Source organism: Escherichia sp. E14S1, from assembly GCF_004211995.1.
Classification (GTDB): domain Bacteria; phylum Pseudomonadota; class Gammaproteobacteria; order Enterobacterales; family Enterobacteriaceae; genus Escherichia.
In genome coordinates this window covers 57,672-115,342 of sequence record NZ_RHJQ01000005.1, presented here as the reverse complement: position 1 = coordinate 115,342, position 57,671 = coordinate 57,672, and the positions used below count along the sequence as shown (strand labels likewise).

Here is a 57,671-nt window from a genome sequence, read left to right as displayed (position 1 = left end):
GAAATCAGACGCTTTACCGCCTTCGAACTCTTCGCCGTCAACTGAACCGGTGAAGTCGATGGTTACGCGGTCTTCTGCTTCAACAGCGCCGTCTTTTTCTTTCCAGGTAGCCTGCTGTTTACGCAGAGTATCCAGCATGCCGTCAACGTCAGCGTCGGTCACTTCCACGATCGGTTTTTCAACTTCGATCGCTTCCAGGCCCTGCAGTTCAACTTCCGGATACACTTCAAACTCTACAGAGTAGGTGAAGTCTTCACCCAGCTTGTATTCGCCCGGAACATAGGTCGGTGCGCCAGCCGGATTGATTTTTTCTTTAATGATGGCGTCAATGAAGTTACGGCTCATCAGGTCGCCCAGAACGTCCTGGCGTACAGACGCGCCATAACGCTGAGCAACGATATTCATTGGCACTTTGCCTTTACGGAAGCCGTCAATACGTACTTTTTTCGCAACGTTGACCAGCTCGCTTTTAACAGCGGTTTCGATGCTGTCAGCAGCGATAGTAATCGTTACACGGCGGCCAAGGCCTTGAGTGGTTTCAACTGAAACTTGCATCTTGTTACCTCAAAAAATCACAGTGCTCGGTCAACTCTTACCCCGCAAGCACAGGTTGTTGGCTTCGCGGTACCGGGATGTTCTTATAATCAATCACATTCCCTGTTACCAGAATCATCCCGAAAGCATTCAAATAGGACGCGGCATTATAGCGGCATCACTTTTATGAGTCGAGAACGGTTATTGCGCGCTACCGCGTATTTTTTCACAATTCCCGGGGAATTTTCGTCTGAATGCTGGGCAAAAAGCACAAAATCCAGACAAAACAAAACGGCCCGCAGGCCGTTTTTCATAAAATCTTTAGCAACATACTGGAAAAGCGCTGACGGTTGCAAATGCGTTTTTACGCGATGCTTCCTGCTCCACGACAGGGAGGAGAGGCAAAAATGGTATCCTGCAACCCTTCCCATTCCTTAATAGTGTAAGTATGCAGAGCCAGCGCATGAACGGTAGTAGAGAGTTCCTCCGCTAAAGTACTGTAAATCATTCGATGACGATTCAGAAAACGTTCACCCGTAAAACGATCGCTGACCAGCACAACTTTAAAATGGCTTTCAGAGCCGGCTGGGACATTGTGACGATAGCTTTCATCCACAACTTCGAGGAATACGGGTTGGAACGCCGTCCTTAATTTTTCTTCTATCCGCTCACGTATCATCATGAAATATCTCCTCCGACAACGCTGAGATGTCACCCATCCCTTTAAATACTAGCCGCTTTTACCGTTACCATTACAGCTTAGCAACAAATATTTAGCTTTCGTCCCAGTTTTTCAGTCAACCGTATGAAGTTTACTGATTTAAAGATTAATTCGCAGGCTGCGCACGAGTGATTCTTTTACTCACGGTGATTATTTCGTCAACACGATGAATTTACATGCCTTACCCACTTCCCCTCGTCGTTGGCAATGTTATGATGGCGAGAATTTTTTACCAAACACGCTTACCAGTCTCTGAGAGCCAGAACATGTTCAAAAAAATCCTCTTCCCATTAGTTGCTCTGTTTATGCTTGCAGGATGCGCAACACCACCAACGACGATTGACGTTTCCCCAACGATGACGCTGCCGCAGCAGGATCCAAGCCTGATGGGCGTCACCGTTAGCATTAATGGTGCCGATCAACGTACCGATCAGGCGCTGGCGAAAGTGACCCGCGATAATCAGATTGTCACCCTGACCGCCTCTCGCGATTTGCGTTTCCTGCTGCAAGAAGTGCTGGAAAAACAAATGACCGCGCGTGGTTACATGGTCGGCCCAAATGGTCCGGTTAATCTGCAAATCATCGTTAGCCAACTGTATGCTGACGTGTCCCAGGGTAACGTGCGTTACAATATCGCCACTAAAGCAGATATCGCCATCATCGCCACCGCGCAGAATGGCAACAAGATGACCAAAAACTATCGTGCCAGCTACAACGTTGAAGGCGCTTTTCAGGCTTCCAACAAAAATATCGCCGATGCGGTTAACAGTGTGCTGACCGACACCATTGCTGACATGTCTCAGGACACCAGCATTCACGAATTCATCAAGCAGAACGCGCGTTAATTTCTGCCCTCTGGCCCGGTGCAAGCCGGGCCTGTAGACGCCCATGTCCAGTCAATATTTACGTATTTTCCAACAGCCGCGTTCAGCCATTTTGCTGATCCTGGGTTTTGCTTCCGGGCTACCGCTCGCCCTGACATCCGGCACGTTACAGGCGTGGATGACCGTTGAGAATATCGATCTTAAAACCATCGGTTTCTTCTCTCTGGTAGGCCAGGCTTATGTATTTAAATTTCTCTGGTCCCCGCTGATGGACCGCTACACCCCACCGTTCCTCGGACGTCGGCGCGGTTGGCTGCTCGCGACACAAACTCTATTGTTACTGTCCATTGCGGCGATGGGTTTTCTCGAACCTGGCACCCAATTACGCTGGATGGCAGCTCTGGCGGTGGTGATCGCTTTTTGCTCCGCCTCCCAGGATATCGTCTTTGATGCCTGGAAAACGGATGTGCTGCCAGCGGAAGAACGCGGCGCAGGTGCGGCAATCAGCGTGCTGGGGTATCGCCTGGGGATGCTGGTATCCGGCGGCCTGGCTTTATGGCTGGCAGATAAATGGCTGGGCTGGCAAGGCATGTACTGGTTGATGGCAGCGCTGTTGATCCCCTGTATTATCGCGACACTGCTTGCACCAGAACCAACCGACACCATTCCTGTACCCAAAACGCTGGAACGGGCCGTTGTAGCACCATTGCGTGATTTCTTTGGCCGCAATAACGCATGGCTGATTCTGCTTTTAATCGTACTGTACAAACTGGGCGATGCTTTCGCCATGAGCCTGACAACCACGTTTTTGATTCGCGGCGTCGGATTTGATGCCGGCGAAGTGGGTGTAGTTAACAAAACGCTCGGTCTACTGGCGACCATCATCGGCGCATTGTTCGGCGGAATTTTGATGCAGCGCCTGTCATTGTTCCGTGCGCTCATGATTTTCGGCCTTTTACAAGGAGCGTCCAACGCCGGTTACTGGCTACTTTCCGTGACTGATAAGCATCTCTACAGCATGGGCGCGGCTGTCTTTTTCGAAAATCTGTGTGGCGGGATGGGAACATCAGCATTTGTGGCGCTATTAATGACCCTGTGTAATAAGTCATTTTCCGCTACCCAGTTCGCCCTGCTCTCGGCGCTTTCTGCTGTAGGACGGGTTTATGTAGGGCCAGTAGCAGGTTGGTTTGTTGAAGCTCACGGCTGGCCGACGTTCTATCTGTTCTCTGTTGCCGCCGCCGTACCTGGACTTATTTTGCTGCTGGTTTGCCGTCGCACGCTGGAGTACACATGGGTCAATAACGACTTTATCCCTCGTACCGGGTATCCGGCAGGTTATGCCTTTGCCATGTCGACGCTGGCAACGGGCGTCAGCCTGTTAGCCGTGTGGTTACTGCTATTGACGATGGACGCGCTGGATTTGACCCACTTCTCTTTCCTGCCTGCTCTGCTGGAAGTCGGCGTTTTAGTCGCCCTGGGCGGAGTCGTGTTTGGTGGTTTGCTGGATTATCTGGCACTACGAAAAACACATCTGACGTAATCTGTGAATATTATTTAGCTGTAGTAATCACCAGGCGTAATTATTACGGCTAAATAAACATCAGCATCGCTTAATAATATTTGTTCTTTTGTGCGGCTTAGATTTCTAAAATTATTGACGGCATTTATAGATTCTATTTTTCTTACACGATTCAGCTAATGACACTTTATTTCCCCTCACCTGAGTTGTCACTTCAATGATAATTGTTTGTTAAATAATTGTTTTATTTTGAGATTGGTTATACCAATTGCCCTGCCACCCCCCTTCCGCGCGCCCCTTTCGTTATAACGCCCTTTTGCAACAGCTTCTTAAAACCAACTTGATATGTTTTGCAACATATGTGACCTAGCAACCAAATCCAAGTAACAGGAATTTAATCATGTTTACAGTAATGTAACCTTCCCGTAAAATGCCCACACACTTTAAACGCCACCAGATCCCGTGGAATTGAGGTCGTTAAATGAGACTCAGGAAATACAATAAAAGTTTGGGATGGTTGTCATTATTTGCAGGCACTGTATTGCTCAGTGGTTGTAATTCTGCGCTGTTAGATCCCAAAGGACAGATTGGTCTGGAGCAACGTTCACTGATACTGACGGCATTTGGCCTGATGTTGATTGTCGTTATTCCCGCAATCTTGATGGCTGTTGGTTTCGCCTGGAAGTACCGTGCGAGCAATAAAGATGCTAAGTACAGCCCGAACTGGTCACACTCCAATAAAGTGGAAGCTGTGGTCTGGACGGTACCTATCTTAATCATCATCTTCCTTGCGGTACTGACCTGGAAAACTACTCACGCTCTTGAGCCTAGCAAGCCGCTGGCACATGACGAGAAGCCCATTACCATCGAAGTGGTTTCCATGGACTGGAAATGGTTCTTCATCTACCCGGAACAGGGAATTGCTACCGTGAATGAAATCGCTTTCCCGGCGAACACTCCGGTGTACTTCAAAGTGACCTCCAACTCCGTGATGAACTCCTTCTTCATTCCGCGTCTGGGTAGCCAGATTTATGCCATGGCCGGTATGCAGACTCGCCTGCATCTGATCGCCAACGAACCCGGTACTTATGACGGTATCTCCGCCAGCTACAGCGGTCCGGGCTTCTCAGGCATGAAGTTCAAAGCTATCGCAACGCCGGATCGCGCCGAATTCGACCAGTGGGTCGCAAAAGCGAAACAGTCACCGAACAGCATGTCTGACATGGCAGCGTTCGAAAAACTGGCCGCGCCTAGCGAATACAACCAGGTGGAATATTTCTCCAACGTGAAACCAGACTTGTTTGCCGATGTGATTAATAAGTTTATGGCTCACGGTAAGAGCATGGACATGACCCAGCCAGAAGGTGAGCACAGCGCACACGAAGGTATGGAAGGCATGGACATGAGCCACGCGGAATCCGCCCATTAAAGGGGTTGAGGAAGAATAAAGATGTTCGGAAAATTATCACTTGATGCAGTCCCGTACCATGAACCTATCGTCATGGTTACGATCGCTGGCATTATTTTGGGAGGTCTGGCGCTCGTTGGCCTGATCACTTACTTCGGTAAGTGGACCTACCTGTGGAAAGAGTGGCTGACCTCCGTCGACCATAAACGCCTCGGTATCATGTATATCATCGTGGCGATTGTGATGTTGCTGCGTGGTTTTACTGACGCCATTATGATGCGTAGCCAACAGGCCCTTGCCTCGGCGGGTGAAGCGGGCTTCCTGCCACCTCACCACTACGATCAGATCTTCACCGCGCACGGCGTGATTATGATCTTCTTCGTGGCGATGCCTTTCGTTATCGGTCTGATGAACCTGGTGGTTCCGCTGCAGATCGGCGCGCGTGACGTTGCGTTCCCGTTCCTCAACAACTTAAGCTTCTGGTTTACCGTTGTTGGTGTGATTCTGGTTAACGTTTCTCTCGGCGTGGGCGAATTTGCGCAGACCGGCTGGCTGGCCTATCCACCACTATCGGGAATAGAGTACAGTCCGGGAGTCGGTGTCGATTACTGGATATGGAGTCTCCAGCTATCCGGTATAGGTACGACGCTAACCGGTATCAACTTCTTCGTTACCATTCTGAAGATGCGTGCACCGGGCATGACCATGTTTAAGATGCCGGTATTTACCTGGGCATCACTGTGCGCAAACATTCTGATTATTGCTTCCTTCCCAATTCTGACGGTTACCGTCGCGTTGTTGACCCTGGATCGCTATCTGGGCACCCATTTCTTTACCAACGATATGGGTGGCAACATGATGATGTACATCAACCTGATTTGGGCCTGGGGCCACCCGGAAGTTTACATCCTGATCCTGCCTGTATTCGGTGTGTTCTCCGAAATTGCGGCAACCTTCTCGCGTAAACGCCTGTTTGGTTATACCTCGCTGGTATGGGCAACCGTCTGTATCACCGTGCTGTCGTTCATCGTCTGGCTGCACCACTTCTTTACGATGGGTGCGGGCGCGAACGTAAACGCCTTCTTTGGTATCACCACCATGATTATCGCCATCCCGACCGGGGTGAAGATCTTCAACTGGCTGTTCACCATGTATCAGGGCCGCATCGTGTTCCATTCTGCGATGCTGTGGACCATCGGCTTTATCGTCACCTTCTCGGTGGGCGGTATGACGGGTGTGCTGCTGGCAGTACCGGGCGCGGACTTCGTTCTGCATAACAGCCTGTTCCTGATTGCGCACTTCCATAACGTTATCATCGGCGGCGTGGTCTTTGGCTGCTTCGCAGGGATGACCTACTGGTGGCCTAAAGCGTTCGGTTTCAAACTGAACGAAACCTGGGGTAAACGCGCGTTCTGGTTCTGGATCATCGGCTTCTTCGTTGCCTTTATGCCGCTGTATGCGCTGGGCTTCATGGGTATGACTCGTCGTTTAAGCCAGCAGATTGACCCGCAGTTCCACACCATGCTGATGATTGCAGCCAGCGGTGCGGTACTGATTGCGCTGGGTATTCTCTGCCTCGTGATTCAGATGTACGTTTCTATTCGCGACCGCGACCAGAACCGTGACCTGACTGGCGACCCGTGGGGTGGCCGTACGCTGGAGTGGGCAACCTCTTCCCCGCCTCCGTTCTATAACTTTGCCATTGTGCCGCACGTTCACGAGCGTGATGCATTCTGGGAAATGAAAGAGAAAGGCGAAGCGTACAAAAAGCCTGACCACTATGAAGAAATTCATATGCCGAAAAACAGCGGCGCCGGTATCGTCATTGCGGCTTTCTCCACCATCTTCGGTTTCGCCATGATCTGGCATATCTGGTGGCTGGCGATTGTTGGCTTCGCAGGCATGATCATCACCTGGATCGTGAAAAGCTTCGACGAGGACGTGGATTACTACGTGCCGGTGGCAGAAATCGAAAAACTGGAAAACCAGCATTTCGATGAGATTACTAAGGCAGGGCTGAAAAATGGCAACTGATACTTTGACGTACGCGACTGCCCACGCGCACGAACACGGGCACCACGATGCAGGCGGAACCAAAATCTTCGGATTTTGGATCTACCTGATGAGCGACTGCATTCTGTTCTCTATCTTGTTTGCTACCTATGCCGTTCTGGTGAACGGCACCGCAGGCGGCCCGACAGGTAAGGACATTTTCGAACTGCCGTTCGTTCTGGTTGAAACTTTCTTGCTGTTGTTCAGCTCCATCACCTACGGCATGGCGGCTATCGCCATGTACAAAAACAACAAAAGCCAGGTTATCTCCTGGCTGGCGTTGACCTGGTTGTTTGGTGCCGGATTTATCGGGATGGAACTCTATGAATTCCATCACCTGATTGTTAACGGCATGGGCCCGGATCGCAGCGGCTTCCTGTCAGCGTTCTTTGCGCTGGTTGGTACCCACGGTCTGCACGTCACTTCCGGTCTTATCTGGATGGCGGTGCTGATGGTGCAAATCGCCCGTCGCGGCCTGACCAGCACTAACCGTACCCGCATCATGTGCCTGAGCTTGTTCTGGCACTTCCTGGATGTGGTTTGGATCTGTGTGTTCACTGTTGTTTATCTGATGGGGGCGATGTAATGAGTCATTCTAACGAACATAGCGGCGCATCCCATGGCAGCGTAAAAACCTACATGACAGGTTTTATCCTGTCGGTAATCCTGACGGTGATTCCGTTCTGGATGGTAATGACAGGGGCTGCCTCTCCGGCCGTAATTCTGGGAACAATCCTAGCAATGGCAGTGGTACAGGTTCTGGTGCATCTGGTGTGCTTCCTGCACATGAATACCAAATCAGATGAAGGCTGGAACATGACGGCGTTTGTCTTCACCGTGCTAATCATCGCTATCCTGGTTGTAGGCTCCATCTGGATTATGTGGAACCTCAACTACAACATGATGATGCACTAAGAGCGGCGGTTATGATGTTTAAGCAATACCTGCAAGTAACGAAACCAGGCATCATCTTTGGCAACCTGATCTCGGTGATTGGGGGATTCCTGTTGGCCTCAAAGGGCAGCATTGATTATCCCCTGTTTATCTACACGCTGGTTGGGGTGTCACTGGTTGTGGCGTCGGGTTGTGTGTTTAACAACTACATCGACAGGGATATCGACAGAAAGATGGAAAGGACGAAGAATCGGGTGCTGGTTAAAGGCCTGATCTCTCCTGCTGTCTCGCTGGTGTACGCCACCTTGCTGGGTATTGCTGGCTTTATGCTGCTGTGGTTTGGCGCGAATCCGCTGGCCTGCTGGCTGGGGGTGATGGGCTTCGTGGTTTATGTCGGCGTTTATAGCCTGTACATGAAACGCCACTCGGTCTACGGCACATTGATTGGTTCGCTCTCCGGCGCTGCGCCACCGGTGATCGGCTACTGTGCGGTAACCGGCGAGTTCGATAGCGGCGCAGCGATCCTGCTGGCTATCTTCAGCCTGTGGCAGATGCCTCACTCCTATGCCATCGCCATTTTCCGCTTTAAGGATTATCAGGCGGCGAACATTCCGGTACTGCCGGTGGTAAAAGGCATTTCGGTAGCGAAGAATCACATCACGCTGTATATCATCGCCTTTGCCGTTGCCACGCTGATGCTCTCTCTTGGCGGTTACGCTGGGTATAAATATCTGGTGGTCGCCGCAGCGGTTAGCGTCTGGTGGTTAGGCATGGCCCTACGCGGTTATAAAGTCGCTGATGACAGAATCTGGGCGCGTAAGCTGTTCGGCTTCTCTATCATCGCCATCACCGCCCTCTCGGTAATGATGTCCGTTGATTTTATGGTGCCGGACTCGCATACGCTGCTGGCGTCTGTTTGGTAAATCTTATCGTCATCAAAAAACCCGCTTACTCTGGCGGGTTTTTTATTGCCCCCACTTTTAGCAGATCCACTTCTTTACCCTTTATCGTTGCCGTTGCGGCAATAATGCGAGTCTTCACCTGTGAACACATTTTCGACTCAAAATCGGATCTATAAAGAAGGAGCAATGAATTGCTGCTAAACGAACCGATTATGTAATCAGTAAAGTTAATATTCAGCCGGTTTAAGCCGAAAGGCTTGAAACCAACCGTTTGGATAATTTCTTTACCAGACGGACTCTTAATGTTGTACGTAACACGAAGATTGGCCACTTCGCCTAATTTATTGGTTTCGGCAAAGAGGCTGTCCATACAGGAAAAGCTCTCATCTAAAAAATTATCCCGCATTCCAGAATGGGTAATTGTGATGGCTGGCAACATATCATCAACCGTTTTTCTGTCAATCATGTCTTTTCGACAGGCGGCAAGAAAGTTCTGCGGGCCACCATAAATGTGGACACCCTTATCAAGATATTCCTTCGCTTTCTTACAATCTACCTCAACATACTGACCATTGGCGTACATCATACCCAATCTGGACCATGCTAAATTTATACCGTGTTGCGCGGCCTGATTAAATAACACATACGCTTTGGCATAATCCACCCGCACCTGCTCACCGTCGTAGTAGATATCCCCCAGCGCTAACGGAGCTTCTCTGTCACCTTGTTTAGCGGCTAACTCGAACCATTTAATGGCTTCCTGAACGTTGGGTTTCGTATCGTAGCGGGGCTGATGATATTCCCAGCCTAACAGGCTTTGCGCGTCGACATCCCCCGACTCAGCCATTTTATGTAGTGTACTTATAACATCGGGGGCTGGCTTTTTACTGTATATGCTGTCATACAATTCATGCGCTTTCTCGCTTGCCACCACGCCTGGTGGAACTATCAACATTAAAGAAAATAATATTCTTTTAGGCAACATAAAATATCCCTTATTTATCTTGCACCTGAATATGCTCTTCTTTTAACAAGTCGCGTTGTTTCCCATTCAGTATCGTCGTCGCAGATTTAACAGAATAAGTTAAATCATGAAAATCGCATAAATTACGATTATAAACTGGGATATCTATATAGGTCTGTCTTATATGAGTGGAGTTATTGTACATATCCACGCCAAGTGTATTTAGACTAAAAGGTGGTACGACAATGGTATATTCTTCACTGATACCTTCACTTCCCTTTAGCTCAAGCGTCAACTGCAAATTAGTTATACCACTGATTTTATCAGCATTAATTTTAATACTGACATCGCATATTTTTGGTTTTTCATTTGCGTTAAAACCATAGGTCCCGTAATGTTTTAACGTGAGATAAGGTAAAATATCACCCTGTGTTTCTCGGATTTTCTGATCTTGATTACAACGGTTTAAATATTCATCCTTACTGAATTTCAATGAATATTTCCCCGCACCTTTTTCGTAATAATCCCAGGCCTTATCACAATCAAGCCTTTCACCTAATCCGTTGTAATACATCCAACTTAACCACAATGCGGCTTTTTTTGCCCCTTGCTGTTCAGCCTTGTTAAAAAGCACGCTCGCTTTAGAATAATCAACTTCGCCGGTCAACCCAGAATAGTATATATTCCCCAGGGCTACTAATGCTTTTTCGTCATTCTTATTTGCAGCTAATTCGTACCATTTTTTGGCTTCGACAGCATCAATCTTTAAACCAGCACTGCCATTTTCGTAGGCATCGCCCATGGTATACTGCGCCATCGGATAACCTTTTTCTGCCGCAGTGCGAAACCATTGCAGTGCTTTCTTTTTGGTGTCTAAAGAACGTCTATCATCAGAAGGTGAAAAATCATCGAGATAAAGATTTCCGACAATATAATCCATTTTTGGGTCGTCTTCCTGCGCCCATAGAGTCGCCAGACGCAAAATTTCCGGTTTACTGAAACCAATTCGCCCCCAAAAAAGCAAATCATTCTCGGGTGCCTGACCGACATAACGACTGACAAATTCAATTAAACTCGCCCGTTTCGTTTTGTCTGTCTCGGCCCCGGATTTCAATTCATAGGCCTGATTGATTATTTTATTCATCAAATCAGGAGGGATATTAAGATCGTCAGTTTTCGACTTACTGGCATACATCTGTGCTCGTGTCACGTCCAGGGTTACGCCTTTACCATATTGAAGGAAATAACGTGCATTATAACAACCGTATTCTCCCCCCTGGTTACAGGCTTTCTCATACCACTGAATCGCCTTTGGGATGTCAACAGATACTGTCACTCCGTGTTCATAAATAAATCCCAGTAGCACTAGCGCCTGCGTGTTATTGGAGTCAGCTAATTTTTGCAGTTCTTTTAACGCCATCCGATCTTTATTGACAATACGTTCATACAGTTGATTAATATCCGTTGAAGCATGACAAAAAGAAGCCAGAGACAAACCAAATGATAATAAAATAACTTTACCAGACCACATATATAACCCCTTATTATACCTAACCACCAAACATCCACTTCATGAATAAATACACTGCCATAACGGCCCAGGTAATAAGCACGCATTTAAGCTGAAACAGCATAATCAGTGCCTCCTACACCTCTATTTATTGAGTTAAAATAACATCATCCTTTGATAAAAAGTTACATGCCACTCAATAAAGCCAAAAATAATGTCATTGCCTGGAGGATAAAATCATGTGAGCTTTTCATTTGTTATATTTAACGCACAAAGTATTAATGGCAAGAATACGAAAGAAGCTCATACCTGACGTAAAAACCACTCTCTTATGTAATATTTACTCATTAACACTCTGTTTACCCAACATGCGCTCCGCACTACACTATGTGGGCAATTTTTTAAGAGGTGGTAATGAACGATTATAAAATGACGCCAGGTGAGCGGCGCGCGACCTGGGGTTTAGGGACCGTATTTTCATTGCGCATGCTGGGCATGTTTATGGTACTGCCGGTTCTGACTACGTACGGTATGGCACTGCAAGGGGCCAGCGAAGCGTTAATCGGTATTGCCATTGGTATTTATGGTTTGACCCAGGCCGTTTTTCAGATTCCGTTTGGCCTGCTTTCCGACCGCATTGGTCGCAAACCATTAATTGTCGGCGGACTGGCAGTGTTTGCTGCCGGTAGCGTTATTGCTGCGCTTTCTGACTCCATCTGGGGAATCATTCTGGGTCGTGCGTTACAAGGCTCCGGCGCCATAGCCGCAGCCGTTATGGCGTTGCTTTCCGATCTCACTCGCGAACAAAACCGCACCAAAGCGATGGCGTTTATTGGCGTGAGCTTCGGCATTACCTTCGCCATTGCGATGGTGCTTGGCCCGATCATTACTCACAAACTTGGGCTGCACGCGCTGTTCTGGATGATCGCTATTCTGGCAACGATCGGCATTGCGTTGACCATTTGGGTTGTACCTAACAGCAGCACGCACGTACTCAACCGTGAATCCGGGATGGTGAAAGGCAGTTTCAGCAAAGTGCTGGCAGAACCGCGGCTGCTGAAACTCAACCTTGGCATTATGTGTCTGCACATGCTGCTGATGTCGACGTTTGTTGCCCTGCCAGGGCAACTGGCTGATGCGGGTTTCCCGGCGGCTGAACACTGGAAGGTCTATCTGGCAACGATGTTAATCGCCTTTGGCTCTGTCGTGCCTTTCATTATCTACGCTGAAGTTAAGCGCAAAATGAAGCAAGTCTTTGTCTTCTGCGTCGGGTTGATCGTGGTTGCGGAAATCGTGTTGTGGAACGCACAAACGCAGTTCTGGCAACTGGTGGTCGGCGTGCAGCTTTTCTTTGTGGCGTTTAATTTGATGGAAGCCCTTCTGCCTTCGCTTATCAGTAAAGAGTCGCCAGCTGGTTACAAAGGTACGGCGATGGGTGTTTACTCCACCAGCCAGTTTCTTGGCGTGGCGATTGGCGGTGCGCTGGGCGGCTGGATTGACGGCATGTTTGACGGTCAGGGCGTATTTCTCGCTGGCGCAATGCTGGCAGCAGTGTGGCTGGCAGTCGCCAGTACCATGAAAGAACCGCCGTATGTTAGCAGTTTGCGCATTGAAATCCCGGCGGACATTGCCGCAAACGAGGCGTTAAAAGTGCGTTTACTGGAAACCGCAGGCGTCAAAGAAGTGTTGATTGCAGAAGAAGAACATTCAGCTTATGTGAAAATCGACAGCAAAGTGACGAATCGCTTTGAGGTTGAACAGGCAATTCGTCAGGCATAAAAAACGAGGCGAATTGCCTGCTGCGCTACGCTTATCAGGCCTACAAAGCTTCTGAGTTACAAACCTTTGTAGGCCGAATCAGGCGTTCATGCCGCATCTGACATGAACAAAGCGCATGTTGTCGCGATTAATCGCGGAAGTTTTTGAACTGGAACGGCTGACCGAGATCGCCACCGCGTACCATCGCCATGACAGCCTGCAAATCATCACGAGATTTACCCGTTACGCGGATCTCATCGCCCTGAATTTGCGCCTGCACTTTCAGTTTGCTGTCTTTGATCATCTTGACGATTTTCTTCTGGGTCGCGCTCTCAATACCCTGCTTCAGTTTTGCTTCCACAAACCAAGTTTTACCGCTATGAACGATATTTTCCGGTACATCCAGCGAACTGCCTTCAATGCCGCGCTTCAGCAGCTTGGCACGCAGAATATCCAGCAACTGATTGACCTGGAAATCGGACTCGCTCAACACTTTGATGGTTTTGCTGGCGTCGTTCAGCTCAAATGAGGCTTCAACGTTACGGAAGTCAAAACGGGACTCCACTTCGCGGCTCGCGTTATCGACCGCGTTACGCGCTTCCTGAAGATCAACTTCAGAAACAATATCGAAAGATGGCATCTTTTCCTCTCCCTTCATTTTTGATGCGAAGCATAATACCTGCAAAGTTAAATAACCAACAGTCCTGCACCAGGACGTATCCCTTAATTGTGCATAGTCGCAACAGCATGCACAATTAAGGGATAGCCTTATTGAACACCCGGAGTGGTTGCGGGTGAGGAGGAACAATGAAAATTACCGTATTGGGATGCGGTGCCTTAGGGCAATTATGGCTTACAGCACTTTGCAAACAGGGTCACGAAGTTCAGGGCTGGCTGCGCGTACCGCAACCTTATTGTAGCGTGAATCTGGTTGAGACTGACGGTTCGATATTTAACGAGTCTCTGACCGCTAACGATCCCGATTTTCTGGCCACCAGCGATCTGTTACTGGTGACGCTGAAAGCATGGCAGGTTTCCGATGCCGTCAAAAGCCTCGCGTCCACACTGCCTGTAACCACGCCAATACTGTTAATTCACAACGGCATGGGTACCATCGAAGAGTTGCAAAGCATTGAGCAGCCGTTACTGATGGGCACTACCACCCATGCGGCGCGCCGCGACGGAAATGTCATTATTCATGTGGCAAACGGTATCACGCATATTGGTCCGGCACGGCAACAGGACGGCGATTACAGTTATCTGGCGGATATTTTACAAACCGTATTACCTGACGTTGCCTGGCATAACAATATTCGCGCCGAGCTGTGGCGCAAGCTGGCAGTCAACTGTGTGATTAATCCACTAACCGCCATCTGGAATTGCCCGAACGGTGAATTACGTCATCATCCGCAAGAAATTATGCAGATATGCGAAGAAGTCGCGGCAGTGATTGAACGCGAAGGGCATCATACTTCAGCAGAAGATTTGCGTGATTACGTGATGCAGGTGATTGATGCCACAGCGGAAAATATCTCGTCGATGTTGCAGGATATCCACGCGCTGCGCCACACTGAAATCGACTATATCAATGGTTTTCTCTTACGTCGCGCCCGCGCGCATGGGATTGCCGTACCGGAAAACACCCGCCTGTTTGAAATGGTAAAAAGAAAGGAGAGTGAATATGAGCGCATCGGCACTGGTTTGCCTCGCCCCTGGTAGTGAAGAGACTGAAGCCGTCACCACTATCGATCTGCTGGTTCGCGGCGGTATCAAAGTCACCACTGCCAGCGTCGCCAGCGATGGTAACCTGGCGATTACCTGCTCGCGCGGCGTTAAGCTGCTGGCGGATGCGCCGCTGGTCGAAGTTGCCGATGGCGAATATGACGTGATCGTGCTGCCTGGTGGCATTAAAGGCGCGGAATGTTTTCGCGATAGCACCCTGCTGGTTGAAACCGTTAAACAGTTCCACCGTTCCGGGCGTATCGTCGCGGCTATTTGCGCCGCGCCAGCCACCGTGCTGGTGCCGCACGATATCTTCCCGATTGGCAATATGACCGGCTTCCCGACACTGAAAGATAAAATTCCCGCCGAACAATGGCAGGACAAGCGCGTCGTCTGGGATGCACGGGTAAAATTGCTGACCAGCCAGGGGCCAGGCACTGCTATCGACTTTGGTCTGAAAATTATTGACTTGCTGGTTGGACGTGAAAAAGCCCATGAAGTGGCATCACAACTGGTGATGGCGGCAGGGATTTATAATTATTACGAGTAGTGTCGGATGCGGCAAACGTCGCATCTGACCAGATGCGACGTAAAAACCACAAATTACGGGCGATATACCTTCACATTCTTAAAGCCCTGCTCGCGCAGATAGAGCGCCTGCAGGCGGCTCATCACCCCGCGCTCACACCACAGCAGCCATGTTTTGTTCTGGTCGAGATCGCCAAATTTGGTGCTCAGTTTATAGAACGGCAGAGAAACCACATCAATCCCTTCAACTTTCAGCGGCTTATCTTCCTGTTCATCGATAGAACGGATATCGAGGATCACGTCGTTCGGGCCGAAGCCATTGACGGTTTCCACTTCCACCACTTCCTGCTCGGTCTGCTGGGCGATTTCGCGGATATCGACGTTATTCGCTTCCTCAACCACTTTATCGAGAATGCTGAAGTCGAACTTCTCTTCTTCCGCTTCAATCTTCGATTTAACCGCTTTCACCGTCGGGCTTTTGGAGATCACACCGCAATATTCCGGCATCGTACGGGCAAAATCTTCGGTGCCAATCTGGCGAGCCAGGTTGATGATGTGCTCTTTGTCGTAAGAGATCAGCGGACGCAGGATCAGCGTATCGGAGACGTTATCAATCAGGCGCAGGTTGGTCAGCGTCTGGCTGGACACCTGGCCCAGTGCTTCGCCGGTGACTAGCGCCTGTACGCCGTAACGTTCAGCCACCTTAGACGCGGCACGCACCATCATACGTTTGAGGATAACGCCCATCTGACCGTCGTCGATTTTCTCGAGAATTTCCCCGACGACCGGTTCGAAATTAATGGCGACAAAACGCACGCGGTGGGAGCTGCCAAAGCGGTTCCACAGATAATGCGCCACCTGGCGAACGCCGATTTCATGCGCCGCGCCGCCGAGGTTAAAGAAGCAGTAATGCACACGGCAGCCGCGACGCATCAACATATAGCTGGATACACCGGAGTCGAAACCGCCGGAAATGAGCGACAGTACATCTTCCTGGGTGCCGATCGGGAAACCACCAATACCTTCGTAGCGACCTTTGATCAGCAGGAGACGATCGTCTTCCACTTCCAGATGGACAGTCACTTCCGGATTGGTCAGCTTCACGCGCGCGGATTCAATATGCTGATTTAAACCGCCGCCGACGTAACGTTCCACATCAATCGAACTAAAATCATGCTTACCGCGGCGCTTCACGCGCACGCAGAAGGTTTTGCCTTCCAACTGATCGCGATACTGAACCAACGCTTTCTCGAAAATATCGTGCATGTCGGTAAACGGCACGTCTTCAACTTCGAGAATATGGTGGATACCCGGAATACGGGTCAGGGCGTCGCGAATAGCCAGACGCTGGTTTTCATCTTTTGCGCGAACTTCGATGTTATCCCAGTGGCGGACGACAGCGAGCGTCTCATCATAGTGCTTTAAAACGTTACGAATGTTCCCGGTAAGGATTTTTATAAAGCGCAAGCGCACAGATTGGCTTTTGATGGTGATTTCCGGGAACAATTTAATGATAAACTTCATGGCGGCAATGGTTCGTTGGCAAGTCTTAAGCGACTTGTATAGGGAAAAATACAGCAGCCCACACCTGCGGCTGCATCCAGGCGCGGAAGTATACCACTAACATCGCTTTGCTGCGCACATCACCTTACCATTGCGCGTTATTTGCTATTTGCCCTGAGTCCGTTACCATGACGGGGCGAAAAATATTGAGAGTCAGACATTCATTATGCCGAAGAAAAATGAGGCGCCCGCCAGCTTTGAAAAGGCGCTGAGCGAGCTGGAACAGATTGTAACCCGCCTGGAAAGTGGCGACCTGCCGCTGGAAGAGGCGCTGAACGAGTTCGAACGCGGCGTGCAGCTGGCACGTCAGGGGCAGGCCAAATTACAACAAGCCGAACAACGCGTACAAATTCTGCTGTCTGACAATGAAGACGCCTCTCTAACCCCTTTTACACCGGACAATGAGTAATGGACTTTCCGCAGCAACTCGAAGCCTGCGTTAAGCAGGCCAACCAGGCGCTGAGCCGTTTTATCGCCCCACTGCCCTTTCAGAACACTCCCGTGGTAGAAACCATGCAGTATGGCGCATTATTAGGTGGTAAGCGCCTGCGACCTTTCCTGGTTTATGCCACCGGTCAAATGCTCGGCGTAAGTCTGAATACTCTGGACGCACCCGCCGCCGCCGTAGAGTGTATCCACGCTTACTCATTAATTCATGATGATTTACCGGCAATGGATGATGACGATCTGCGTCGCGGCTTGCCGACCTGTCATGTGAAGTTTGGCGAAGCGAACGCGATTCTCGCTGGCGACGCTTTACAAACGCTGGCGTTCTCGATTTTAAGCGATGCCGATATGCCGGAAGTGTCGGACCGCGACAGGATTTCGATGATTTCTGAACTGGCGAGCGCCAGCGGTATTGCCGGAATGTGCGGTGGTCAGGCATTAGATTTAGATGCGGAAGGCAAACACGTACCTCTGGATGCACTCGAGCGTATTCATCGTCATAAAACCGGCGCATTGATTCGCGCCGCCGTTCGCCTTGGTGCATTAAGCGCCGGAGATAAAGGACGTCGTGCTCTGCCAGTACTCGACAAGTACGCAGAGAGCATCGGCCTTGCCTTCCAGGTTCAGGATGACATCCTGGATGTGGTGGGAGATACTGCAACGTTGGGAAAACGCCAGGGTGCCGACCAGCAACTTGGTAAAAGTACCTACCCTGCACTTCTGGGTCTTGAGCAAGCCCGGAAGAAAGCCCGGGATCTGATCGACGATGCCCGTCAGTCGCTGAAACAACTGGCTGAACAGTCACTCGATACCTCGGCACTGGAAGCGCTAGCGGACTACATCATCCAGCGTAATAAATAAACAATAAGTATTAATAGGCCCCTGATGAGTTTTGATATTGCCAAATACCCGACCCTGGCACTGGTCGACTCCACCCAGGAGTTACGACTGTTGCCAAAAGAGAGTTTACCGAAACTCTGCGACGAACTGCGCCGCTATTTACTCGACAGCGTGAGCCGTTCCAGCGGGCACTTCGCCTCCGGGCTGGGCACGGTCGAACTGACCGTGGCGCTGCACTATGTCTACAACACCCCGTTTGACCAATTGATTTGGGATGTGGGGCATCAGGCTTATCCGCATAAAATTTTGACCGGACGCCGCGACAAAATCGGCACCATCCGTCAGAAAGGCGGCCTGCACCCGTTCCCGTGGCGCGGCGAAAGCGAATATGACGTTTTAAGCGTCGGGCATTCATCAACCTCCATCAGTGCCGGAATTGGTATTGCGGTTGCTGCCGAGAAAGAAGGCAAAAATCGCCGCACCGTCTGTGTAATTGGCGATGGCGCGATTACCGCTGGCATGGCGTTTGAAGCGATGAATCACGCGGGCGATATCCGTCCTGATATGCTGGTGGTCCTCAACGACAATGAAATGTCGATTTCCGAAAATGTTGGCGCGCTCAACAACCATCTGGCGCAGCTGCTTTCCGGTAAGCTTTACTCTTCGCTGCGCGAAGGCGGGAAAAAAGTTTTCTCTGGCGTGCCGCCAATTAAAGAGCTACTCAAACGTACCGAAGAACATATTAAAGGCATGGTAGTGCCTGGCACATTGTTTGAAGAGCTGGGCTTTAACTACATCGGCCCGGTTGACGGTCACGATGTGCTGGGGCTTATCACCACACTTAAGAACATGCGCGACCTGAAAGGCCCGCAGTTCCTGCATATCATGACCAAAAAAGGTCGTGGTTATGAACCGGCAGAGAAAGACCCAATCACTTTCCACGCCGTGCCTAAATTTGATCCCTCCAGCGGTTGTTTGCCGAAAAGTAGCGGCGGCCTGCCGAGCTATTCAAAAATATTTGGCGACTGGCTGTGCGAAACGGCAGCGAAAGACAACAAGCTGATGGCGATTACTCCGGCGATGCGTGAAGGCTCCGGCATGGTCGAGTTTTCACGTAAATTCCCGGATCGCTACTTCGACGTGGCGATTGCCGAGCAACACGCGGTGACCTTTGCTGCGGGTCTGGCGATTGGTGGATACAAACCCATTGTCGCGATCTACTCCACCTTCCTGCAACGCGCCTATGATCAGGTGCTGCATGACGTGGCAATTCAAAAGCTTCCGGTCCTGTTCGCCATCGACCGTGCGGGCATTGTTGGTGCTGACGGTCAAACCCATCAGGGCGCTTTTGATCTCTCTTACCTGCGCTGCATACCGGAAATGGTCATTATGACCCCGAGCGATGAAAACGAATGTCGCCAGATGCTCTATACCGGCTATCACTATAACGATGGCCCGTCAGCGGTGCGCTACCCGCGCGGCAACGCGGTCGGCGTGGAGCTGACGCCACTGGAAAAACTGCCAATTGGCAAAGGCATTGTGAAGCGTCGTGGCGAGAAACTGGCGATCCTTAACTTTGGTACGCTGATGCCAGAAGCGGCGAAAGTCGCCGAATCGCTGAACGCTACGCTGGTCGATATGCGTTTTGTGAAGCCGCTTGATGAAGCGTTAATTCTGGAAATGGCCGCCAGCCATGAAGCGCTGGTCACCGTTGAAGAAAACGCCATTATGGGTGGTGCAGGCAGCGGCGTGAACGAAGTGCTAATGGCCCATCGTAAACCAGTACCCGTGCTGAACATTGGCCTGCCTGACTTCTTTATTCCGCAAGGAACGCAGGAAGAAATGCGCACCGAACTCGGCCTCGATGCCGCCGGTATGGAAGCCAAAATCAAGGCCTGGCTGGCATAATCCCTACTCCACTCCTGCTATGCTTAAGAAATTATTCATGGCAGGAGTGGCAGCATGCAATACAACCCCTTAGGAAAAACCGACCTTCGCGTTTCCCGACTTTGCCTCGGCTGTATGACCTTTGGCGAGCCAGATCGCGGTAATCACGCATGGACACTGCCGGAAGAGAGCAGCCGTCCCATCATTAAACGCGCGCTGGAAGGCGGCATAAATTTCTTTGATACCGCCAATAGCTATTCCGATGGAAGCAGCGAAGAGATCGTCGGTCGCGCACTGCGGGATTTCGCCCGTCGTGAAGACGTGGTCGTTGCCACCAAAGTGTTCCATCGCGTTGGTGATTTACCGGAAGGATTATCCCGTGCGCAAATTTTACGCTCTATCGACGACAGCCTGCGCCGTCTCGGCATGGATTATGTCGATATCCTGCAAATTCATCGCTGGGATTACAACACGCCGATCGAAGAGACGCTGGAAGCCCTGAACGACGTGGTAAAAGCCGGGAAAGCACGTTATCTCGGCGCGTCATCAATGCACGCCTCGCAGTTTGCTCAGGCGCTGGAACTGCAAAAACAGCACGGCTGGGCGCAGTTTGTCAGTATGCAGGATCATTACAATCTGATTTATCGCGAAGAAGAGCGTGAGATGCTGCCGCTGTGTTATCAGGAGGGCGTGGCGGTGATTCCGTGGAGCCCGCTGGCACGGGGACGTCTGACACGTCCGTGGGGAGAAACTACTGCACGCCTGGTGTCTGATGAAGTGGGGAAAAATCTCTACAAAGAAAGCGATGAAAATGACGCACAGATCGCAGAGCGGTTAACGGGCGTCAGTGAAGAGCTGGGCGCGACACGAGCACAAGTTGCGTTGGCCTGGTTGTTGAGTAAACCGGGCATTGCCGCACCGATTATCGGAACTTCTCGGGAGGAACAGCTTGATGAACTGCTAAACGCGGTGGATATCACCTTGAAGCCGGAACAGATCGCCGAGCTGGAAACGCCGTATAAACCGCATCCGGTCGTAGGATTTAAATAGGTATGCAGGCCTGATGAGACGTGACAAGCGTCACATCAGGCATCGGTGCACAACTACGACAGAATACCCAGCGGCCAGTGATGTCCAATAAAGTACAGGATGCCTGCGGAAATCACCCCAGCGACAATATCGTCGATCATGATCCCCATGCCGCCATGTACATTGCGATCAAACCAGCGGATCGGCCACGGTTTCCACATATCCAGAATACGGAAAATCACAAACCCGGCGGCGACCCACTGCCAGTCATTGGTCGGCAGCGCCATCAGAGTGATCCACATGCCGATAAATTCGTCCCAGACAATGCTGCCATGATCGTGCACGCCCATATCTTTCGCGGTCTGATGACAAAGATAAACGCCAATACAGATCCCCAGCATGACTACCAGCGAATAAAGCTGCCAGGGTAAAAAGGTCATCAGATACCAGAACGGAATCGCCGCCAGCGATCCCATCGTGCCAGGAACAATCGGGCTTAATCCACTTCCGAATCCGACAGCAAGCAAATGCCACGGATTACTCATCTTCAGGCGACTTTTCGCGACATCTTTATGGCGTGGCAAAATGGTCATATCCTTTCCAGTCTAACGTGACAGGTTCGCCGTCACGAATAAAACAAAGCCCTTCGATATCGGCGGTCATTTGCCCGATACAGGTAAACGGTACGCCCAAGTGTCCGAGAGCCACATCCAGCGCGCCACGGTTCAGTTCCGGCACAGTGAAACACAACTCGTAATCTTCGCCACCAGAGAGCGCCCAGCGCAGCGCCTGTTCCGGTTCAACATGACGTGAAAGTGCGTCAGAGAATGGTAACAACGCCAGGTCAATGCGTGCGCCGCAGTCGCTGGCTTTCACGATATGCCCGAGATCGGAAATCAGACCGTCAGAGAGATCGATGGCTGAATTTGCCAGATCGCGCAATGCCTGCCCCTGTAAAATACGCGGCGACGGACGGAGGTGACGTTTGCTCAAGTAGTCAGCATCTTTGCAATCCGCCACGTGGAGACGATTTTGCAAAATCGCCAGCCCGGCGGCGCTATCGCCCGGTGTACCGGTCACATAAATCCAGTCACCCGGCTTCGCCCCTGAGCGCGTTAAGGCTCGTCCCATCGGAACAAAGCCGTGGATACCCAACGTCATTGATAATGGCCCACGCGTGGTGTCGCCGCCAATGAGTTGCATATCGTAATAATTGAGGAGCTCAAACAAACTGTCGCTGAAGGACTCAAGCCACGATTCGTCTACGTCCGGTAAAGTTAATGCCAGCGTCAACCAGGCCGGATCGGCGCCCATCGCTGCCAGATCGCTTAGGTTTACCGCCAGTGCTTTATATGCCAGATCCGCAGGATCGATATCAGGGAGGAAATGGTTGCCCGCCACCAGCGTATCAGTGCTGATCGCCAGGGTCTGTTTCTCGGGGATATTGAGAAGTGCGCAATCGTCGCCAATGCCAAGTTCGACATCAAGACGAGAGCTTCTTACACGGTCAAAATAACGGGCAATCAGGGAGAACTCGCCACATGCCATACGTTATGCCTCAGCAGGTAAAAAAGAAAAGGCCGGCGAGTGCGGAACTGTTTTTCCGTTACTCTGCCGGCCTGGATATCACTTTTTGTTAGGGCGAATCACAGGTGCTGCTTTATCCAGTACGCCATTGACGAACTTATGGCTGTCTTCTGCGCCGAACGATTTCGCCAGTTCGATCGCTTCGTTAATGGCCACTTTGTACGGCACATCGCTACGTTTAGACAGCTCGTACAGCGCAATGCGCAGTACCGCTTTTTCTACCTGGCCCAGCTCTTCCAGCAGGCGAGACAGATATGGCTTCATCAGTCCGTCGAGGTATGCGGTGTTAGTCGCCACCCCGGCCAGCAGCTCACGGAAGTACAGGATGTCAACGTCTTTTACATCCTGTTCAGCCAGGAACTGGTATTCAACATCAGCGATGTCGTTCTGGGACAACTGCCAGGAGTAGAGCGCCTGGACGGCACACTCACGAGCGCGGCGACGAGCAGCAGGTTTCACGGATTTCCCCTTACTAATTTCAGGCCTTGATGGCTTTCAATACATTAATCATTTCAAGCGCGGTCAGTGCAGCTTCTGCACCTTTGTTACCAGCTTTGGTGCCAGCACGTTCGATCGCTTGTTCAATGCTTTCAGTGGTCAAAACCCCAAAAGCAACCGGAATTTCGCTGTCCTGGGCAACATGCGCCAGGCCGTTGCTTGCACCACCAGCGACATATTCAAAGTGGGCAGTGCCACCACGAATAACCGTCCCCAGCGCAATCACCGCGTCGTATTTACCGGTTTTAGCCAGTGCCCCCGCCGCCAGCGGCAGCTCATAGGCACCAGGCACCCAAACAACGGTAATGTTTTCATCTTTTACCTGACCGATACGTTTCAGTGCGTCAATTGCACCTTCCAGCAGGCTGTCATTGATAAAGTTGTTGAAACGCGCAATGGTGATGGCGACGCGAGCGTCCGGGGTAGCAACGTTAGCTTCAATAATGTTCATTTTCTTCCTTCGGGTTCGAGTATGGCCCCGCAGGGGGGCGGATTTTAGCATAATATTTCGTGCGCTGCTTCCCTTTCGAGCCGGGAGATCATGCACCCACTAAATGCAGGCAAACATCCGGGCCTACATGACGTATCTCTTTGAATTTAAATTGGGGCGCGTCGGCTAATTTCTCAAGCCCCGGCAGCGTACATAATCCGCGGGCGTCGCTGCCTAATAGTTTAGGTGCGATATAGACAATCAGCTCATCGACTAAACCCGCCTGTAGCAATGCGCCAGCGAGCGTTGGCCCCGCTTCCACCCAGATACTGTTAATCTGTTGCTTGCCGAGTTGCATCATCAGCACAACCAGATCCAGATGACCTTTATGCTCTGGAATCAGCAAAGTACGCACCGTTTCCGGCCATTCACGAGAATCTTCCTGCGTACGCGCGAACCAGGTTTCGCCCGGCTGCTGCACGATGCGGTGTTCCGGCGTCACGCGATTTTGGCTATCAATCACAATACGTACCGGCTGACGGAGATTTTGTTGCGGATAGAGCGCCTGAGTGTGTTCATCCAGTTCAGACCAACGCACCGTTAAGGCTGGATCGTCCGCCAGCACCGTGGCGCTGCTGGTTAAAATGGCATGACTTTGCGCGCGCAGTCGTTGTACATCGCGTCGAGCCTGAGGTGAAGTGATCCACTGGCTTTCACCGCTGGCCATCGCAGTGCGGCCATCTAGCGACGCGCCGAGTTTCAACTGTATATAAGGAAAGCCGGTGCGCATGCGCTTGAGGAAGCCTTTATTCAATTGCTCGGCTTCGCTCATCATCAGGCCGTGGCTGACGTCAATGCCAGCTTGTTGCAAACGGTAAAGTCCACGCCCAGCGACCTGCGGATTAGGGTCCTGCATCGCAGCCACAACGCGCACCACGCCAGCAGCAATTAATGCGTCACAACACGGTGGCGTACGACCATGATGACTACAAGGTTCGAGTGTCACATACGCCGTTGCGCCTTTGGCTTTTTCACCTGCCATGCGCAACGCGTGTACCTCTGCATGCGGTTCGCCCGCGCGGTGATGGTAACCTTCACCGACAATTTCGCCATCTTTCACAATGACGCAACCGACATTCGGGTTAGGGTGAGTGGTGAAGCGCCCTCGTTGCGCCAGCTTTAGCGCCCGCGCCATGTATAACTCGTCCTGCACGGTTTAATCCTCCAGGCGCGCAATCTCTTCGCCAAATTCTTTGATATCTTCGAAACTGCGATAGACAGAGGCAAAACGGATATAGGCGACTTTATCGAGCTTTTTCAATTGCTCCATCACCAGATTGCCAATCATTTTGCTCGGCACTTCGCGCTCACCGGTGGCGCGGAGTTGCGATTTAATATGGTTGATCGCCATTTCGACGTCATCGGAACTCACCGGACGTTTTTCCAGCGCCCGCAGCATTCCGCTACGCAATTTTTCTTCATTAAACGGTTCGCGCACGTCGTTGCTTTTCACGACACGCGGCATAACCAGTTCCGCAACTTCAAAAGTAGTGAAACGTTCATTACACACCAGACACTGCCGACGGCGGCGTACGGAAGAGCCCTCGCTCACGAGACGAGAGTCAATTACCTTAGTGTCCACGGCGAAACAGAATGGGCAATGCATACGGCGTCCTGACCAGGTGGTTAATAGAAATCTATTTTACCCTGAACTGACGATACAACAAAGGCGCAACGCTTTTGAGATAAAGGATCGATGCTTTCACGGCTTTAAGCCTCTACCATTAGGCTAATTGTGACGAGAAAGGGACGACCTATGAACATTAAAGTATGTTTTCGACTATTCCTGCTGGGAAGCCTGTTCAGCCTGAGCGCCTGCGTACAGCAAAGCGAAGTGCGCCAGATGAAACACAGCGTCAACACGTTGAATAAAGAGATGACTCAGCTCAACAAAGAAACCGTCAAAATCACCCAGCAAAATACGCTGAACGCAAAATCCAGCAGTGGGGTTTACCTGTTGCCTGGAGCAAACACACCGGCACGGCTGGAAAGCCAAATTGGCACTTTACGTATGTCGCTGGTGAATATTACGCCAATTGCAGATGGCACCACTCTGACGCTGCGTATTCAGGGTGAGTCCAATGATCCCTTACCCGCTTTCAGCGGAACCGTTGAATATGGGCAAATTCAGGGAACAATCGACAGCTTTCAGGAAATCAATGTGCAGAATCAATTGATTAACGCGCCGGCCAGCCTCCTCGCGCCCAGTGATGTTGACATTCCGTTACAGTTAAAGGGCATTTCTGTGGATCAGTTAGGCTTTGTACGCATCCACGACATTCAACCTGTTATGCAGTAAACGTTTTTCGGGGCGTTTTGTGCGTCCCGCAACATCCTCCCCCATCATTTTGTTACTCTGCTTACATCACCCAGATTGATAGTAAAAGTTTGCAACAAGGATGAAAGTCAGTACAATTCCCGCCCGAATATGTGTATTCGTGAACGCAATCGATTACGTAAATGATAGAACTGTGAAATACAACATATTTTTGTGAGCAATGATTTTTATAATAGGCTCCTCTGTATAGGAAATATTTAGAAACGCAATTTGCGCCTTTTTCACTCCCGTAAGGGATTTTCAAACAGTGGCATACATATGAAAAAAACATTACTGGCAGCCGGTGCGGTACTGGCGCTCTCTTCGTCTTTTACTGTCAACGCAGCTGAAAACGATAAACCGCAGTACCTTTCCGACTGGTGGCACCAGAGCGTTAACGTAGTTGGTAGCTATCACACTCGTTTCGGACCGCAGATCCGTAACGATACTTACCTGGAGTATGAAGCATTCGCTAAAAAAGACTGGTTCGATTTCTATGGTTACGCGGATGCGCCGGTATTCTTCGGCGGTAACTCCGATGCCAAAGGTATCTGGAACCACGGTTCTCCGCTGTTTATGGAAATCGAACCGCGTTTCTCCATCGATAAGCTGACCAATACTGACCTTAGCTTCGGTCCGTTCAAAGAGTGGTACTTCGCGAACAACTACATTTACGACATGGGCCGTAACAAAGATGGTCGCCAGAGCACCTGGTATATGGGTCTGGGTACTGACATTGACACTGGCCTGCCGATGAGCCTGTCCATGAACGTGTATGCGAAATACCAGTGGCAGAACTACGGCGCAGCGAACGAAAACGAGTGGGACGGTTACCGTTTCAAAATTAAATACTTTGTGCCGATTACCGATCTGTGGGGCGGTCAGCTGAGCTACATCGGCTTCACCAACTTCGACTGGGGTTCCGATCTGGGTGATGACAGCGGTAACGCAATCAACGGTATTAAGACGCGCAGCAATAACTCCATCGCTTCCAGCCATATTCTGGCGCTGAACTACGATCACTGGCACTACTCTGTCGTTGCACGTTACTGGCATGACGGTGGTCAGTGGAACGATGATGCAGAGCTGAACTTCGGTAACGGCAACTTCAACGTTCGCTCTACCGGCTGGGGTGGTTACCTGGTGGTAGGTTACAACTTCTGATTATGAAAATGCCGGGATTTATTCCCGGCATTTCAGATTGTCGACAACGTGCGCTTTGTTCATGCCGGATGCGGAGTAAACGCCTTATCTGGTCTACAAAAGCACGAAAATTCAATACATTGCTGAGATTACGTAGGCCTGACAAGCGTAGCGTATCAGGCAATTTTTCGTTTGTCACAAAGCTCAAATAGCGGATTTTATATCCGGCATTTTTTATTACTTCTTCTTATTCATCATCGCTTTTAAATCAGCAAACGGGTTGTATTTCGCTTCACCGACATCTTTCTGCGCATCTTCCCCTGCGATAACCGTCGTACCATACTGATCCGCTTCGGTATATTTCGAATGCTCATGATCATGGCAATAGAGACAAAGCAATTCCCAGTTACTACCATCTTCCGGATTATTGGTATGGTCGTGATCGATATGGTGCACAGTTAGCTCACGCAGGTTGGAATAGACAAACTCGCGGGAACAGCGACCGCAGACCCACGGATAGAGTTTTAATGCTTTTTCGCGATAGCCGCTTTCTAACCGCGCATAGTTTTTTGGGATGATAGCCATGAAAAGTTACCTGGATGAAATGTAGGGTTACGCGCAGTTTCCCAAGATGCGGGGATTTTCGCAATCTCCATACATCAAAAAAATCCCGATCTTCTGACCGGGATTTTCAACATCAACGGGAACTTGATTAAGGCAGAATTGACGGCTGGTCCGCCCCTTCTTTTTCCACTTTCTGTTGCAGCATATGCTCACGCTTCATACCCAGTTTCAGGGCCAGCGCAGATGCTACATAGATGGAAGACGCCGTACCGATGGTTACACCGATCAGCATGGTCAGCGAGAAGCCTTCCAGTACCGGACCACCAAAGAGATACAGCATCAGGATCACCATCAAGGTGGTACCGGATGTGATCAAAGTACGGTGCAGCGTCTGGGTCAAGGACACGTTAAAGATTTCGTAAGGCGTACCGCGACGGATTTTGCGGAAGTTTTCACGAATACGGTCCGATACCACAATACTGTCGTTAAGCGAGTAACCGATAACCGACATCAACGATGCCACAATGGTCAGGTCAATCTCGATATGGAATAACGACAAAATACCCAGTGTAATGATAACGTCGTGCGCCAGCGCGATTACTACCCCTGCCGCCAGTCGCCACTCAAAGCGGAAACCGACATATACAAGGATAGACAGCAGTGCCGCCATCAGCGCCATCGCACCGGTTTGCGCAAGGTCTGCCCCTACGCTCGGACCGACGAACTCAATACGCTTCACCGCCGCGTTCTGATTGGTAGCTTCGTTAATCACCTTCAGAACTTTGCTGCCCAGCACCTGACCACCGGTTTCGCCTTCAGCTGGCGGCATGCGGACCATGATGTCGTGGCTGCTACCGAAGTTTTGCAGCATCGGCTCTTCAAAGCCCGCTTTCTGCAATGCATCACGCATTACATCGATTTCAGCCGGTTTTTCAAGCGTAATTTCAATAACCGTACCACCGGTGAAATCCAGCCCCCAGTTAAAACCGCGCACGCCCATAATGACGATCGCGGCGATTAACAGCAGACCAGAGATGCCGAAAGCCCAGTAGTCCCAGCGCATAAAGTCATAGACTTTACGGCCGTGGTTTAGTTGTTCAACAGTATATTCCTGTGCCACATCGCACTCCTCAGATTGACAGCTTCTTGACGCGCTTGCCGCCATATAGCAGGTTTACGATGGCACGCGTACCGACAATCGCGGTAAACATCGACGTCGCCACACCGATACCGGTAGTAATCGCGAACCCTTTAATTGCCCCGGTACCCACTGCGTACAGGATGATGACTTTAATCAGCGTGGTGATGTTCGCATCGAAGATGGAACTGAACGCGCCACGATAACCTTCATCAATTGCCTGCTGAACAGTACGCCCGTTGCTTAACTCTTCTTTAATACGTTCGTTGATCAGTACGTTCGCATCGACCGCTACCGCAAGGGTTAAGACGATACCCGCGATCCCCGGCATACTCAGCGTCGCGCCAGGCAGCAGCGACATAATGCCGACAATCAAGATCAAGTTCGCAATCAGAGCACTGGTCGCAATCAGACCAAACTTCTTATAGAAGATGATCATGAACAGAATAGAAACCAGCAGACCGGCGAGACATGCCTCCAGCCCCTGTTCAATGTTCTGCATACCCAGGGTCGGACCAATGGTACGTTCTTCAACAATCTGAATCGGTGCAATCAACGCACCGGCACGCAGCAGCAGCGACAGCTGACGCGCTTCATTCGGGTTGTTGATACCAGTGATACGGAAGCTGTTACCCAGACGAGACTGGATATTCGCGATGTTAATCACCTCTTCCTGCTTCACCAGAACCGCACGACCATTAGCATCTTTCTTACCGCTGTCTTTATACTCCACAAACAGGGTCGCCATCGGTTTGCCGATGTTGTCCTTAGTGAAGTTAGACATGATGTTACCACCTGCGCTGTCGAGCGAGATGTTAACCTGCGGCTGGTTGTATTCGTCCTGGCTGGAAGTGGAATCGGTGATATGGTCACCGGTCAGAATCACGCGTTTGTACAGCACAACCGGCTGACCTTCGCGGGTCTGTTTCACTTCAGAGTCGCCCGGTACGCGTCCAGATGCAGCAGCAGCCTGGTCAACGTTGGTATTCACCAGACGGAATTCCAGCGTCGCGGTAGCGCCCAGAATTTCTTTCGCACGTGCAGTATCCTGAATACCTGGCAGCTCAACGACAATGCGGTCTGCGCCCTGACGTTGTACTACAGGCTCCGCCACACCAAGCTGGTTTACACGGTTACGCAGGATGTTAATGTTCTGCTGCACCGCATATTCACGCGCTTCACTGAGACGCGCATCGCTCATGACCGCACGCAGCTGGTTGCTACCCTGGCTGCTAATGACCAGATCGGGATGACGCTTGCTCAGATATGCAATAGCTTCATCACGGGCGTTGCCATCGCGAAAAGTGATGCTCAGACCGTAATTATTTTCTTTACGAACAGTGGTATACGGGATGCCTTTTTCACGCAGATCGCTGCGCAGGCTATCGATATTTTGTTCCTGGAGTTTGCCAAGCGCAGTGTCCATATCCACTTCCATCAGGAAGTGAACGCCGCCACGCAAGTCAAGACCGAGCTTCATCGGCTCAGCGTGAATAGCTGCCAGCCAGCGCGGCGTGGCCGGGGCAAGGTTAAGCGCCACGACATATTTGTCACCCAGAATGCCCATTAATGCTTCACGAGCGCGTAGCTGGGTGTCAGTGGAGTCGAAGCGCGCAAGAATAGCGCCCTCTTCCAGTGCCACAGACTTAGCAGTTATTTTTTCTTCTTGTAACGTTTTCTGGACCTGGATCAGCGTTTGCTCACTGGCGGCGACTCCGCGCGCGCCAGTGATCTGAACAGCCGGATCCTCACCAAACAGGTTGGGAAGCGCATACAGCAGACCGATGACAATCACCACGATCAGCATGACGTACTTCCACAAAGGATAACGGTTTAACACGGCAATTCCCTTAGGGAAAAATTTTAATTACAGCGCCTTCATGGTGCCTTTCGGCAGAACGGCGGCTACGAAGTCACGTTTAATAACTACTTCAGTGGTGTCATTCAGCGCGATAGCAATGTAGCCGTTTTCTGCTACTTTGGTTACGCGACCGACCAGGCCACCGTTCGTCAGCACTTCATCACCTTTCGCGATGGAGTCCATCAGCTTTTTGTGTTCTTTGGTGCGCTTCTGCTGTGGGCGCAGGATCATGAAATAGAAAATCAGACCGAATACCACCAGCATCAAAATCAAAGACATCGGGCTACCTTGTGCCGGAGCACCCGTTGCCGCTACCGCATCAGAAATAAAAAAGCTCATTAAATTTCCCTCATTATTAATATTAATCAACGTTCAAAGGTGGTACTTCTCGCCCCTGACGCTGGTAAAAATCAGCTACGAAGCTCTCTAATTTACCCTCTTCAATAGCCTTGCGTAAACCCGCCATCAAACGCTGGTAGTAACGAAGGTTATGAATGGTGTTGAGTCGCGCGCCTAATATTTCGTTGCAACGGTCGAGATGATGCAAGTAGGCACGTGAATAATTGCGACAGGTGTAGCAATCACACTCAGGATCGAGCGGGCCAGTGTCGCTCTTATACTTCGCATTGCGGATTTTCACCACGCCATCGGTCACGAACAGATGACCGTTACGCGCATTACGTGTTGGCATTACGCAGTCAAACATATCGATACCGCGGCGCACGCCTTCAACCAGGTCTTCCGGTTTACCAACGCCCATCAGGTAACGTGGTTTGTCTGCCGGAATTTGCGGGCACACATGCTCCAGGATACGGTGCATATCTGCTTTCGGCTCACCCACTGCCAGACCGCCGACAGCGTAGCCATCAAAACCGATATCTACCAGACCTTTAACAGAGATATCACGTAAATCTTCGTAAACGCTGCCCTGAATGATACCAAAGAGCGCATTTTTGTTGCCGAGACTGTCAAAACGCTCGCGGCTACGCTTCGCCCAACGCAGCGACATCTCCATAGAGCGCTTCGCGTAATCCCAGTCAGCAGGATACGGCGTACACTCGTCAAAAATCATGACGATGTCTGAGCCAAGATCGTATTGAATCTCCATCGATTTTTCGGGATCGAGGAAAATCGGATCGCCGTTGATGGGGTTACGGAAGTGCACGCCCTGTTCGGTGATTTTACGAATATCGCCAAGACTGAAGACCTGGAAGCCGCCGGAGTCGGTAAGGATCGGGCCTTTCCACTGCATGAAATCGTGCAGATCGCCATGCAGTTTCATAATTTCCTGGCCCGGGCGCAGCCACAGGTGGAAAGTGTTACCCAGAATAATTTGCGCGCCAGTGGCTTCAACTTCTTCCGGCGTCATCCCTTTTACGGTGCCGTAGGTGCCAACAGGCATAAAACAAGGCGTTTCCACTACGCCACGATCGAAGACCAAGCGGCCACGGCGTGCGCGACCGTCGGTGGTGTCCAGTTCAAATTTCATTTTTTCTCCACTACGTCAGAAAAACAGTCCAACGTTTAAACCAGCGCCGCGGAATTACTCCCCGACGCGCTCATTAATTGCCTGCGGATTGTACGTGATAAACATCGCATCACCGTAACTAAAAAAGCGATATTTCTCTTCTACTGCCGCTTTATAGGCGTTCATGGTGTGTTGATAACCGGCAAATGCGGAAACCAGCATAATCAGCGTTGACTCCGGCAGATGGAAGTTAGTCACCAGCGCATCGACTACTTTGTACTGGAAGCCGGGATAGATAAAGATTTGTGTATCATCGAAAAACGGTTCAATCAGATCGTTTTTCGCCGCCTGGGCCGCACTCTCAAGCGAGCGAACAGAGGTGGTGCCAACCGCTATCACCCGGTTACCACGCGCTTTCGCAGCCAGCACTGCGTCAACCACATCCTGCGGCACTTCTGCATATTCCGAGTGCATGATGTGGTCTTCAATGGTGTCGACGCGTACCGGCTGGAACGTACCCGCCCCCACATGCAGGGTCACGAATGCCATCTCCACGCCTTTGGCGCGTAATTTTTCCAGCAGCGGTTCGTCAAAGTGCAGTCCGGCGGTCGGTGCTGCTACCGCGCCTGGTTTTTCGCTATAAACCGTTTGATAAAGTTCGCGGTCTGCATCTTCGTCCGGACGGTCGATGTACGGCGGCAGTGGCATATGGCCGATGCTGTTGAGAATATCCAGCACCGAGCGCTCATCGTTAAATTCGACTTCAAACAGCGCGCCGTGACGAGCGGTCATTGTTGCTTTGATGCTTTCGTCATCGCCCAGCAGCAATTCAGCGCCCGGTTTTGGCGCTTTCGAGGCGCGAATATGCGCAAGAATGCGTTTGTCGTCGAGCATCCGCTCAACCAGCACTTCAATTTTACCGCCGCTAGCTTTTCGCCCAAACAGACGCGCCGGGATCACGCGGGTATTGTTAAAAACCAGAAGATCGCCGGGGTTGAGCTTATCGAGTAAATCGGTGAAAGTACCGTGCGTCAGCGCGCCCGTCGGCCCGTCCAGCGACAGTAAACGACAGCTACTGCGTTCAGGCATGGGATAGTGGGCAATCAGGGATTCGGGCAATTCAAAGGAGAAATCGGTAACGCGCATGACACTGACTCAGACTAAAATAAGAGGCGGGTAGTCTAGTGCCGGGGCGCTCTCCCTGCAACCTTTACCCCCCTTTGGATAGAATATAATCGATGAATTTTTTAGCTCACCTGCATTTAGCCCATCTCGCTGAAAGTTCGCTTTCCGGCAATTTACTGGCTGATTTTGTTCGCGGAAATCCTGACGAAAGTTTTCCGCCCGACGTGGTTGCAGGTATTCATATGCATCGGCGTATCGATGTGTTAACCGACAATCTGCCGGAAGTCCGCGAAGCGCGGGAGTGGTTTCGCAACGAAACTCGCCGCGTTGCGCCTATTACGCTGGATGTGATGTGGGATCACTTTCTTTCCCGCCACTGGTCGCAGCTGTCGCCGGACTTTCCGCTACAGAAATTTGTCTGTTATGCCCGCGAACAAGTGATGACGATTTTGCCGGACTCACCGCCGCGCTTTATCAATCTGAATAATTACTTATGGTCAGAGCAATGGCTGGTGCGCTATCGCGATATGGATTTCATCCAGAGCGTGTTAAACGGCATGGCAAGCCGTCGCCCACGTCTGGATGCTCTACGTGACTCCTGGTACGATTTAGACACCCATTACGACGCCCTTGAAACCCGCTTCTGGCAATTTTATCCGCGGATGATGGAGCAGGCGTCACGCAAAGCGTTGTAGGGTATTAATTCATCCACACCGTGGCTGATATCGCGGGCAACGTCAGGATCTCATCGACCCGTTGTCCGTTCCCTTCTTTGCATTGCCATTGCGCGACATTAAGCAACGGCGATGCGGGTAGCACCACTTCACACGCTTCACCACGGTTGATTGCCACTAGCACACGCTGCTGATTGAGCACACGCACAAACACCACCACGTTATCTTCCGCATACAACACCTGACTGCCGCCACGACGCAATGCCAGGCTCTTCTTACGCAGCGCAATCATTCGCTGGTACAGCGCGAATAGTTCCGTATCTTGTTTTTCCGGGTCCCAGGGAAAAGGTTTACGACAAAATGGATCGTTATTGCCGTCCAGCCCCACTTCATCGCCGTAATAAATACACGGCACACCAGGCCAGGTGAACAGCCAGACGACCGCCAGTGGCAGACGCGTAACATCCCGTCCGAGTAACGTTTTAAATCGCGCGGTATCGTGGCTATCGAGCTGGTTAAACATACGCAGTTGCTGTTGATGAGAAAGCCCGGCACGGTAATTGTCCATCCAGGTCATACAGATTTGAGCGTCAATCTGCTGCGGATCGTAAGAGACATCGGTATTAGCGAGAAAGCCCCACAGCGGAAAAGTAAAGCCGCGATAGTTCATCGATGCATCCTCCACATCGGCCTGTAACCATTGCCGCGCATCGCCAAAATATTCACCGACAATGTACGCTTCTGGCTGGGTTTCTTTCGCCGCCTCAGTGATGCCGGCGACATGCTGCAAATTATTGCGCGCCCCGCCCGCTTCCCCCAGCATATGCACCACATCCAGCCGCCAGCCGTCCATATTCCACGGCGCTTTCAGCCAGTGACGGACAATGCTGTCTTCACCGCGATAAATTTCATTCACCAGACTTTCCGACTGATAATCCAGTTTTGGCAGGCTGGCATAGCCCAGCCAATCGAGCGCCGTGCCGTCATCGCGAAACGAGTACCAGTCGCGCCAGGGCGATTCGGGGTTATGGCAAGCGCCGCCCGTCCCGCGATTGTGCCTGTCAAACCAGGCATGAGAATCGCCACTGTGGTTAAACACGCCGTCCAGCATCAGGCGCATTCCTTGCTGCTGCGTGTTGTGTCTCAAACGCAGCAACGCCCCGTCGCCGCCAAACTGCGGATCGACGTGGCGATAATCTTCGGTATCGTATTTGTGCACGCTGGGTGCTTTAAACACCGGATTAAGATACAGCGCCGTCACGCCGAGTTTTTTCAGGTACGGCAGTTTTTCGCTTATCCCGTCCAGATCGCCGCCATAGAACGTTGATCCGCCCGCCTGTGCCGTGACCGGTTCATCCCAGTCACGCAATATTATTTCCCGCCCGGCGGCGTGATGATAATAGACATGATCCTGATCGGCATTACGAGGCAGACTCCGGGCAAAACGATCCGGGAAGATCTGATAAAAAATCTGATCCGCCGCCCATTGTGGTCCGATATCCGGCACATCGACGGCAAACTGTTCCAGCCGCGAAGGTGGTATTGGGCTGAAACCTTGCGGCGTAAACCAACGCTGGCGATCGTGCCACAGCAATTTGAAACTGTAGCGCCGCCGTGGTTGCCCGGTGGCGAGAGAGAGCGCTCCCCGCCACGCCGTCACACCAGGCTGCGGCTGGCTGCGCTGTTTATGCATCGGTATTGATGTTTCTTCGTTATCGTTTTCCATGCGCAACATAATGCGCTGTGGCGGCTCTTCGCCCGTCAGCCACAGCGTAATGAGCAGTTGATCTTTGCTTTGCTTAACAAACGGGGGCACCGGCAGGTGCCATGCATTTAACATCATAATTCCCCTGTGATGAAAATGTGTTCACCTTGCCATAGCCTAATGCAGGATCACTCATCATCTGAAGGATATTTGGGGGATGAGGATGGGGGTGGATAACTTTCGGAATAGCCGGATCAGGTTTTGCTCCTGATCCGGCGACAAAAGGCAGGAATTAGTGGTTTTCTGCCAGCTGGCGATCGTGGCGGCGTTTAAACATCCAGCCAATCAACAGCACCACAATCCACGCAAAACCAACGTACAGAGAGATACGCGTTTCAGGGTGATAACCAATCAGTCCGATGATAAAGAGCAGGAAAACCAGCCCCGTGATGGTCGTTGCCACCCCGCCAGGAACTTTAAATTTCAGCGCTTTAACTTCTTCTGGCGGCAGGCGGCGACGGAAGGCAATCTGAGACAGCAGGATCATAATCCACACCCACACGGTAGCGAAGGTCGCCAGCGAGGCAATCACCAGGAAGACGTTTTCCGGCATGATGTAGTTCAGATACACCGCAAACAGCAGCGCGGTAGTCATGACCAGCACCGTGACCCACGGAATACCGCGACGCGACGTTTTGCTGAAAATTTTCGGCGCACTGCCCTGCTCTGCCATGCCGTGCAACATACGGCCTACGCCAAACACGTCGCTGTTAATTGCCGACAAAGAGGCTGTCAGCACAACGAAGTTAAGAATGCTGGCGGCAAAGGTAATCCCCAAATGCTGGAACGTCAGCACGAACGGGCTACCAGCAGTACCAACCTGATTCCACGGATAGATAGACATAATGACGAACAGCGTACCAACATAGAACACCAGAATACGCATCGGCACTGAGTTAATCGCGCGCGGAATAGACTTCTCCGGCTCTTTCGCTTCACCGGCGGTAATACCAATAATTTCAATACCACCGTAGGCAAACATCACCATTTGCAACGACATCACCATGCCAAGCCAGCCGTTACTGAAGAAGCCGCCGTTGCTCCACAGGTTATGGATACCGGTCGGTTGCCCGCCGTTGCCAATCCCCCAAATGATGATACCGAAACCAGCAACGATCATGATGATAATGGTGGCGACTTTAAAGAACGAGAACCAGAACTCCAGCTCGCCGAACACTTTCACGCTCATCAGGTTAATGGCGCAGATAATCAGCACCACGCTCAACACCCATATCCAGTGCGGCACCGTCGGGAACCAGACGCCCATATAGATACCGAAAGCGGTCACATCGGCGATGGCGACAATAAGGATTTCAAAGCAGTAGGTCCAGCCGGTGATATAACCTGCCAGCGGGCCAAGGTTTTCCTGCGCATAACGCGAGAAAGAGCTGGCAGCCGGGTTATGTACCGACATTTCTCCCAGCGCACGCATAATGATATATGCCGCGACACCACCGATAATATAGGCCAACAACACGCTCGGTCCGGCCATTTTGATGGCGTCCGCCGAACCGTAAAACAACCCGGTGCCAATTGCTGAACCCAGTGCCATAAAGCGTATGTGTCGGGTACTTAGCCCACGCTTTAGCTTGTTCTTACTTTCCATCAATTCCTAACCCATCAACACAATAAAAAAACCACGGGGCATCGCAGCCCCGTGGTTAAAACAAATTTACAGTGATTTAGTGGGCGCTGGAGGTCACCTGACGACCTGCTGCGCGATCCCAGATAATGGCCAGAACCACCATCACCACCGTTGGCATTAACCACGCCAGACCTTGTTCGGCCAGCGGTAAACGCTGCGCCCAGGACGGTAAAATATCGCTGAATGCAGATGCTTTGATCCCGTCGAGAATACCAAAAAGCAGGCTGATAAACATCGGCGGAGCAATCACGCGGGACGAATTATGCCACCATGAGCGTGTAAAACTTAATACAACCAGTGCGATACACGGCGGATAAATGGCAGTCAGCACCGGTACAGAGATCTGAATCAGCTGGCTTAAGCCCAGATTAGAGACCACCATCGAGAAGCCGCCGAGGATAAACACCAGCGTACGGTATGAGAGCGGGATGTATTGAGCGAAGAATTCCGCACAAGCGCAGGTCAGGCCAACCGCCGTTACCAGACAAGCGATGAAGATTAACGCCGCCAGCAGGAAGCTACCGCCGCCGCCAAAGGTGTGCTGAACGTAAGCATGCAGAATAGCGGCACCGTTCGCGGATTGATCAACCAGCGACGCGCTGTCTGAACCCAGACGGAACAGCGCCAGGTACAGCAGAGTCAAACCAACGCCCGCCATCAGGCCAGCCCAGACAGTATAACGGGTCAGCAGACGCGCTTCGGTAACGCCGCGAGAACGCGCCGCGTTAACAATAACGATACCAAACACCATCGCGCCCAGCGTATCCATGGTCAGATAGCCGTTAACGAAGCCGTTAGAAAACGCAGCGTTTTGATAAGCCTCAGTTGCCGTGCTGATAGAACCCGCAGGCCAGACAATCGCGGCAACAGACAGGATGACCAGCGCGATAATTTTCAGCGGCGCAAGGAAGTTGCCCACGGTATCCAGCAGCTTGCCCGGATAGAGCGAAACCAGAATAACGATAGCGAAATAGACCAGGCTGTAGATAAACAGCGGCAGTGCGGAGTCACCCGTCAGCGGCGCAATGCCCACTTCAAAGGAGACTGTTGCCGTACGCGGTGTTGCAAACAGCGGCCCTACCGCCAGGTAGCAGACTGTTGCCAACAGCACGCCTGCGACTTTACCGATTGGTGTGCTCAGACTGTCAACGCCGCCGCCAACTTTCGCCAGCGCCACTACCGTTAATACCGGCAGACCAACGGCAGTAATGAGGAAGCCGAATGCCGCAGTCCAGACGTGTTCGCCTGCCTGCAAGCCGACCATAGGAGGGAAAATAATGTTACCTGCGCCAACGAACAACGCAAATGTCATAAAGCCCAGAGCGATGATATCGCGCGATCTTAACTGATGGGTCATAAATCATACTGCCTGTGGATGTGGTGTTGTAACGTTAAATTTTGTGCCAATCCCTGGGGATGATACAGCGGTATATTTAAACAATTTTAGCGGGAAATACTCCCAACCAGGCGCGGCGAAGAATAGTTTTTCGATTTACCGCGTGAATGCAGTCAGTATGACAGCACCTGAAGCGCAATTTAAACGCTTATAACGTTTTAAAGCAAGGAGGGATCTAAAAACCAGAGGGATATAATGATAAGAAATCACAAACCAGTATAAAACACTATTTCCGTGAAAAAGATATGGCTTATCATGCGAACAAAAAATCACCAGACATGGTAAAATTCAGCGCCCGTTTTTTGACTGCAAAGAAAAAAAGCCAGCATCGGCTGGCTTATGGCAACAAAAAATGACAAAGGCGGATTAATCGCTATTTTTGGCAATTAAACGTTCCGGCAGAACAAAACTGAAACGCGTACCTTTGCCCACCGTACTTTCAATATTGAGCCGGCTTTCATGATGATTTACCGCATGCTTCACGATCGCTAACCCCAACCCGCTACCGCCAGTTTGTCGGGAACGCGCTTTATCAACGCGATAAAAACGCTCGGTCAGGCGCGGAATATGCTCCGGTGCGATGCCCGGTCCATTATCTTCAACACTAAATTCGGCACCGTGCGGCACTCGCTGCCAGCGTACGGTGATATGCGTACCTTCCGGCGTATGATTCACGGCGTTATAGACCAGATTCGAAATCGCACTGCGTAACTGGTCTTCGCTGCCAGACACTTTGAGGCCGTTATCAATCTCAAAGGTAAATGTCTGTTTTTGCTGGCTCAGCGTCTGAGCTTCACGCTCAACGACGCGCAGCATCATCGGCACATCAACCTTCTCATTCAGCAACTGCGTCGGCGCGGCTTCAATTTTCGACAAGGTCAGTAACTGCTTCACCAGCCCTTCCATCCGCTGAGTCTGCTCACGCATGGTGTGCAACGCTTTTTCGCGTACCGCGCCTTCCAGCGGCTGCTCATCCATCATCTCCAGGTAACCCTGTAACACGGTCAATGGCGTGCGTAACTCATGGCTTACGTTGGCAAAAAAGTTGCGTCGCGCCCCTTCCAGTTGATGCATTTGCGTGACATCTCGCGCCACCATCAGCAGCTGTTTATGGGTATAAGGCATGACACGAATTTCCAGATGCCGCCCGGTGTTGAGCACCAGATTGAGCGGGCGAGAAAAATCACGCGTTTTCAGATATTGCGTAAACTCCGGATAACGCAGCAGGTTAAGGATGTTCTGCCCATTATCTTCCGGCCAGCGCAGACCAAGAATTTGTTGCGCCAGACCGTTACACCAGAAAATACCGCCCTCTTCCGTGGTCAGCACCACCGCATCGGGTAGCGACTCCGCGCCGCTACGAAAGCGTTTGATAAGATTACCCAGCTCGCGGCGGCGTTTTTTATTACGCAGTTGCATCTGGTGTAAACCGTACAGCAGCGGTTCCCAGCTACCACGCCCCGGTGGCGGGGTCATACTGCGATCCACCCACAGCCACCATGAAAGGCGCAATAAATTCCAGAAATGCCAGATAAGCAGTCCTGTTACCGATGCCAGCAAAAACCAGGGCAGGTAACCAAAAAATGCACCCAGGATGAAAGCCGGGAGGCAGCAAAGTAGCAGCTCCAGCACCAGCCTTTTCCACGACAGCCGTTCCAGCACGTAAGATACTCCAGTTAAGAAATCATAAGCCCTGCTCTGCGTCCGATGAGCAAGGCGTTAAAAGCGGGTTGAAAAACGATATCCTGTACCGCGCACGGTCTGCACCATGCGGTCATGCCCGCCGGGTTCCAGTGCTTTACGCAGGCGGCGAATGTGGACATCGACCGTGCGGTCTTCTACATATACGTTGGTTCCCCAGACGTGGTTTAGCAGTTGCTCGCGACTGTACACGCGCTCGGGATGCGTCATAAAAAAGTGCAGCAGTTTAAATTCAGTCGGCCCCATCTCCAGCGGTTCTTCGCCCGCCATCACCCGGTGAGATGTCGGGTCGAGACTTAGCCCCTGCATCTCAATCACCTCTTCCACCGCCATCGGCGATATACGGCGCATTACCGCTTTGATTCGCGCCACCAGCTCCTTCGGCGAAAACGGCTTGGTGATATAGTCATCCGCACCGGTTTCAAGGCCGCGCACGCGATCTTCTTCTTCCCCTCTGGCGGTCAACATCACAACCGGAATATCACGGGTCATCGACTCACGCTTGAGATGTTTGATGAACTGGATACCGGAGCCGCCGGGTAACATCCAGTCGAGGAGAATTAAATCCGGCCAGGGTTCATTCAGTTGGTTCACAGCACTGTCATAATCTTCCGCTTCGACCGGCTGGAAGCCATTTTGCTCGAGCACGAAGCAGACCATTTCGCGAATTGGAGCTTCATCTTCTACGACCAGAATACGTCTCGCCATGATTTGCCCTGTTGTAATAAATAGATTGCGATCATTAATGCGACGTCATTATGCGTCAGATTTATGACAGATTTATGAAAAGCTCGTCGCACATATCTTCAGGTTATTGATTTCCGTGGCGCAGAAAAAAGCAAATGGCACATCTGTTTGGGTATAATCGCGCCCATGCTTTTTCGCCAGGGAACCGTTATGCGCATCCTTCACACCTCAGACTGGCATCTCGGCCAGAACTTCTACAGTAAAAGCCGCGAAGCTGAGCATCAGGCTTTTCTTGACTGGCTGCTGGAGACAGCACAAACCCATCAGGTGGATGCGATTATTGTTGCCGGTGATGTTTTCGATACCGGCTCGCCGCCCAGTTACGCCCGCACGTTATACAACCGTTTTGTTGTCAATTTACAGCAAACTGGCTGTCATCTGGTGGTACTGGCGGGAAACCATGATTCGGTCGCCACGCTGAATGAATCGCGCGATATCATGGCGTTCCTCAATACTACCGTGGTCGCCAGCGCCGGACATGCGCCGCAAATCTTGCCTCGTCGCGACGGGACGCCAGGCGCAGTGCTGTGCCCCATTCCTTTTTTACGCCCGCGTGACATTATTACCAGCCAGGCGGGACTTAACGGTATTGAAAAACAGCAGCATTTGCTGGCAGCTATTACTGATTATTATCAACAACACTATGCCGATGCCTGCAAGCTGCGCGGCGATCAGCCTCTGCCCATCATCGCCACGGGACATTTAACGACCGTGGGCGCCAGTAAAAGTGACGCCGTGCGTGACATCTATATTGGCACGCTGGACGCGTTTCCGGCACAAAACTTTCCGCCAGCCGACTACATCGCGCTCGGGCATATTCACCGCGCGCAGATTATTGGCGGCATGGAACATGTTCGCTATTGCGGCTCCCCCATTCCACTGAGTTTTGATGAATGCGGTAAGAGTAAATATGTCCATCTGGTGACATTTTCAAACGGCAAATTAGAGAGCGTGGAAAATCTGAACGTACCGGTAACGCAACCCATGGCGGTGCTGAAAGGCGATCTGGCGTCGATTACCGAACAGCTGGAACAGTGGCGCGATGTATCACAAGAGCCACCTGTCTGGCTGGATATCGAAATCACTACTGATGAGTATCTGCATGATATTCAGCGCAAAATCCAGGCATTAACCGAATCACTACCTGTCGAAGTATTGCTGGTACGCCGGAGTCGTGAACAGCGCGAGCGTGTGTTAGCCAGCCAACAGCGTGAAACCCTCAGCGAACTCAGCGTCGAAGAGGTGTTCAATCGCCGTCTGGCACTGGAAGAACTGGATGAATCGCAGCAGCAACGTCTACAGAATCTTTTCGCCACGACGTTGCAGACCCTCGCCGGAGAACACGAAGCATGAAAATTCTCAGCCTGCGCCTGAAAAACCTGAACTCATTAAAAGGCGAATGGAAGATTGATTTCACCCGCGAGCCGTTCGCCAGCAACGGGCTGTTTGCCATTACCGGCCCAACAGGTGCTGGAAAAACGACCCTACTCGATGCCATTTGTCTGGCGCTGTATCACGAAACCCCGCGCCTCTCTAACGTTTCGCAATCACAAAATGATCTCATGACCCGCGATACCGCCGAATGTCTGGCGGAAGTGGAATTTGAAGTGAAAGGTGAAGCGTATCGCGCGTTCTGGAGCCAGAATCGGGCGCGTAACCAGCCGGACGGTAATTTGCAGGTGCCACGCGTAGAGCTGGCGCGCTGCGCAGACGGCAAAATTCTCGCCGACAAAGTGAAAGATAAGCTGGAACTGACGGCGACGTTAACCGGGCTTGATTACGGGCGCTTCACCCGTTCGATGCTGCTTTCACAAGGGCAATTTGCTGCCTTCCTGAATGCCAAACCAAAAGAACGCGCGGAATTGCTCGAGGAGTTAACCGGCACCGAAATCTACGGGCAAATCTCCGCAATGGTTTTTGAACAGCATAAATCGGCCCGTACTGAGCTGGAGAAACTGCAAGCGCAGGCCAACGGCGTTGCATTATTAGCGCCAGAACAGCTGCAATCGCTTACAGATAGTTTGCAGGTACTCACTGACGAAGAGAAACGGTTACTCACTGCGCAGCAGCAAGAACAACAATCAATTAACTGGTTAACGCGTAAGGACGAGTTGCAGCAGGAAGCCAGTCGCCGTCAGCAGGCACTGCAACAGGCGTTAGCCGAGGAAGAAAAAGCACAACCGCAACTTGCGGCCCTCAGTCTGGCGCAACCGGCACGAAATCTTCGTCCGCACTGGGAACGCATCGCAGAACACAGCGCGGCGCTGGCGCATACTCGCCAGCAGATTGAAGAAGTAAATACTCGCTTACAGAGCACAATGGCGCTTCGCGCGAGCATTCGCTACCACGCGGCGAAGCAGTCAGCAGAATTACAGCAGCAGCAACAAAGCCTGAATGCCTGGTTACAGGAACACGATCGCTTCCGTCAGTGGAACAACGAACTGGCAGGTTGGCGTGCGCAGTTCTCCCAACAAACCAGCGATCGCGAGCATCTGCGGCAATGGCAGCAACAGTTAACCCATTCTGAGCAAAAACTTAATGCGCTTGCGGCGATCACGTTGACGTTAACCGCCGATGAAGTTGCTAGCGCCCAGGCGCAACATGCTGAGCAACGCCCACTGCGTCAGCGCCTGGTCGCACTGCATGGGCAGATTGTTCCCCAACAAAAACGTCTGGCGCAGTTACAGGTCGCTATCCAGAATGTCACTCTGGAACAGACGCAACGTAATGCCGCACTTAACGAAATGCGCCAGCGTTATAAAGAAAAGACGCAGCAACTTGCCGATGTCAAAACCATTTGCGAGCAGGAAGCTCGCATTAAAACGCTGGAAGCCCAGCGCGCGCAGTTACAGGCAGGTCAGCCTTGTCCACTTTGTGGTTCCACCAGCCACCCGGCGGTCGAGGCGTATCAGGCGCTGGAACCGGGCGTTAATCAGGCCCGGCTATTAACGCTGGAAAACGAAGTGAAAAAGCTCGGCGAAGAAGGCGCGGCGCTGCGCGGGCAACTGGATGCATTAACGAAGCAGCTTCAGCGTGATGAAAACGAAGCGCAAAGCCTCCGACAAGATGAGCAAGCACTTACTCAACAATGGCAAGCCGTCACGGCCAGCCTCAATATCACCTTACAGCCACAGGACGATATTCAACCGTGGCTAGATGCACAAGATGAGCACGAACGCCAACTGCGATTACTCAGCCAACGGCATGAATTACAAGGGCAGATTGCCGCGCATAATCAGCAAATTATCCAGTATCAACAGCAAATTGAACAACGCCAGCAGCAACTCTTAACGGCATTGGCGGGTTATGCACTGACATTGCCACAGGAAGAGGAAGAAGAGAGCTGGTTGGCGACACGTCAGCAAGAAGCGCAGAGCTGGCAGCAACGCCAGAACGAATTAACCGCGCTGCAAAACCTTATTCAGCAGCTGACGCCGATTCTGGAAACGTTGCCGCAAAATGATGAACTCCCGCACAGCGAAGAAACTGTGGCGCTGGAAAACTGGCGGCAAGTTCACGAACAATGCCTCGCGTTGCAAAGCCAGCAGCAAACGTTGCAGCAACAGGAAGTTCTGGCAGCGCAAAGTCTGCAAAAAGTTCAGGCGCAGTTTGACACCGCGCTACAGGACAGCATTTTTGACGATCAGCAGGCATTTCTTGCGGCGTTCATGGATGAGCAGACGTTAACTCAGCTGGAACAGCTGAAACAGAATCTGGAAAACCAGCGTCGTCAGGCGCAAGCGCTGGCCACTCAGACAGCTGAAACGCTGGCACAGCATCAGCAACACCGACCTGGCGGACTGGATCTCACGGTGACGGTGGAACAGATTCAGCAAGAGTTAGCGCAAACTCACCAAAAGTTGCGTGAAAACACCACTCGCCAGGGGGAAATTCGCCAGCAGCTGAAGCAGGATGCAGACAACCGTCAGCAACAACAAACCTTAATGCAGCAAATTGCACAGACGACGCAGCAGGTTGAGGACTGGGGATATCTTAATTCGCTGATTGGCTCCAAAGAGGGCGATAAATTCCGTAAATTCGCTCAGGGGCTGACGCTGGACAATCTGGTCCATCTGGCTAACCAGCAACTTACCCGGCTGCACGGTCGCTACCTGTTACAGCGTAAAGCCAGCGAGGCGCTGGAGGTCGAAGTTGTCGATACCTGGCAGGCAGATGCGGTACGCGATACCCGTACGCTTTCCGGCGGCGAAAGTTTCCTCGTGAGCCTGGCTCTGGCGCTGGCGCTTTCGGATCTGGTCAGCCATAAAACGCGTATTGACTCGCTGTTCCTCGATGAAGGTTTCGGCACGCTGGATAGCGAAACGCTGGATACCGCCCTTGACGCACTGGATGCCCTGAACGCCAGTGGTAAAACCATCGGGGTGATTAGCCACGTTGAAGCGATGAAAGAGCGTATTCCGGTGCAGATTAAAGTGAAGAAGATCAACGGACTGGGCTACAGTAAACTGGAAAGCGCGTTTGCGGTGAAATAACTATTCAGCAGGATAATGAATACAGAGGGGCGAATTATCTCTTGGCCCGGATGGTCGTTATCCTGCAAGCTATCACTTTATTGGCTACGGTGATTCGTAGCTGCTCTGTTGGTTGTGATGGTGGTATGAAAAAAGTTATTTTATCTTTGGCACTCGGCACATTTGGCCTGGGGATGGCTGAATTTGGCATTATGGGGGTGCTCACGGAGCTGGCGCATAATGTGGGAATTTCGATTCCAGCCGCCGGGCATATGATTTCGTATTATGCGCTGGGGGTGGTGGTCGGTGCGCCGATAATCGCGCTTTTTTCCAGTCGCTACTCACTCAAACATATCTTGTTGTTTCTGGTGGCGTTGTGCGTCATTGGCAACGCCATGTTTACTCTCTCTTCGTCTTACCTGATGCTCGCCATTGGCCGCCTGGTTTCCGGTTTTCCGCATGGCGCATTTTTTGGCGTCGGGGCGATCGTGTTATCGAAAATTATCCAACCCGGCAAAGTCACCGCCGCCGTGGCGGGTATGGTTTCCGGGATGACGGTCGCCAATCTGCTGGGCATTCCGCTGGGGACGTATTTAAGTCAGGAATTTAGCTGGCGCTACACCTTTTTATTGATCGCTGTTTTTAATATTGCGGTGATGGCATCGGTCTATTTTTGGGTACCGGATATTCGCGACGAGGCGAAAGGAAAGCTGCGCGAACAATTTCACTTTTTGCGCAGCCCGGCCCCGTGGTTAATTTTCGCCGCCACGATGTTTGGCAACGCAGGTGTGTTTGCCTGGTTTAGTTACGTTAAACCTTACATGATGTTTATTTCCGGTTTTTCGGAAACGGCGATGACCTTCATTATGATGCTGGTCGGACTGGGGATGGTGCTGGGGAATATGCTAAGTGGCCGGATTTCCGGACGTTACTCGCCGCTACGCATTGCGGCAGTGACTGACTTTATTATTGTGCTGGCACTGTTGATGCTCTTTTTCTTCGGCGGCATGAAAACAACGTCGCTTATTTTTGCTTTTATTTGTTGCGCGGGATTATTTGCCCTTTCAGCACCGCTGCAAATATTGTTACTGCAAAATGCCAAAGGTGGGGAGTTATTAGGTGCCGCGGGTGGGCAAATAGCGTTTAACCTCGGTAGCGCCGTGGGTGCTTATTGCGGCGGGATGATGCTGACGCTGGGGCTGGCGTATAATTACGTGGCGTTACCTGCCGCCCTGCTCTCGTTTGCTGCGATGTCCTCATTGCTGCTGTATGGTCGCTATAAGCGCCAGCAAGTAGCGGAGAGTCCGGTGCTGGCGAAACCACTGGGATAGGTTGTAGTCACGGTGCACGTTACTTGTTGCCGGATGCGGCGTGAACGCCTTATCCGGCCTACGGGATGCTCATTTTGTAGGCCTGATAAGACACGCCTGTGTCGCATCAGGCATCTGAGCACGGTGCCGGATGCGGCGCGAGCGCCTTATCCGACCTACGGCTGCTTATTTTGTCGGCCTGATAAGACGCGGCAAGCGTCGCATCAGGCATGATGCACCAATTGCCTGGGTTTTTTACTCTTGTGGCCATAACCATGCGGCGCCGCGTACGCCGCTGGAATCACCATGCCTCGCCTTACGCACGGGCGTTTCACATTCGCCACCGAAGACAAATTGTTTAATCAACGGCGGAACCGTTTGATATAAACGGTCAACATTGCTCATCCCTCCGCCTAGGACAATCACATCCGGGTCGAGAATATTCACCACATGCGCCAGCGACTTCGCCAGTCGTAGCTCATAGCGACGCAATGCCAACTCGGCAACCGGATCGCTTTCTTCAACGAGACGAATAATTTCACTGCCTTTCAGTGCATGTCCGCTTAAACGACGATAATCTGTGGCAAATCCGGTACCCGAAATAAAGGTTTCAATACAGCCTTGTTTACCGCAATAACAAGTGACTTCCTCGCGATAACGCAGTTCGTCTTCGTCCATCCACGGTAGCGGATTGTGTCCCCACTCGCCTGCCGTGCCATTGCCGCCGATATGCGCCCGCCCATTGAATGCCACGCCCGCGCCGCATCCCGTGCCGATAATCACAGCAAATACCGTCTGCGCTCCCGCTGCCGCGCCATCTACCGCTTCCGAAACCGCCAGACAGTTGGCGTCATTTGCCAGCCGCACTTCCCGCTGCAACCGCGCGCTTAAGTCTTTATCGAATGGCTGACCGTTAAGCCAGGTTGAATTGGCATTTTTCACCACTCCGGTATAGGGTGAAATCGAGCCTGGGATCCCCATCCCCACTGTTCCACGCTGCCCTGTCGCCTGCTCCGCCATATCAACCAACGTGGCGATCGTTTCAATAGTCTGGCGGTAATCATCACGCGGCGTGGGCAGACGATGGCGGTACAACTGCTCCCCTGCATCGCCCAGTGCAATCACTTCAGTTTTGGTGCCGCCTAAATCGATACCTATACGCACGGTACTCTCCTTATTTTTTCAATATCAATAGCGTAGAGACGGACAACCGGATTGGCAATGCAAGGCCGCCGACAATTCGTTATCATGCCCGCTAAATTTAACGACAAGGCCGTGGAAATTATCATGCTGTGGTTCAAAAATTTAATGGTTTACCGTCTTAGCCGCGAGATTTCGCTGCGTGCAGAAGAGATGGAAAAACAGCTAGCCTCGATGGCATTTACCCCATGCGGCAGCCAGGATATGGCGAAGATGGGCTGGGTTCCTCCGATGGGATCGCACAGCGATGCGTTAACGCACGTTGCCAATGGTCAAATTGTTATCTGCGCGCGCAAAGAAGAAAAAATTCTCCCGTCTCCGGTCATTAAACAGGCGCTGGAAGCGAAAATCGCCAAACTGGAAGCGGAACAGGCGCGTAAGCTGAAGAAAACCGAAAAAGATTCGCTGAAAGATGAAGTGTTGCACTCTCTGCTGCCTCGCGCCTTCAGCCGTTTCAGCCAAACCATGATGTGGATCGACACGGTGAACGGTTTGATCATGGTGGACTGCGCCAGCGCCAAAAAAGCGGAAGATACGCTGGCACTGCTGCGTAAAAGCCTGGGGTCGTTACCGGTTGTGCCATTGAGCATGGAAAACCCGATTGAACTGACGCTGACCGAATGGGTACGCTCCGGTAGCGCGGCACAGGGCTTCCAGCTGCTTGATGAAGCCGAGCTGAAATCGCTGCTGGAAGATGGCGGCGTGATCCGCGCGAAGAAACAAGATCTAACCAGCGAAGAGATCACCAATCACATTGAAGCCGGAAAAGTGGTGACTAAACTGGCGCTCGACTGGCAGCAACGCGTTCAGTTTGTGATGTGCGACGATGGTTCGCTCAAGCGCCTGAAGTTCTGCGACGAGCTGCGCGATCAAAACGAAGATATCGACCGCGAAGATTTTGCCCAGCGTTTTGACGCCGATTTCATCCTGATGACCGGCGAACTGGCAGCGTTAATTCAAAACCTGATCGAAGGATTGGGCGGCGAAGCGCAACGTTAATAGCTGGTTTGCCTTCAATGCCGGATGCGACGCCTCGGTGCGTCTTATCCGGCGTACGAAGCCATGCCAGGCATTAATCTAATCATTCGCTACGTCGGATGATGATTTTTAACGCTGCAATATTGTGTGTTTTACGCCGTAACTGATCTAACCGCCTCGTCCCGATTCGCCTGTCGGCAGCACGCAGAATATTCACTACCCCCCACTTATCACTGGCAAACTGTTTCGTTAACAGCTCCGCTTTCGGTGTATCAATATATTCACGCAATAAATTAGAAATTGAACAAATATCCGTCAGGTAAGGATACCAGCAAGTTTCGCCGTGAAAATTTCGCACCCCATGATTACCCGCGACAAAATCTTTTGGATAATCCCAGATAACATCTTGATCCAGAGTGATCCAGTAACGCGGCAAATCGGTGCTTCCACCATTTTGGCTGCGCATTGGATAACGGGTACAGTGAATTTGCAGATTGATGGTCGGCGTCAGTAAATCATAGATTTCCCGCTGTAATTTACTCCAGGGCCGTGACCTCATTTTAATTCCTCAAGCTTATTGCGCGCTTCACTACGAATTTTCCGTGTCGATCCGGTTTTAACTAATTCACGTAATTGTTGTGGATCAGGATGATCGGCAAATAACAGTAAAGACGGATCCTCTTTTAACCACGCCGTTTTCACCTTAGCAGGCAGTTGCGGGTTGGCAATCGCTCCCTGACGATCCTGCGGTGTAACCAATGCTGTGAATGCAGAAGTCGGCGTATGCGCATTAATCAACGCCGTTTTACGTAATTGTTCATGCCGACTTTGCAGTAATGCCAGCCAAAACTCATCATCAGGCTTATCTGTCAGCTTATCCAGCTCGATTAAAATAACGCTATCATCATCATTCCAGCGACGTAATCCTCTATCACACTGCCTACGATTACTATTTGTCATGTCTGTAACAGACAGCGCCCAGTCAGAATTAAAGCGATATTGCTTATCAAGACGGGCAATAATCTCTGAGGGTAAATCATTTTTATCAAATAACTGATTGCGCATCCGGTAACGATATTCAGCCGGTAAATCAGGCAGCAAATCGATGGCGTCATTGAGCATTGCTTCATCTACTATGCCATTATCAATCAGTTCCAGTTGTATATCATACGCCTGCTCCTGATCTTCTTGCCGTTTGCTCATCATTAATTGCAATGTGCGCTGCCACAATTTTTTCTTATATTCCAACGGCAGCAGTTTATCGTGTGCTAATTTATTCCAGATAGCGGGGTTATCATGATGTGTCAGGAGATAGTTAATCACTTCAGTTGACGTCAGATAACGCACACCTTCACTTAAATATTGTATATCTTCTTTTGCCAGCGACAGTTGGCGCGCTTCAGGTAAAGCAATAAATAATGCCATAACGATATTTTTATGGTCTTTATTATCGAGATACATTTGTTCTGCAATACGTTCAATATCGGGAATACTCATGTTTGCAGAAAGCCGCGTAACTTTTAGTTCCACAAGGGCATGAGCTACGGCTTCACGGACCTTAATTGATTGATCGTTACTCAGCGCCACGGCTTGTCGTGTAGTCAAATCGGCACCAGCAATTCGTTCGCGTAGTTCATCATCATCGCTATTTATCAGTTCATCCACCACAGATGTTGGCGCCAGCCACGCGTAATCGTACTGGCTGACTAACGTCTTACGCACAATCGGAAACGGACTCTGACTTAATAGGGCAATGAGTTCCGGAGAAAGATTATCCTGTCTGGCCTGCTCGAGTTGGACGCTCTCGACAGGCGTCGACATTAATTTTTCATTCACTTCTGGTGAAATATCGCTGTTTTTAATCAGTCCTTTCGCCACTGCCTGGTCTTTAATAAAAGGCGCGGTGAGTAAATGCATTTGCCTGGCGGGCCAACGCTGCGCCATATATTCTCGTGTCTGGTCATCAGGATGCTGTAGCAATTGCAGCATAACATCAGTTGGTAGACTCTCCATGCGAGTCAGAAAACGCGCCACCAGCGGATCTTCATGCTTAACGTTGCCAGCCGCAAATTTTTCGACCTTGCCCTGTTCAATCCACTGCAATTTTTCACTTAACCCCGATACAGGTTTATCGCGAAACAACGGCAATCCCTGGACAATACTGGCCGCTACACTGTCATAATCAGGATAGGCATTTAAAACATTGTCGGTTTCAATTTCAGTAATCTCATAGAGATCGGGCTCAAACAGCGAATACGCTTTTCGAATATTCGCATCCCAGTCATAATTTTCATTGCTGGTATCTTCGTTGATATAAAACTCAGCGTTATTAACCTCAAATTGCGTCGCCTTGTCTGAAACAATAATTCCGCGAGCCGTAATACCTTTCATTACTTCAAAGTTATGATCATTATAATCAGCATAGACTAAACCTTTCGCTTGCATCTCACCTTTGACGTATGCGAAATCATGATTAATAAAGTTGTCGACAATCACATTGCCCAACACAATGAGTTGACCATCACCTGCCGAATAATCATCATAATCACCATTAATGGTTAAATTCCCCTTGACCACCAGGGTATGCTTATTACTAAAATTGCTGGGTATTGATAAATCTCCATTATGATAATACCAACGAATGTTATTTTTAAGCATATAAGAGGCTTCCATACTATCATCGGTTTCCTCTTTAACTCCATTACGTTCTTCTGCGGTCATGATATGGAAATCTGACTTAATAAGATCATCGCTAGTGATCCACTCTGCAGCGTAAACATTTTCGGTGGCAATAAATACAACCATACAGATGATCAATATTTTTATTTTATTCATAATCTTCACTGATATTAATATCAACCTTGATAGATTATGAATATATAGAAAATAGAAAAATTAGCAGCAATGGAGATTTTATTATTCGTGAAATAAGGAATATTTCAGAAAAATGCCCTCCCATTCAGACGGGAAGGCGCGATATTACAGATAGCGGCACAAATAGGAGGTCGGTTCGGCAACTTGCAGATGGAACTCGCTGTGGCCGGGAACATTAAATACTTCACCAGCTTCATACACGCGCCAGTCGGTAGCGCCAGGCAGCAAAACATTCAGCGCCCCGCTGACCACCGTCATCTCTTCGGGTTCCGCAGTACTGAACATGTATTCACCTTCAACCATCACACCGACGCTGGCGCGGCCAGTATCGCTGCTGGTAAAGCCGATCGATTTCACTTTTCCGGAAAAGTATTCGTTACTTTGAAGCATAAACTGGCCCTGTCAGGTGGTTTAACATCTTCTTCACTATAGGGGCCAAAGGTGCTAACTGTCACGTAAAATTACACCAGCAATTCCGCCGCCAGCCTGGCAATCAATACGTTAGAGAGCAAAACAGGTACATCGAGCTTTTTTTGCAGTAAATCGCGATGACGCTGATTAAATCCTAAACAATCCAGCATGATGACATCCGCGCCATTCGCCAGCAATTCTTTCCCGGCATCAACGATTTTCTGTTCAGAATCATGAATGGGATTTCCCAGCGAGAATAGTGGTGTTCTCTGCAAAATTTGCCATTTTTGCGCCTGAACGGCCAAAAGCTCTTCTACTGGAACAATAACACCGACCTGGTGACCTTCAACAATGGAGGAAACCAAGGGTGGGAGAATGCGCAAAGGTTCGAGGAAGATCGTATTTCGCGCTGTCATATTGCTAATGTTGGCCGTACTCATTAGCAAAATAACGTCATAATCCTGATTATCGAGTACCTCAATCACGCTTTGTAGATCACGCTCCACTTTACGGCGTGAAACGTGGGCCAGCTGGTTGTCATTTAATAATGTAAGAATAGTTTCTTCGCCTGCTTCTGGCGCATACTCCGCCATCACCTCTTCGCGGCTTAATTTCCCCAGCAGGCTATGATGGGAAATATTATTTTCGTCAATGTACTCCGTCAGAAGCGGCAAAACTTCATGCATTGGTACAATGCCGATGGTCAGAATCGCCAACGACGCGCTCATTGTCTTCCACCTTTCTTTTTCGTCGTTAATTACCGGGCAAATACTAAGCACCACAGCGGGCGCTTGCCGATGCTACAAATGCAAAAAAGCGTAGCAGCAGACGCGCACGGCATAATGTAAAGATTCCCAATAGTTCCAGTAATGGATTGTTATTGTTTAATATTCTAATTATTTGAAAAACATGAATTGTGAAAAGTGTGATGCAGGTCCGTTGCAATAGCACTCAGAGTCCCTTCCGAGCAGTCTGATGCGGTCACTCTTTATCAGGATCCTCATAGCGTTTTTTAGCATCCATCGCCTCCTGGGCCGTAGGATGTTCGCTGATCAAAGAGTCTGGTTTGGGATGATCGGCTCGCAGCTGATACCAGGTCACAGTCTGTCCTTGCTGGCCTTTTTCTACCGTAACAATTCTGGCTTCTCGGGGATAAGGCGGTTTCGTTGGCATTGTTCTTCCTTATTTCACGGGATGAACATTAAGTATAGGTGCCAGGACAATGACAGTTTGCCGTTTGTGCCAAAGCGGTTCGAATTTCAGAGATCACCTGACTGGGTTCGTTGTTAGCATCGACGATAATATGCGCAACTTCACGATATAATGCATCGCGTTCTTCCAGCACTTCCTGAACTTCTTCACTTAACGGTTTTCCTGTGAGTGTTGGCCGTAAATCCTCTTCTGGCGCTGCTTGCAGACGATTTACCAGCACTGACACCGGCGCGCACAAGTAAACCACAATCCCGTTATTACGCATGTAGTGGCGATTAAATTCCGTCAGAATAATACCGCCGCCCGTCGCGATAACGGTGGATGGTGCAGTAACTGCTTCCAGAGCGGCGCTCTCCCTGGCGCGAAATCCTGCCCACTCTTCCCTTTCGACGATCTCTGCTACCGTCATATTGAGTTGTGATTGCAACCATTGGTCGGTATCAACAAACCGACAGTTGAGCGAATCGGCAAGGGCCATTCCGACCGTTGTTTTACCACAGCCCCGAGGCCCGATCAGAAAAAGAGGGTGTGTCATCGTGGGTTTTCCCCAAAAGGTCGCAATGCGGCGAAAGCCGGTTTCGTAAGAATAACGATCATACCATCAAACTAGTACAATTTCGATTGTAAAGAAATAATTCCACTTAAGGAGCGAACTTCAATACATTCCTTACTATATCAAGAAATGAGCGAGAAAGAAGTGTAAATAATATATTACATTTACGAACGGTTACGTTGAACTTCCTGCCACCATTTTTCAAGTTCAGCCGCAAATGCCTGGCGGTCACGTTGCGAAAGGCTATCTGGTCCTCCGGTCTGGATGCCGCTGGCTCGTAGGGTATCCATAAAATCGCGCATCGTCAGACGTTCACGAATAGTCGCTGGTGTGTACCGTTCGCCACGCGGATTAAGTGCTGCCGCGCCTTTCTCGATGGCTTCAGCAGCCAAAGGAATATCTGCGGTTATTACCAAATCGCCCGCCTCACACTGACGTACAATTTCATTATCAGCCACGTCAAAACCTGCCGCGACGCGCAGCGTGCGAATAAACCGCGATGGCGGCACGCGTAAACTCTGATTTGCCACCAACACCAGCGGCATCTGCATACGTTCTGCCGCGCGATACAGAATCTCTTTAATTACATTGGGACACGCATCGGCGTCCACCCATATTGTCATAAGGCTATCCTCTGTTGGGTAATCCTCTATTGTGTCGCGCTTTTGCCTTCCGGCATAGTTCTGTTTATGCTTCTGACCAGGCGCTTTTCAAAATAATGAATTCACGGCAGGAGTGTGCAATGGAAAAGAAAATCGGTTTTATTGGCTGCGGCAATATGGGAAAAGCCATTCTCGGCGGTCTGATTGCCAGCGGTCAGGTCCTTCCAGGGCAAATCTGGGTGTATACCCCCTCCCCGGATAAAGTTGCCGCCTTACATGAACAGTTTGGTATCAACGCCGCAGAATCGGCACAGGAAGTGGCGCAAATCACCGATATCGTCTTTGCTGCCGTCAAACCGGGCATCATGATTAAAGTCCTTAGCGAAATCACTTCCAGCCTGAATAAAGACTCTCTGGTGGTTTCTATCGCCGCAGGCGTTACGCTCGACCAACTTGCCCGGGCGCTGGGTCACGACCGGAAAATTATTCGCGCCATGCCGAACACCCCCGCGTTGGTCAACGCCGGGATGACATCCGTAACGCCAAACGCGTTGGTCACTCCCGAAGATACTGCCGATGTGCTGAATATTTTCCGCTGCTTTGGCGAGGCGGAAGTCATTGCTGAGCCGATGATCCACCCAGTGGTTGGCGTGAGCGGTTCTTCGCCAGCCTATGTCTTTATGTTTATCGAAGCGATGGCCGACGCCGCCGTGCTGGGCGGGATGCCACGCGCGCAGGCTTATAAGTTTGCCGCCCAGGCGGTAATGGGTTCCGCGAAAATGGTGCTGGAAACCGGCGAACATCCGGGCGCCTTGAAAGATATGGTCTGCTCACCAGGAGGCACAACCATTGAAGCGGTACGCGTTCTGGAAGAGAAAGGATTCCGTTCCGCGGTGATCGAAGCGATGACGAAGTGTATGGAAAAATCAGAAAAACTCAGCAAGTCCTGATGACTCTCGCTGGACGTCAGGCCGCCACTTCAGTACGGTTACGTCCGGCTCTCTTTGCTTTGTAGAGCGCCATATCAGCCGATTTCAGCCACTCACGGTAGTGACTCATTTGCGGATTCAGCGGCGCGATACCGACGCTTATCCGTAATATCACCTGCGGCGTATTTGGCAGGCGTAATGCATTTAATCCTTCATGTACACGTAACATGGCAGTAATGGCGTTTTCGGCTGGCGTACCTGACATAATCACCGCAAATTCATCACCACCAAAACGACCAATCACATCGCTGCCACGCAGGGTAATTTGTAACTGTCGGGTAAGGGCAACGATTGCTTCATCACCGACATCGTGACCCCATGTATCGTTGATACTCTTAAAATGGTCGATATCAATAATCAATAGCGTCGCATCGCGATTGTGTCGGCGACAGTTATCAAACTCATTACGTAGCATGATTTCCCAGTGGCGCCGGTTGTAAACGCCCGTCATGCCGTCGCGGGTACTCATGATCTGCAATCGTCGTTTATGTTCAGCCAGTTTGGTCGCTGTCTGGTAGCTGACCCAGCCAAACAGCAGAGGATAAATGACGATAATGGGAAGGGAGAGCCACCATTCCAGCGGCGCACTCTTGAGCGACACCGTGATCCCCGTGAGTTCGAGTGTGACAAGGCAGGAAACGACCATCAACACCAAACCGGCGACAAACAGACGGGGGCCCCCTGCCCCCATCAAATTCAGGCACATAATCATCAGCATTGCGATCGAAGGCAGCACGTTTACGCCCATCACGCCTACCCACATACCGGCTAACACTGCATCAGTTTTTAAGTTGTATATTTCCCGGCCAAGCGGATCAACGGCCCTGCTCGCCAACTGCCAGGCTAAATGCGGCCAGACAAATGCCCAGCCAACCAACACCAGCCACCACCAGCCTGACAGCGGGTGCGAAACCAACGTCGAGGCGATTGGTAAGAACATCCCAGCCAGTCCTACCGCTCGCGGTAGTCTGACGCGACGGGCGAAGCGCAGCCCGGATCGCTGATGTTCGTTTTGAGGAGCTAATGGTGGTATCTCCCCGTGTGCCGCCGCTTTTTTGAAAAAATTTTCATCATTCATTATTTTTGGGAACATTCAGAAACAATTTTCCCAAATTATAGAGATGGGGCGAAAGGCGGGAGTATGATATTTCGGGTGAGCCATTTTCTTAACTCACCCGTTAGCACTATAGGTTTTACGCGGCTTTCTTGAGGCAAGTACTCATAAACTTATTACGATCATCACCTTTCAGAGATTGCTGCGTCGCCTGACTATTACATTCGCGCATCTTCTGCTGCTGCGGCGTCAAACTCTTTTCACCGGGCGCAGATTTGCTGTTCTTCAGGCAATCACTCATGTATGTCTTACGGGCATCCCCTTTCAACGCCTGCGCTGTCGCCTGTTGATTACAGGAGGTCATACGCTGTTGTTGTGGGGTTAACGTTCTCTCGGCAGCGCCGACAGTGGTTAAAAAAACCAGGCCGAATAGCAGGGTAACCAGTAATGTTATTTTCATAGCACCATCCCTCTTCACATTTTAACCAGGAGCGTTTGCGCCCTTGATCTGCTTTTAAGTCTGGTTGCTAACAGCAAAAAAACCACCCGACAGCCAAAATTAGCCGCCGGGTTCGGTGTTATTTCAGCCCCAGTGCAGCTTTCATGGTGTAGAAGAGATCGGTCTGATCGGTCAAACCAACCACATTCGCAGCGTGCGGACCATATGCAGCAATACGCAACTGGCTACCGGTATGCTCTTGTGAATCCTCTTCGGAGTTCCCGTAACTCATCACCATCACTGCGCCATCTTTGGTGTTTAACGCCTGAGTCAGGCCCGGCGCTTTGGTATCTGGC

The 57,671-nt window shown here is 50.9% G+C and carries 56 protein-coding genes (2 of these 56 cut by a window edge); 22 read left to right on the top strand and 34 right to left on the bottom strand.

Annotated features, from left to right (window positions below):
* Both tig and bolA read right to left on the bottom strand, forming a co-directional pair.
* Positions 1 to 555, bottom strand: partial view of a trigger factor gene (tig, locus tag D9734_RS06620; protein ID WP_130206264.1) — the beginning only. It extends 744 nt beyond the left edge of the window; only the first 555 of its 1,299 coding nucleotides appear in the window; the start codon lies at positions 553 to 555; its stop codon lies off the left edge, out of view.
* A 343-nt stretch (positions 556 to 898) separates the two neighbouring features.
* Positions 899 to 1,216 (bottom strand): transcriptional regulator BolA, encoded by a 318-nt coding sequence (gene bolA, locus D9734_RS06615; protein ID WP_000973459.1) that lies wholly within the window; start codon positions 1,214 to 1,216, stop codon positions 899 to 901.
* Positions 1,217 to 1,521: 305 nt separating this feature from the next.
* Here bolA and D9734_RS06610 point away from each other — a divergent pair, with 305 nt between their 5' ends.
* The 7 genes from D9734_RS06610 (at position 1,522) to cyoE (ending at position 8,875) form a co-directional block, all read left to right on the top strand.
* The gene (locus D9734_RS06610) at positions 1,522 to 2,100 is read left to right on the top strand and encodes a lipoprotein (RefSeq protein WP_130206262.1); all 579 of its coding nucleotides are present in this window, start codon (positions 1,522 to 1,524) and stop codon (positions 2,098 to 2,100) included.
* A 43-nt stretch (positions 2,101 to 2,143) separates the two neighbouring features.
* Complete coding sequence (gene ampG, locus D9734_RS06605; RefSeq protein ID WP_130206260.1) at positions 2,144 to 3,619, top strand: muropeptide MFS transporter AmpG; 1,476 nt, start codon at positions 2,144 to 2,146, stop codon at positions 3,617 to 3,619.
* 460 nt (positions 3,620 to 4,079) lie between these two features.
* Positions 4,080 to 5,027, top strand: coding sequence for a cytochrome o ubiquinol oxidase subunit II (gene cyoA, locus D9734_RS06600; protein ID WP_001239440.1), 948 nt, complete (start codon positions 4,080 to 4,082; stop codon positions 5,025 to 5,027).
* A gap of 21 nt (positions 5,028 to 5,048) precedes the next feature.
* Entirely contained in the window at positions 5,049 to 7,040 is a 1,992-nt protein-coding gene (gene cyoB / locus D9734_RS06595) for a cytochrome o ubiquinol oxidase subunit I (protein WP_130206258.1), read from the top strand.
* Complete coding sequence (locus D9734_RS06590; protein ID WP_130206256.1) at positions 7,030 to 7,644, top strand: cytochrome o ubiquinol oxidase subunit III; 615 nt, start codon at positions 7,030 to 7,032, stop codon at positions 7,642 to 7,644. The genes cyoB and D9734_RS06590 overlap by 11 nt, the downstream gene beginning before the upstream one ends.
* The gene (locus D9734_RS06585) at positions 7,644 to 7,973 is read left to right on the top strand and encodes a cytochrome o ubiquinol oxidase subunit IV (protein WP_130206254.1); all 330 of its coding nucleotides are present in this window, start codon (positions 7,644 to 7,646) and stop codon (positions 7,971 to 7,973) included. Before D9734_RS06590 ends, D9734_RS06585 begins: the two co-directional genes overlap by 1 nt.
* Before the next feature lie 11 nt (positions 7,974 to 7,984).
* Positions 7,985 to 8,875, top strand: coding sequence for a heme o synthase (gene cyoE, locus D9734_RS06580; RefSeq protein WP_130206252.1), 891 nt, complete (start codon positions 7,985 to 7,987; stop codon positions 8,873 to 8,875).
* A 25-nt stretch (positions 8,876 to 8,900) separates the two neighbouring features.
* On the opposite strand, the gene D9734_RS06575 is transcribed toward cyoE, so the two are convergent.
* Positions 8,901 to 9,839: a tetratricopeptide repeat protein gene (locus tag D9734_RS06575; protein WP_130206250.1), complete on the bottom strand. Its 939-nt coding sequence runs from the start codon at positions 9,837 to 9,839 to the stop codon at positions 8,901 to 8,903.
* Between the two features lie 10 nt (positions 9,840 to 9,849).
* Entirely contained in the window at positions 9,850 to 11,349 is a 1,500-nt protein-coding gene (locus D9734_RS06570; protein ID WP_130206248.1) for an SEL1-like repeat protein, read from the bottom strand.
* Between the two features lie 393 nt (positions 11,350 to 11,742).
* Between D9734_RS06570 and D9734_RS06565 the strand changes: the two genes are divergently transcribed.
* Positions 11,743 to 13,107, top strand: coding sequence for an MFS transporter (locus D9734_RS06565; protein ID WP_130206246.1), 1,365 nt, complete (start codon positions 11,743 to 11,745; stop codon positions 13,105 to 13,107).
* A gap of 127 nt (positions 13,108 to 13,234) precedes the next feature.
* Here D9734_RS06565 and yajQ read toward each other — a convergent pair whose 3' ends face one another.
* On the bottom strand, positions 13,235 to 13,726 hold the full coding sequence (gene yajQ, locus D9734_RS06560; RefSeq protein ID WP_001138904.1) for a nucleotide binding protein YajQ: 492 nt from the start codon (positions 13,724 to 13,726) through the stop codon (positions 13,235 to 13,237).
* Positions 13,727 to 13,893: 167 nt separating this feature from the next.
* Here yajQ and panE point away from each other — a divergent pair, with 167 nt between their 5' ends.
* The gene (panE, locus tag D9734_RS06555; protein WP_130206244.1) at positions 13,894 to 14,805 is read left to right on the top strand and encodes a 2-dehydropantoate 2-reductase; all 912 of its coding nucleotides are present in this window, start codon (positions 13,894 to 13,896) and stop codon (positions 14,803 to 14,805) included.
* On the top strand, positions 14,768 to 15,358 hold the full coding sequence (gene yajL / locus D9734_RS06550) for a protein deglycase YajL (RefSeq protein WP_001276309.1): 591 nt from the start codon (positions 14,768 to 14,770) through the stop codon (positions 15,356 to 15,358). The genes panE and yajL overlap by 38 nt, the downstream gene beginning before the upstream one ends.
* A 53-nt stretch (positions 15,359 to 15,411) precedes the next feature.
* Here the strand turns inward: yajL and thiI are convergent, their stop codons facing one another.
* Positions 15,412 to 16,860, bottom strand: coding sequence for a tRNA uracil 4-sulfurtransferase ThiI (gene thiI / locus D9734_RS06545; protein ID WP_130206242.1), 1,449 nt, complete (start codon positions 16,858 to 16,860; stop codon positions 15,412 to 15,414).
* A 205-nt stretch (positions 16,861 to 17,065) separates the two neighbouring features.
* On the opposite strand from thiI, the gene xseB reads away from it, so the two are divergent.
* From xseB to yajO, 4 genes are read left to right on the top strand one after another with little or no spacing between them, the layout of a single operon-like run.
* The gene (gene xseB / locus D9734_RS06540; protein WP_001124935.1) at positions 17,066 to 17,308 is read left to right on the top strand and encodes an exodeoxyribonuclease VII small subunit; all 243 of its coding nucleotides are present in this window, start codon (positions 17,066 to 17,068) and stop codon (positions 17,306 to 17,308) included.
* The gene (gene ispA / locus D9734_RS06535; RefSeq protein ID WP_130206240.1) at positions 17,308 to 18,207 is read left to right on the top strand and encodes a (2E,6E)-farnesyl diphosphate synthase; all 900 of its coding nucleotides are present in this window, start codon (positions 17,308 to 17,310) and stop codon (positions 18,205 to 18,207) included. The genes xseB and ispA overlap by 1 nt, the downstream gene beginning before the upstream one ends.
* A gap of 24 nt (positions 18,208 to 18,231) precedes the next feature.
* A complete protein-coding gene (gene dxs / locus D9734_RS06530) occupies positions 18,232 to 20,094 on the top strand; it encodes a 1-deoxy-D-xylulose-5-phosphate synthase (RefSeq protein ID WP_105477759.1) in 1,863 nt (620 codons plus the stop codon).
* 54 nt (positions 20,095 to 20,148) lie between these two features.
* Positions 20,149 to 21,123, top strand: coding sequence for a 1-deoxyxylulose-5-phosphate synthase YajO (gene yajO, locus D9734_RS06525; RefSeq protein WP_130206238.1), 975 nt, complete (start codon positions 20,149 to 20,151; stop codon positions 21,121 to 21,123).
* 53 nt (positions 21,124 to 21,176) lie between these two features.
* Here yajO and pgpA read toward each other — a convergent pair whose 3' ends face one another.
* From pgpA to nrdR, 6 genes are all read right to left on the bottom strand, one after another.
* Complete coding sequence (gene pgpA / locus D9734_RS06520) at positions 21,177 to 21,695, bottom strand: phosphatidylglycerophosphatase A (protein ID WP_000154044.1); 519 nt, start codon at positions 21,693 to 21,695, stop codon at positions 21,177 to 21,179.
* Positions 21,673 to 22,650 (bottom strand): thiamine-phosphate kinase, encoded by a 978-nt coding sequence (thiL, locus tag D9734_RS06515; protein ID WP_130206236.1) that lies wholly within the window; start codon positions 22,648 to 22,650, stop codon positions 21,673 to 21,675. Before thiL ends, pgpA begins: the two co-directional genes overlap by 23 nt.
* A 78-nt stretch (positions 22,651 to 22,728) precedes the next feature.
* The gene (gene nusB / locus D9734_RS06510) at positions 22,729 to 23,148 is read right to left on the bottom strand and encodes a transcription antitermination factor NusB (RefSeq protein ID WP_000801121.1); all 420 of its coding nucleotides are present in this window, start codon (positions 23,146 to 23,148) and stop codon (positions 22,729 to 22,731) included.
* A gap of 19 nt (positions 23,149 to 23,167) precedes the next feature.
* Positions 23,168 to 23,638, bottom strand: coding sequence for a 6,7-dimethyl-8-ribityllumazine synthase (gene ribE / locus D9734_RS06505; protein WP_001021161.1), 471 nt, complete (start codon positions 23,636 to 23,638; stop codon positions 23,168 to 23,170).
* A gap of 88 nt (positions 23,639 to 23,726) precedes the next feature.
* A complete protein-coding gene (gene ribD, locus D9734_RS06500) occupies positions 23,727 to 24,830 on the bottom strand; it encodes a bifunctional diaminohydroxyphosphoribosylaminopyrimidine deaminase/5-amino-6-(5-phosphoribosylamino)uracil reductase RibD (protein WP_130206234.1) in 1,104 nt (367 codons plus the stop codon).
* A 3-nt stretch (positions 24,831 to 24,833) separates the two neighbouring features.
* A complete protein-coding gene (gene nrdR / locus D9734_RS06495; RefSeq protein WP_064527125.1) occupies positions 24,834 to 25,283 on the bottom strand; it encodes a transcriptional regulator NrdR in 450 nt (149 codons plus the stop codon).
* Positions 25,284 to 25,433: 150 nt separating this feature from the next.
* On the opposite strand from nrdR, the gene D9734_RS06490 reads away from it, so the two are divergent.
* Both D9734_RS06490 and tsx read left to right on the top strand, forming a co-directional pair.
* Positions 25,434 to 25,976: a DUF3251 domain-containing protein gene (locus D9734_RS06490; protein WP_130206232.1), complete on the top strand. Its 543-nt coding sequence runs from the start codon at positions 25,434 to 25,436 to the stop codon at positions 25,974 to 25,976.
* Positions 25,977 to 26,273: 297 nt separating this feature from the next.
* Positions 26,274 to 27,158, top strand: a complete 885-nt coding sequence (tsx, locus tag D9734_RS06485) for a nucleoside-specific channel-forming protein Tsx (protein ID WP_116836751.1) — start codon at positions 26,274 to 26,276, stop codon at positions 27,156 to 27,158.
* Between the two features lie 216 nt (positions 27,159 to 27,374).
* On the opposite strand, the gene yajD is transcribed toward tsx, so the two are convergent.
* From yajD to queA, 6 genes are all read right to left on the bottom strand, one after another.
* Positions 27,375 to 27,722: an HNH nuclease YajD gene (gene yajD / locus D9734_RS06480; protein WP_000974823.1), complete on the bottom strand. Its 348-nt coding sequence runs from the start codon at positions 27,720 to 27,722 to the stop codon at positions 27,375 to 27,377.
* Between the two features lie 127 nt (positions 27,723 to 27,849).
* Positions 27,850 to 28,821 carry a protein translocase subunit SecF gene (gene secF, locus D9734_RS06475; RefSeq protein WP_130206230.1) on the bottom strand — a complete coding sequence of 324 codons (972 nt, stop codon included), beginning with the start codon at positions 28,819 to 28,821 and terminating at the stop codon, positions 27,850 to 27,852.
* Between the two features lie 10 nt (positions 28,822 to 28,831).
* Positions 28,832 to 30,679, bottom strand: coding sequence for a protein translocase subunit SecD (secD, locus tag D9734_RS06470; RefSeq protein ID WP_130206228.1), 1,848 nt, complete (start codon positions 30,677 to 30,679; stop codon positions 28,832 to 28,834).
* Between the two features lie 27 nt (positions 30,680 to 30,706).
* Positions 30,707 to 31,039 carry a preprotein translocase subunit YajC gene (gene yajC, locus D9734_RS06465; protein WP_000007629.1) on the bottom strand — a complete coding sequence of 111 codons (333 nt, stop codon included), beginning with the start codon at positions 31,037 to 31,039 and terminating at the stop codon, positions 30,707 to 30,709.
* A 22-nt stretch (positions 31,040 to 31,061) separates the two neighbouring features.
* The gene (tgt, locus tag D9734_RS06460) at positions 31,062 to 32,189 is read right to left on the bottom strand and encodes a tRNA guanosine(34) transglycosylase Tgt (protein ID WP_000667317.1); all 1,128 of its coding nucleotides are present in this window, start codon (positions 32,187 to 32,189) and stop codon (positions 31,062 to 31,064) included.
* Positions 32,190 to 32,243: 54 nt separating this feature from the next.
* A complete protein-coding gene (gene queA / locus D9734_RS06455; RefSeq protein ID WP_130206226.1) occupies positions 32,244 to 33,314 on the bottom strand; it encodes a tRNA preQ1(34) S-adenosylmethionine ribosyltransferase-isomerase QueA in 1,071 nt (356 codons plus the stop codon).
* A gap of 92 nt (positions 33,315 to 33,406) precedes the next feature.
* Between queA and acpH the strand changes: the two genes are divergently transcribed.
* Positions 33,407 to 33,988 (top strand): ACP phosphodiesterase, encoded by a 582-nt coding sequence (acpH, locus tag D9734_RS06450; protein WP_130206223.1) that lies wholly within the window; start codon positions 33,407 to 33,409, stop codon positions 33,986 to 33,988.
* 4 nt (positions 33,989 to 33,992) lie between these two features.
* Here the strand turns inward: acpH and malZ are convergent, their stop codons facing one another.
* From malZ to phoB, 5 genes are all read right to left on the bottom strand, one after another.
* Positions 33,993 to 35,810: a maltodextrin glucosidase gene (gene malZ / locus D9734_RS06445; RefSeq protein WP_130206221.1), complete on the bottom strand. Its 1,818-nt coding sequence runs from the start codon at positions 35,808 to 35,810 to the stop codon at positions 33,993 to 33,995.
* 154 nt (positions 35,811 to 35,964) lie between these two features.
* The gene (gene proY, locus D9734_RS06440; protein ID WP_130206219.1) at positions 35,965 to 37,338 is read right to left on the bottom strand and encodes a proline-specific permease ProY; all 1,374 of its coding nucleotides are present in this window, start codon (positions 37,336 to 37,338) and stop codon (positions 35,965 to 35,967) included.
* Positions 37,339 to 37,414: 76 nt separating this feature from the next.
* Positions 37,415 to 38,734 carry a branched-chain amino acid transporter carrier protein BrnQ gene (gene brnQ, locus D9734_RS06435; RefSeq protein ID WP_130206217.1) on the bottom strand — a complete coding sequence of 440 codons (1,320 nt, stop codon included), beginning with the start codon at positions 38,732 to 38,734 and terminating at the stop codon, positions 37,415 to 37,417.
* Positions 38,735 to 39,139: 405 nt separating this feature from the next.
* A complete protein-coding gene (phoR, locus tag D9734_RS06430; RefSeq protein ID WP_130206215.1) occupies positions 39,140 to 40,435 on the bottom strand; it encodes a phosphate regulon sensor histidine kinase PhoR in 1,296 nt (431 codons plus the stop codon).
* A 57-nt stretch (positions 40,436 to 40,492) separates the two neighbouring features.
* On the bottom strand, positions 40,493 to 41,182 hold the full coding sequence (phoB, locus tag D9734_RS06425; RefSeq protein ID WP_000113933.1) for a phosphate response regulator transcription factor PhoB: 690 nt from the start codon (positions 41,180 to 41,182) through the stop codon (positions 40,493 to 40,495).
* Positions 41,183 to 41,371: 189 nt separating this feature from the next.
* On the opposite strand from phoB, the gene sbcD reads away from it, so the two are divergent.
* From sbcD to araJ, 3 genes are all read left to right on the top strand, one after another.
* On the top strand, positions 41,372 to 42,574 hold the full coding sequence (gene sbcD / locus D9734_RS06420) for an exonuclease subunit SbcD (protein WP_130206213.1): 1,203 nt from the start codon (positions 41,372 to 41,374) through the stop codon (positions 42,572 to 42,574).
* Positions 42,571 to 45,714 (top strand): exonuclease subunit SbcC, encoded by a 3,144-nt coding sequence (gene sbcC, locus D9734_RS06415; RefSeq protein WP_130206211.1) that lies wholly within the window; start codon positions 42,571 to 42,573, stop codon positions 45,712 to 45,714. The genes sbcD and sbcC overlap by 4 nt, the downstream gene beginning before the upstream one ends.
* Positions 45,715 to 45,839: 125 nt before the next feature.
* Positions 45,840 to 47,024, top strand: coding sequence for an MFS transporter AraJ (araJ, locus tag D9734_RS06410; RefSeq protein ID WP_130206209.1), 1,185 nt, complete (start codon positions 45,840 to 45,842; stop codon positions 47,022 to 47,024).
* 234 nt (positions 47,025 to 47,258) lie between these two features.
* Here the strand turns inward: araJ and mak are convergent, their stop codons facing one another.
* Positions 47,259 to 48,167 carry a fructokinase gene (mak, locus tag D9734_RS06405; RefSeq protein WP_130206207.1) on the bottom strand — a complete coding sequence of 303 codons (909 nt, stop codon included), beginning with the start codon at positions 48,165 to 48,167 and terminating at the stop codon, positions 47,259 to 47,261.
* Positions 48,168 to 48,290: 123 nt separating this feature from the next.
* Here mak and rdgC point away from each other — a divergent pair, with 123 nt between their 5' ends.
* On the top strand, positions 48,291 to 49,202 hold the full coding sequence (gene rdgC / locus D9734_RS06400) for a recombination-associated protein RdgC (protein WP_130206205.1): 912 nt from the start codon (positions 48,291 to 48,293) through the stop codon (positions 49,200 to 49,202).
* 82 nt (positions 49,203 to 49,284) lie between these two features.
* Here rdgC and D9734_RS06395 read toward each other — a convergent pair whose 3' ends face one another.
* The 7 genes from D9734_RS06395 to D9734_RS06365 form a co-directional block, all read right to left on the bottom strand.
* Positions 49,285 to 49,740, bottom strand: a complete 456-nt coding sequence (locus D9734_RS06395; protein WP_130206203.1) for a hypothetical protein — start codon at positions 49,738 to 49,740, stop codon at positions 49,285 to 49,287.
* Entirely contained in the window at positions 49,737 to 52,016 is a 2,280-nt protein-coding gene (locus D9734_RS06390) for a DUF2773 domain-containing protein (RefSeq protein ID WP_130206201.1), read from the bottom strand. Before D9734_RS06390 ends, D9734_RS06395 begins: the two co-directional genes overlap by 4 nt.
* A gap of 144 nt (positions 52,017 to 52,160) precedes the next feature.
* Complete coding sequence (gene ppnP, locus D9734_RS06385) at positions 52,161 to 52,445, bottom strand: pyrimidine/purine nucleoside phosphorylase (RefSeq protein WP_130206199.1); 285 nt, start codon at positions 52,443 to 52,445, stop codon at positions 52,161 to 52,163.
* A 71-nt stretch (positions 52,446 to 52,516) separates the two neighbouring features.
* Positions 52,517 to 53,194, bottom strand: a complete 678-nt coding sequence (locus D9734_RS06380; protein ID WP_130206197.1) for an AroM family protein — start codon at positions 53,192 to 53,194, stop codon at positions 52,517 to 52,519.
* Between the two features lie 253 nt (positions 53,195 to 53,447).
* Positions 53,448 to 53,639, bottom strand: a complete 192-nt coding sequence (gene yaiA, locus D9734_RS06375) for a protein YaiA (protein WP_130206195.1) — start codon at positions 53,637 to 53,639, stop codon at positions 53,448 to 53,450.
* A gap of 28 nt (positions 53,640 to 53,667) precedes the next feature.
* On the bottom strand, positions 53,668 to 54,213 hold the full coding sequence (gene aroL, locus D9734_RS06370; protein ID WP_130206193.1) for a shikimate kinase AroL: 546 nt from the start codon (positions 54,211 to 54,213) through the stop codon (positions 53,668 to 53,670).
* Between the two features lie 182 nt (positions 54,214 to 54,395).
* On the bottom strand, positions 54,396 to 54,854 hold the full coding sequence (locus tag D9734_RS06365) for a YaiI/YqxD family protein (RefSeq protein WP_130206191.1): 459 nt from the start codon (positions 54,852 to 54,854) through the stop codon (positions 54,396 to 54,398).
* A gap of 119 nt (positions 54,855 to 54,973) precedes the next feature.
* On the opposite strand from D9734_RS06365, the gene proC reads away from it, so the two are divergent.
* Positions 54,974 to 55,783: a pyrroline-5-carboxylate reductase gene (gene proC, locus D9734_RS06360; RefSeq protein ID WP_130206189.1), complete on the top strand. Its 810-nt coding sequence runs from the start codon at positions 54,974 to 54,976 to the stop codon at positions 55,781 to 55,783.
* A 16-nt stretch (positions 55,784 to 55,799) separates the two neighbouring features.
* On the opposite strand, the gene adrA is transcribed toward proC, so the two are convergent.
* From adrA to phoA, 3 genes are all read right to left on the bottom strand, one after another.
* Positions 55,800 to 56,915 (bottom strand): diguanylate cyclase AdrA, encoded by a 1,116-nt coding sequence (gene adrA / locus D9734_RS06355; protein ID WP_130206187.1) that lies wholly within the window; start codon positions 56,913 to 56,915, stop codon positions 55,800 to 55,802.
* Positions 56,916 to 57,015: 100 nt separating this feature from the next.
* Positions 57,016 to 57,336: a phosphate starvation-inducible protein PsiF gene (psiF, locus tag D9734_RS06350; protein WP_130206185.1), complete on the bottom strand. Its 321-nt coding sequence runs from the start codon at positions 57,334 to 57,336 to the stop codon at positions 57,016 to 57,018.
* Between the two features lie 118 nt (positions 57,337 to 57,454).
* Positions 57,455 to 57,671 carry the end of an alkaline phosphatase gene (gene phoA, locus D9734_RS06345; RefSeq protein ID WP_130206183.1) on the bottom strand. 1,199 nt of this gene lie beyond the right edge of the window, so 217 of the gene's 1,416 nt are visible here — the last part of the coding sequence; its start codon lies beyond the right edge, outside the window; its stop codon occupies positions 57,455 to 57,457.

Excerpts from the sequence above, each read along its gene's own strand:
- bolA (WP_000973459.1), bottom strand. The coding sequence starts at position 1,216 with ATGATGATACGTGAGCGGATAGAAGAAAAATTAAGGACGGCGTTCCAA.
- D9734_RS06610 (WP_130206262.1), top strand. The coding sequence starts at position 1,522 with ATGTTCAAAAAAATCCTCTTCCCATTAGTTGCTCTGTTTATGCTTGCA.
- ampG (WP_130206260.1), top strand. The coding sequence starts at position 2,144 with ATGTCCAGTCAATATTTACGTATTTTCCAACAGCCGCGTTCAGCCATT.
- cyoA (WP_001239440.1), top strand. The coding sequence starts at position 4,080 with ATGAGACTCAGGAAATACAATAAAAGTTTGGGATGGTTGTCATTATTT.
- cyoB (WP_130206258.1), top strand. The coding sequence starts at position 5,049 with ATGTTCGGAAAATTATCACTTGATGCAGTCCCGTACCATGAACCTATC.
- D9734_RS06590 (WP_130206256.1), top strand. The coding sequence starts at position 7,030 with ATGGCAACTGATACTTTGACGTACGCGACTGCCCACGCGCACGAACAC.
- D9734_RS06585 (WP_130206254.1), top strand. The coding sequence starts at position 7,644 with ATGAGTCATTCTAACGAACATAGCGGCGCATCCCATGGCAGCGTAAAA.
- cyoE (WP_130206252.1), top strand. The coding sequence starts at position 7,985 with ATGATGTTTAAGCAATACCTGCAAGTAACGAAACCAGGCATCATCTTT.
- D9734_RS06575 (WP_130206250.1), bottom strand. The coding sequence starts at position 9,839 with ATGTTGCCTAAAAGAATATTATTTTCTTTAATGTTGATAGTTCCACCA.
- D9734_RS06570 (WP_130206248.1), bottom strand. The coding sequence starts at position 11,349 with ATGTGGTCTGGTAAAGTTATTTTATTATCATTTGGTTTGTCTCTGGCT.
- D9734_RS06565 (WP_130206246.1), top strand. The coding sequence starts at position 11,743 with ATGAACGATTATAAAATGACGCCAGGTGAGCGGCGCGCGACCTGGGGT.
- yajQ (WP_001138904.1), bottom strand. The coding sequence starts at position 13,726 with ATGCCATCTTTCGATATTGTTTCTGAAGTTGATCTTCAGGAAGCGCGT.
- panE (WP_130206244.1), top strand. The coding sequence starts at position 13,894 with ATGAAAATTACCGTATTGGGATGCGGTGCCTTAGGGCAATTATGGCTT.
- yajL (WP_001276309.1), top strand. The coding sequence starts at position 14,768 with ATGAGCGCATCGGCACTGGTTTGCCTCGCCCCTGGTAGTGAAGAGACT.
- thiI (WP_130206242.1), bottom strand. The coding sequence starts at position 16,860 with ATGAAGTTTATCATTAAATTGTTCCCGGAAATCACCATCAAAAGCCAA.
- xseB (WP_001124935.1), top strand. The coding sequence starts at position 17,066 with ATGCCGAAGAAAAATGAGGCGCCCGCCAGCTTTGAAAAGGCGCTGAGC.
- ispA (WP_130206240.1), top strand. The coding sequence starts at position 17,308 with ATGGACTTTCCGCAGCAACTCGAAGCCTGCGTTAAGCAGGCCAACCAG.
- dxs (WP_105477759.1), top strand. The coding sequence starts at position 18,232 with ATGAGTTTTGATATTGCCAAATACCCGACCCTGGCACTGGTCGACTCC.
- yajO (WP_130206238.1), top strand. The coding sequence starts at position 20,149 with ATGCAATACAACCCCTTAGGAAAAACCGACCTTCGCGTTTCCCGACTT.
- pgpA (WP_000154044.1), bottom strand. The coding sequence starts at position 21,695 with ATGACCATTTTGCCACGCCATAAAGATGTCGCGAAAAGTCGCCTGAAG.
- thiL (WP_130206236.1), bottom strand. The coding sequence starts at position 22,650 with ATGGCATGTGGCGAGTTCTCCCTGATTGCCCGTTATTTTGACCGTGTA.
- ribE (WP_001021161.1), bottom strand. The coding sequence starts at position 23,638 with ATGAACATTATTGAAGCTAACGTTGCTACCCCGGACGCTCGCGTCGCC.
- nrdR (WP_064527125.1), bottom strand. The coding sequence starts at position 25,283 with ATGCATTGCCCATTCTGTTTCGCCGTGGACACTAAGGTAATTGACTCT.
- D9734_RS06490 (WP_130206232.1), top strand. The coding sequence starts at position 25,434 with ATGAACATTAAAGTATGTTTTCGACTATTCCTGCTGGGAAGCCTGTTC.
- tsx (WP_116836751.1), top strand. The coding sequence starts at position 26,274 with ATGAAAAAAACATTACTGGCAGCCGGTGCGGTACTGGCGCTCTCTTCG.
- yajD (WP_000974823.1), bottom strand. The coding sequence starts at position 27,722 with ATGGCTATCATCCCAAAAAACTATGCGCGGTTAGAAAGCGGCTATCGC.
- yajC (WP_000007629.1), bottom strand. The coding sequence starts at position 31,039 with ATGAGCTTTTTTATTTCTGATGCGGTAGCGGCAACGGGTGCTCCGGCA.
- tgt (WP_000667317.1), bottom strand. The coding sequence starts at position 32,189 with ATGAAATTTGAACTGGACACCACCGACGGTCGCGCACGCCGTGGCCGC.
- queA (WP_130206226.1), bottom strand. The coding sequence starts at position 33,314 with ATGCGCGTTACCGATTTCTCCTTTGAATTGCCCGAATCCCTGATTGCC.
- acpH (WP_130206223.1), top strand. The coding sequence starts at position 33,407 with ATGAATTTTTTAGCTCACCTGCATTTAGCCCATCTCGCTGAAAGTTCG.
- malZ (WP_130206221.1), bottom strand. The coding sequence starts at position 35,810 with ATGATGTTAAATGCATGGCACCTGCCGGTGCCCCCGTTTGTTAAGCAA.
- proY (WP_130206219.1), bottom strand. The coding sequence starts at position 37,338 with ATGGAAAGTAAGAACAAGCTAAAGCGTGGGCTAAGTACCCGACACATA.
- brnQ (WP_130206217.1), bottom strand. The coding sequence starts at position 38,734 with ATGACCCATCAGTTAAGATCGCGCGATATCATCGCTCTGGGCTTTATG.
- phoB (WP_000113933.1), bottom strand. The coding sequence starts at position 41,182 with ATGGCGAGACGTATTCTGGTCGTAGAAGATGAAGCTCCAATTCGCGAA.
- sbcD (WP_130206213.1), top strand. The coding sequence starts at position 41,372 with ATGCGCATCCTTCACACCTCAGACTGGCATCTCGGCCAGAACTTCTAC.
- sbcC (WP_130206211.1), top strand. The coding sequence starts at position 42,571 with ATGAAAATTCTCAGCCTGCGCCTGAAAAACCTGAACTCATTAAAAGGC.
- araJ (WP_130206209.1), top strand. The coding sequence starts at position 45,840 with ATGAAAAAAGTTATTTTATCTTTGGCACTCGGCACATTTGGCCTGGGG.
- rdgC (WP_130206205.1), top strand. The coding sequence starts at position 48,291 with ATGCTGTGGTTCAAAAATTTAATGGTTTACCGTCTTAGCCGCGAGATT.
- D9734_RS06395 (WP_130206203.1), bottom strand. The coding sequence starts at position 49,740 with ATGAGGTCACGGCCCTGGAGTAAATTACAGCGGGAAATCTATGATTTA.
- D9734_RS06390 (WP_130206201.1), bottom strand. The coding sequence starts at position 52,016 with ATGAATAAAATAAAAATATTGATCATCTGTATGGTTGTATTTATTGCC.
- ppnP (WP_130206199.1), bottom strand. The coding sequence starts at position 52,445 with ATGCTTCAAAGTAACGAATACTTTTCCGGAAAAGTGAAATCGATCGGC.
- D9734_RS06380 (WP_130206197.1), bottom strand. The coding sequence starts at position 53,194 with ATGAGCGCGTCGTTGGCGATTCTGACCATCGGCATTGTACCAATGCAT.
- yaiA (WP_130206195.1), bottom strand. The coding sequence starts at position 53,639 with ATGCCAACGAAACCGCCTTATCCCCGAGAAGCCAGAATTGTTACGGTA.
- aroL (WP_130206193.1), bottom strand. The coding sequence starts at position 54,213 with ATGACACACCCTCTTTTTCTGATCGGGCCTCGGGGCTGTGGTAAAACA.
- D9734_RS06365 (WP_130206191.1), bottom strand. The coding sequence starts at position 54,854 with ATGACAATATGGGTGGACGCCGATGCGTGTCCCAATGTAATTAAAGAG.
- proC (WP_130206189.1), top strand. The coding sequence starts at position 54,974 with ATGGAAAAGAAAATCGGTTTTATTGGCTGCGGCAATATGGGAAAAGCC.
- adrA (WP_130206187.1), bottom strand. The coding sequence starts at position 56,915 with ATGTTCCCAAAAATAATGAATGATGAAAATTTTTTCAAAAAAGCGGCG.
- psiF (WP_130206185.1), bottom strand. The coding sequence starts at position 57,336 with ATGAAAATAACATTACTGGTTACCCTGCTATTCGGCCTGGTTTTTTTA.